At 73.9% G+C, this 57671-nt stretch carries 44 protein-coding genes (1 of these 44 running past the window's edge); 23 read left to right on the top strand and 21 right to left on the bottom strand.

All coding sequences use genetic code 11. The features are described 5' to 3' along the window. The 9 genes from AB0O53_RS08000 to AB0O53_RS07960 all read left to right on the top strand — a co-directional run. Nucleotides 1–3116 carry the 3' portion of a non-ribosomal peptide synthetase gene (locus tag AB0O53_RS08000; RefSeq protein WP_365193892.1) on the top strand. The gene continues 823 nt to the left of window position 1, outside the view, so only the last 3116 of its 3939 coding nucleotides appear in the window; its start codon lies beyond the left edge, outside the window; the stop codon is at nucleotides 3114–3116. Further along, the gene (locus AB0O53_RS07995; RefSeq protein ID WP_365193890.1) at nucleotides 3116–3760 is read left to right on the top strand and encodes a 4'-phosphopantetheinyl transferase family protein; all 645 of its coding nucleotides are present in this window, start codon (nucleotides 3116–3118) and stop codon (nucleotides 3758–3760) included. The genes AB0O53_RS08000 and AB0O53_RS07995 overlap by 1 nt, the downstream gene beginning before the upstream one ends. 12 nt (nucleotides 3761–3772) lie before the next feature. Beyond that, nucleotides 3773–4804 carry a winged helix DNA-binding domain-containing protein gene (locus tag AB0O53_RS07990; protein WP_365193887.1) on the top strand — a complete coding sequence of 344 codons (1032 nt, stop codon included), beginning with the start codon at nucleotides 3773–3775 and terminating at the stop codon, nucleotides 4802–4804. A 119-nt stretch (nucleotides 4805–4923) separates the two neighbouring features. Then, nucleotides 4924–6201 carry an MFS transporter gene (locus AB0O53_RS07985; RefSeq protein ID WP_350991157.1) on the top strand — a complete coding sequence of 426 codons (1278 nt, stop codon included), beginning with the start codon at nucleotides 4924–4926 and terminating at the stop codon, nucleotides 6199–6201. 183 nt (nucleotides 6202–6384) lie between these two features. Continuing rightward, nucleotides 6385–10476, top strand: coding sequence for a non-ribosomal peptide synthetase (locus AB0O53_RS07980; RefSeq protein ID WP_365193884.1), 4092 nt, complete (start codon nucleotides 6385–6387; stop codon nucleotides 10474–10476). Then, a complete protein-coding gene (locus AB0O53_RS07975) occupies nucleotides 10469–13825 on the top strand; it encodes a non-ribosomal peptide synthetase (RefSeq protein WP_350991161.1) in 3357 nt (1118 codons plus the stop codon). The genes AB0O53_RS07980 and AB0O53_RS07975 overlap by 8 nt, the downstream gene beginning before the upstream one ends. After that, nucleotides 13825–15231: a condensation domain-containing protein gene (locus tag AB0O53_RS07970; protein WP_350991163.1), complete on the top strand. Its 1407-nt coding sequence runs from the start codon at nucleotides 13825–13827 to the stop codon at nucleotides 15229–15231. The genes AB0O53_RS07975 and AB0O53_RS07970 overlap by 1 nt, the downstream gene beginning before the upstream one ends. Nucleotides 15232–15310: 79 nt before the next feature. After that, the gene (locus tag AB0O53_RS07965; protein ID WP_350991165.1) at nucleotides 15311–16501 is read left to right on the top strand and encodes an acyl-CoA dehydrogenase family protein; all 1191 of its coding nucleotides are present in this window, start codon (nucleotides 15311–15313) and stop codon (nucleotides 16499–16501) included. Continuing rightward, nucleotides 16498–17643 (top strand): acyl-CoA dehydrogenase family protein, encoded by a 1146-nt coding sequence (locus AB0O53_RS07960; RefSeq protein WP_350991167.1) that lies wholly within the window; start codon nucleotides 16498–16500, stop codon nucleotides 17641–17643. The genes AB0O53_RS07965 and AB0O53_RS07960 overlap by 4 nt, the downstream gene beginning before the upstream one ends. 75 nt (nucleotides 17644–17718) lie before the next feature. Here the strand turns inward: AB0O53_RS07960 and AB0O53_RS07955 are convergent, their stop codons facing one another. The 6 genes from AB0O53_RS07955 to AB0O53_RS07930 all read right to left on the bottom strand — a co-directional run bounded on the left by AB0O53_RS07955 (nucleotide 17719) and on the right by AB0O53_RS07930 (nucleotide 26778). After that, on the bottom strand, nucleotides 17719–18300 hold the full coding sequence (locus tag AB0O53_RS07955) for a GNAT family N-acetyltransferase (RefSeq protein ID WP_350991169.1): 582 nt from the start codon (nucleotides 18298–18300) through the stop codon (nucleotides 17719–17721). Between the two features lie 26 nt (nucleotides 18301–18326). Then, nucleotides 18327–19397 carry a threonine aldolase family protein gene (locus tag AB0O53_RS07950; RefSeq protein WP_365193879.1) on the bottom strand — a complete coding sequence of 357 codons (1071 nt, stop codon included), beginning with the start codon at nucleotides 19395–19397 and terminating at the stop codon, nucleotides 18327–18329. After that, a complete protein-coding gene (locus AB0O53_RS07945; protein WP_350991173.1) occupies nucleotides 19394–20083 on the bottom strand; it encodes a DUF2461 domain-containing protein in 690 nt (229 codons plus the stop codon). Before AB0O53_RS07945 ends, AB0O53_RS07950 begins: the two co-directional genes overlap by 4 nt. Then, nucleotides 20080–21480, bottom strand: a complete 1401-nt coding sequence (glyA, locus tag AB0O53_RS07940; RefSeq protein WP_350991175.1) for a serine hydroxymethyltransferase — start codon at nucleotides 21478–21480, stop codon at nucleotides 20080–20082. Before glyA ends, AB0O53_RS07945 begins: the two co-directional genes overlap by 4 nt. Nucleotides 21481–21534: 54 nt before the next feature. Continuing rightward, nucleotides 21535–24825 (bottom strand): non-ribosomal peptide synthetase, encoded by a 3291-nt coding sequence (locus AB0O53_RS07935; protein WP_365193875.1) that lies wholly within the window; start codon nucleotides 24823–24825, stop codon nucleotides 21535–21537. A 90-nt stretch (nucleotides 24826–24915) separates the two neighbouring features. Beyond that, nucleotides 24916–26778 (bottom strand): AfsR/SARP family transcriptional regulator, encoded by a 1863-nt coding sequence (locus AB0O53_RS07930; RefSeq protein ID WP_350991179.1) that lies wholly within the window; start codon nucleotides 26776–26778, stop codon nucleotides 24916–24918. 213 nt (nucleotides 26779–26991) lie between these two features. Here AB0O53_RS07930 and AB0O53_RS07925 point away from each other — a divergent pair, with 213 nt between their 5' ends. Beyond that, the gene (locus tag AB0O53_RS07925) at nucleotides 26992–27198 is read left to right on the top strand and encodes a hypothetical protein (RefSeq protein WP_350991181.1); all 207 of its coding nucleotides are present in this window, start codon (nucleotides 26992–26994) and stop codon (nucleotides 27196–27198) included. Nucleotides 27199–27379: 181 nt separating this feature from the next. On the opposite strand, the gene AB0O53_RS07920 is transcribed toward AB0O53_RS07925, so the two are convergent. Both AB0O53_RS07920 and AB0O53_RS07915 read right to left on the bottom strand, forming a co-directional pair. Beyond that, complete coding sequence (locus tag AB0O53_RS07920; RefSeq protein WP_350991183.1) at nucleotides 27380–30424, bottom strand: AfsR/SARP family transcriptional regulator; 3045 nt, start codon at nucleotides 30422–30424, stop codon at nucleotides 27380–27382. A gap of 140 nt (nucleotides 30425–30564) precedes the next feature. Then, complete coding sequence (locus AB0O53_RS07915) at nucleotides 30565–31035, bottom strand: MarR family winged helix-turn-helix transcriptional regulator (protein ID WP_350991185.1); 471 nt, start codon at nucleotides 31033–31035, stop codon at nucleotides 30565–30567. A gap of 369 nt (nucleotides 31036–31404) precedes the next feature. On the opposite strand from AB0O53_RS07915, the gene AB0O53_RS07910 reads away from it, so the two are divergent. Then, the gene (locus AB0O53_RS07910; RefSeq protein ID WP_350991187.1) at nucleotides 31405–32907 is read left to right on the top strand and encodes an FUSC family protein; all 1503 of its coding nucleotides are present in this window, start codon (nucleotides 31405–31407) and stop codon (nucleotides 32905–32907) included. Here the strand turns inward: AB0O53_RS07910 and AB0O53_RS07905 are convergent. Then, the gene (locus AB0O53_RS07905) at nucleotides 32897–35242 is read right to left on the bottom strand and encodes a HelD family protein (RefSeq protein ID WP_403137394.1); all 2346 of its coding nucleotides are present in this window, start codon (nucleotides 35240–35242) and stop codon (nucleotides 32897–32899) included. The two genes, AB0O53_RS07910 and AB0O53_RS07905, sit on opposite strands and share 11 nt — an antisense overlap. Nucleotides 35243–35335: 93 nt before the next feature. On the opposite strand from AB0O53_RS07905, the gene AB0O53_RS07900 reads away from it, so the two are divergent. The 3 genes from AB0O53_RS07900 (at nucleotide 35336) to AB0O53_RS07890 (ending at nucleotide 38478) form a co-directional block, all read left to right on the top strand. Further along, nucleotides 35336–35923 (top strand): GNAT family N-acetyltransferase, encoded by a 588-nt coding sequence (locus tag AB0O53_RS07900; RefSeq protein WP_350991190.1) that lies wholly within the window; start codon nucleotides 35336–35338, stop codon nucleotides 35921–35923. Between the two features lie 289 nt (nucleotides 35924–36212). Continuing rightward, nucleotides 36213–37349: a nitric oxide synthase oxygenase gene (locus AB0O53_RS07895; protein ID WP_350991191.1), complete on the top strand. Its 1137-nt coding sequence runs from the start codon at nucleotides 36213–36215 to the stop codon at nucleotides 37347–37349. 55 nt (nucleotides 37350–37404) lie between these two features. Beyond that, nucleotides 37405–38478, top strand: a complete 1074-nt coding sequence (locus tag AB0O53_RS07890) for a lactonase family protein (RefSeq protein ID WP_350991193.1) — start codon at nucleotides 37405–37407, stop codon at nucleotides 38476–38478. 66 nt (nucleotides 38479–38544) lie between these two features. On the opposite strand, the gene AB0O53_RS07885 is transcribed toward AB0O53_RS07890, so the two are convergent. The 3 genes from AB0O53_RS07885 to AB0O53_RS07875 all read right to left on the bottom strand — a co-directional run bounded on the left by AB0O53_RS07885 (nucleotide 38545) and on the right by AB0O53_RS07875 (nucleotide 41345). Further along, nucleotides 38545–39459, bottom strand: coding sequence for a sirohydrochlorin chelatase (locus tag AB0O53_RS07885; protein ID WP_350991195.1), 915 nt, complete (start codon nucleotides 39457–39459; stop codon nucleotides 38545–38547). 96 nt (nucleotides 39460–39555) lie between these two features. Further along, on the bottom strand, nucleotides 39556–40242 hold the full coding sequence (locus AB0O53_RS07880; protein ID WP_030657563.1) for a uracil-DNA glycosylase: 687 nt from the start codon (nucleotides 40240–40242) through the stop codon (nucleotides 39556–39558). Between the two features lie 11 nt (nucleotides 40243–40253). After that, nucleotides 40254–41345: a WD40/YVTN/BNR-like repeat-containing protein gene (locus tag AB0O53_RS07875; RefSeq protein ID WP_365193870.1), complete on the bottom strand. Its 1092-nt coding sequence runs from the start codon at nucleotides 41343–41345 to the stop codon at nucleotides 40254–40256. A gap of 226 nt (nucleotides 41346–41571) precedes the next feature. Between AB0O53_RS07875 and AB0O53_RS07870 the strand changes: the two genes are divergently transcribed. From AB0O53_RS07870 to AB0O53_RS07850, 5 genes are all read left to right on the top strand, one after another. After that, on the top strand, nucleotides 41572–42912 hold the full coding sequence (locus AB0O53_RS07870; RefSeq protein WP_350991199.1) for a wax ester/triacylglycerol synthase family O-acyltransferase: 1341 nt from the start codon (nucleotides 41572–41574) through the stop codon (nucleotides 42910–42912). Nucleotides 42913–42991: 79 nt separating this feature from the next. Continuing rightward, complete coding sequence (locus AB0O53_RS07865; protein ID WP_365193867.1) at nucleotides 42992–44101, top strand: NADH:flavin oxidoreductase/NADH oxidase; 1110 nt, start codon at nucleotides 42992–42994, stop codon at nucleotides 44099–44101. Between the two features lie 139 nt (nucleotides 44102–44240). Beyond that, the gene (locus AB0O53_RS07860) at nucleotides 44241–44603 is read left to right on the top strand and encodes an ArsR/SmtB family transcription factor (protein WP_365193865.1); all 363 of its coding nucleotides are present in this window, start codon (nucleotides 44241–44243) and stop codon (nucleotides 44601–44603) included. A 56-nt stretch (nucleotides 44604–44659) separates the two neighbouring features. Then, nucleotides 44660–45097, top strand: a complete 438-nt coding sequence (locus AB0O53_RS07855) for a DUF6892 domain-containing protein (protein WP_365193862.1) — start codon at nucleotides 44660–44662, stop codon at nucleotides 45095–45097. Between the two features lie 113 nt (nucleotides 45098–45210). Continuing rightward, the gene (locus tag AB0O53_RS07850; RefSeq protein WP_365193859.1) at nucleotides 45211–45552 is read left to right on the top strand and encodes a DUF5713 family protein; all 342 of its coding nucleotides are present in this window, start codon (nucleotides 45211–45213) and stop codon (nucleotides 45550–45552) included. A 25-nt stretch (nucleotides 45553–45577) separates the two neighbouring features. On the opposite strand, the gene AB0O53_RS07845 is transcribed toward AB0O53_RS07850, so the two are convergent. The 3 genes from AB0O53_RS07845 to AB0O53_RS07835 form a co-directional block, all read right to left on the bottom strand. Beyond that, nucleotides 45578–45964 carry a prealbumin-like fold domain-containing protein gene (locus AB0O53_RS07845; protein WP_365193856.1) on the bottom strand — a complete coding sequence of 129 codons (387 nt, stop codon included), beginning with the start codon at nucleotides 45962–45964 and terminating at the stop codon, nucleotides 45578–45580. A 455-nt stretch (nucleotides 45965–46419) separates the two neighbouring features. After that, nucleotides 46420–47784 (bottom strand): FAD-dependent oxidoreductase, encoded by a 1365-nt coding sequence (locus AB0O53_RS07840; protein WP_350991211.1) that lies wholly within the window; start codon nucleotides 47782–47784, stop codon nucleotides 46420–46422. A 52-nt stretch (nucleotides 47785–47836) separates the two neighbouring features. Next, nucleotides 47837–48544, bottom strand: a complete 708-nt coding sequence (locus AB0O53_RS07835) for a DUF305 domain-containing protein (RefSeq protein WP_403137382.1) — start codon at nucleotides 48542–48544, stop codon at nucleotides 47837–47839. Between the two features lie 75 nt (nucleotides 48545–48619). Here AB0O53_RS07835 and AB0O53_RS07830 point away from each other — a divergent pair, with 75 nt between their 5' ends. Further along, nucleotides 48620–50107 carry an LVIVD repeat-containing protein gene (locus AB0O53_RS07830; protein ID WP_350991213.1) on the top strand — a complete coding sequence of 496 codons (1488 nt, stop codon included), beginning with the start codon at nucleotides 48620–48622 and terminating at the stop codon, nucleotides 50105–50107. Nucleotides 50108–50118: 11 nt separating this feature from the next. Here AB0O53_RS07830 and AB0O53_RS07825 read toward each other — a convergent pair whose 3' ends face one another. The 4 genes from AB0O53_RS07825 to AB0O53_RS07810 form a co-directional block, all read right to left on the bottom strand. Next, complete coding sequence (locus tag AB0O53_RS07825) at nucleotides 50119–50751, bottom strand: TetR/AcrR family transcriptional regulator (protein ID WP_350991215.1); 633 nt, start codon at nucleotides 50749–50751, stop codon at nucleotides 50119–50121. Between the two features lie 102 nt (nucleotides 50752–50853). Continuing rightward, nucleotides 50854–51498, bottom strand: coding sequence for a phosphatase PAP2 family protein (locus tag AB0O53_RS07820; protein ID WP_350991217.1), 645 nt, complete (start codon nucleotides 51496–51498; stop codon nucleotides 50854–50856). A 46-nt stretch (nucleotides 51499–51544) separates the two neighbouring features. Continuing rightward, nucleotides 51545–52483: a M56 family metallopeptidase gene (locus AB0O53_RS07815; RefSeq protein ID WP_350991219.1), complete on the bottom strand. Its 939-nt coding sequence runs from the start codon at nucleotides 52481–52483 to the stop codon at nucleotides 51545–51547. An 81-nt stretch (nucleotides 52484–52564) separates the two neighbouring features. Further along, entirely contained in the window at nucleotides 52565–53167 is a 603-nt protein-coding gene (locus AB0O53_RS07810; RefSeq protein WP_350991221.1) for a DUF5134 domain-containing protein, read from the bottom strand. Between the two features lie 130 nt (nucleotides 53168–53297). On the opposite strand from AB0O53_RS07810, the gene AB0O53_RS07805 reads away from it, so the two are divergent. Further along, nucleotides 53298–53843 (top strand): GNAT family N-acetyltransferase, encoded by a 546-nt coding sequence (locus AB0O53_RS07805; protein ID WP_350991223.1) that lies wholly within the window; start codon nucleotides 53298–53300, stop codon nucleotides 53841–53843. A gap of 21 nt (nucleotides 53844–53864) precedes the next feature. Here the strand turns inward: AB0O53_RS07805 and AB0O53_RS07800 are convergent, their stop codons facing one another. Together AB0O53_RS07800 and AB0O53_RS07795 are read right to left on the bottom strand one after the other, a co-directional pair. Continuing rightward, nucleotides 53865–54557 carry a glycerophosphodiester phosphodiesterase gene (locus tag AB0O53_RS07800; protein WP_365193851.1) on the bottom strand — a complete coding sequence of 231 codons (693 nt, stop codon included), beginning with the start codon at nucleotides 54555–54557 and terminating at the stop codon, nucleotides 53865–53867. Between the two features lie 191 nt (nucleotides 54558–54748). After that, nucleotides 54749–55393, bottom strand: a complete 645-nt coding sequence (locus AB0O53_RS07795) for a PadR family transcriptional regulator (protein WP_350991227.1) — start codon at nucleotides 55391–55393, stop codon at nucleotides 54749–54751. Between the two features lie 49 nt (nucleotides 55394–55442). Here AB0O53_RS07795 and AB0O53_RS07790 point away from each other — a divergent pair, with 49 nt between their 5' ends. Then, complete coding sequence (locus tag AB0O53_RS07790; RefSeq protein ID WP_365193848.1) at nucleotides 55443–56564, top strand: LLM class flavin-dependent oxidoreductase; 1122 nt, start codon at nucleotides 55443–55445, stop codon at nucleotides 56562–56564. Further along, nucleotides 56564–57649 (top strand): alpha/beta hydrolase, encoded by a 1086-nt coding sequence (locus tag AB0O53_RS07785; RefSeq protein ID WP_365193846.1) that lies wholly within the window; start codon nucleotides 56564–56566, stop codon nucleotides 57647–57649. The genes AB0O53_RS07790 and AB0O53_RS07785 overlap by 1 nt, the downstream gene beginning before the upstream one ends. The last annotated feature ends 22 nt before the right edge of the window (nucleotides 57650–57671 follow it).

Raw genomic sequence — 57671 nt, 5'->3', positions numbered from 1 at the left:
TCCTGGTGACCACGGCCGAGCGCGTGCACAGCTGGCCGCCCGTCGACACCCCCTTCCGCGTGGTGATGACGTACGGCACCACCGAGACCACCAACGTCCTGTCCTGCCTCGACCTCGGCGCCGGCACCGACTTCACCAGCCAGGCCACCCCCGAGGAGGTCCGCGCCACCCGGCAGGTCCCGGTCGGCGTGCCCATCGCCAACCTCCGCGTCCACCTCCTGGACGAGGAGGGCCGCCCGGTCCCCGAGGGCGAGGTCGGCCGGCTGCACGTCTCCGGTGCCGGGGTCGCCGCCGGCTACCACGGCCGCCCCGAGCTCACCGCCGCCAAGTTCCTCCCCAACTTCGTCGAGGGCGACCCGCACCCGGTGCTCTACGACACCGGCGACCTGGCCCGCCGGCGCGAGGACGGCGCCGTCGAGCTCCTCGGCCGCTCCGACTCCCAGGTCAAGATCCGCGGCTTCCGCGTCGAGCTCGGCGAGGTCGAGACCCACATCGCACGCCTCGACGACATCGCCGAGGCCGTCGTCGTCACCCAGGAGCGCGGCCCCGGCGACAAGCGGCTCATCGCCTACGTCTCCCCGGCCGGCGCGGCCGCACCCGACCCGGCCGCCGTGCGCGCCGAGGTCGCCCGGACCCTGCCCTACTACATGGTCCCCGCCGCCGTCGTCGTGCTGCCCGCCCTCCCGCGGCTGCCCAACGGCAAGGTCGACCGCCGCAGCCTGCCCGAGCCCCCCGAGGGCCGCGACGGCGTCGGCGCCGGCTACGAGGCGCCGCGCAACGAGGTCGAGGACGCCCTGAGCCGGCTGTGGGCCGACGCCTTCCGCACCGACGGCGTCGGCATCCACGACAACTTCTTCGAGCTGGGCGGACACTCGCTGCTCGCCTTCCAGCTCATCGACGAGATCCGCCGCCGCTACGGCGTCGAGCTGAGCCTCTCCGACCTGTCCACCTGCCCCACCGTCGCCGAGCTCGCCACCCTGGTCACCACCGAACGCGCCGGCGGCCGCGGCTCCTTCGGCGGCCTCCCCGCGATCGTCCCGGACCGGGCCGCCCGCTTCGAGCCCTTCCCGCTGACCGAGAGCCAGCAGGCGCTGTGGATCGGCCGCGGCGGACTCGTCGAGCTCGGCAACGTCGGCTGCCACGGCTACTTCGAGTGGGAGAGCGAGAAGCTCGACGTACCCCGCTTCGAGGACGCCTGGCGCCGCCTCGTCGAACGCCACGACGCCCTGCGCACCCGGGTCCTGCCCGACGGCACCCAGCAGGTCTTCGAGGAGATCCCGGCGTACGAGATCCCCGTCACCGACTTCGGCGGCCTCGACGAGGAGGCCCGTACGGCCGAACTGGCCGACCTGCGCGAGCGGCTGTCCCACCAGGTGCTCGACGCCGACGCCTGGCCGCTGTTCGACGTGCGGATCAGCCTGCTCGGCGGCGGCCGGGCCCGGATCCACCTCTCGCTGGACTTCCTCGTCGCCGACGCCTGGAGCTACTTCCAGGTCCTCATCCCCGACCTGGTCACCTACTACGTCGAACCGGACGCCGAACTCGCCCCACTGGAGCTGACCTTCCGCGACTACGTGCTCGCCGTCGGCAACTCCCTGCGCGACAGCGAGATCTACCGCCGCTCCGAGTGGTACTGGCGCGACCGCCTCGCCACCCTCCCGCCCGCCCCCGAGCTGCCCGCCCGCCCGGCCGACGCCCCCGAGCTGCCGGTCCGCTTCGAGCGCCGCAGCCACGTCGTCGCCCCCGAGCTGTGGGCCCGGATCCAGGAGCGGGCGCACGCCCGCGAGGTGACCCCCTCCGGCGTGCTGGCCGCCGCCTACGCCGAGATCCTGGGCAAGGCCTCCGGACAGGCCCGCTTCACCATCAACTTCCCGCTCTTCAACCGGCTCCCGCTGCACCCGCAGGTCAACGCCCTGCTCGCGGACACCACGACCACCCTGCTGCTCGCCGTCGAACAGCAGGACTCCACCTTCGCCGGACGCGCACAGGCCGTCCAGCGCCGCCTCTGGGCCGACCTGGAGCACCGCTACTTCAGCGGGGTGCAGGTCCTGCGCGAGCTGACCAAGCTGCGCGGCTCCCTCGCCCCGGCCATGCCCGTGGTGATGACCAGCCTGGCCGGCCACCCGCCGCAGTACGAGGAGACCGAGCTGGGCGCCCCGGTCTACGGCATCTCCCAGACCCCCCAGGTCTCCCTCGACTTCCAGGTCTTCGAGAAGCCCGAAGGACTCACCTTCAACTGGGACTTCCTGCCCGCCGTCTACCCGGACGGCCTCATCGACTCCATGTTCGAGGAGTTCACCGCCCTGCTGGAGGCCCTCGGCGAGGACGGCGTCTGGGAGCGGTACTCCCCGCCGCCCGGCGAGGAGGGCGCCGAGGCGGGCAAGGCCGAGGAGCGCGACACGGGCGACGCCTGGGAGCGCTACTGGGCCGGCATCCGGCGGACCGGCCGCGGCGGCGACGTCATCTGGGACGCCGACAGCGGCGAGGAGTTCCAGTGGCTCCTCGACCAGGCGCAGCGCCACTTCGCCGCCGACCTGCCGCTCATCGACCTCGGCTGCGGCAACGGCCGCTACAGCCGCGAACTCGCCCCGCACTACCCGAAGGTCGTCGGCGTCGACGTCTCCGTCAGCGCCATCGACCACGCCAAGCGCGAGGCCGAGGGCGTGGCGAACGTCGACTACCTCGCCATCGACATGACCGACGCCGAGCAGGCCGCGGTCCTGGGGGAGGGGCCCTACAACATCTTCGTCCGCGGTGTCTTCCACGTCCTGGACACCGAGGCCCGGGCCCGGCTCGCCGCCGTCGCCGACCGGCTGCTCGGCGACGAGGGCACGCTGATCGTCCACGAGCCCGACTACTCCAGCAACTCCTTCGGCTACCTGGGCTTCGTGGGCGGCAAGCGTGGCCGCGCGGAGGACCTGGTCGGCCCGCTGGAGGCGGCCGGCGTCCGCCACTCCCACCGCTTCACCCGGCCCGAACTGGCCGAGGCGTTCGGCGCGGACGGCTGGGAGATCGTCGAGGACGAGGCGATAGAACTGCACGCCATCGACCCCCGGTCGGACTCCGACGCGCTGCGGCTGCCCGGCTACTACGCGGTGCTGCGCCGCAGGCGCTGATGGCCGGTCTCGCACTGGCCGGGCCGACCGGAGCGGTGCTGGCCGCGGCAGGTGACGTACGGGAGCTGCTGACCCGTACCGAACTGGACCGCGCCGGCGCCCTCCGGTCGGCCGCCGACCGGGAGGACTTCCTGGCCGCGCACGCACTGGTCCGGCTCTGCGCCGGGCGGCTCCTGGGCCGCCCGGCGCAGGGCCTCACCGTCGTTCAGAGCTGCGGTTCGTGCGAGCGGCCGCACGGCAGGCCCCGGCTCGTCGAGGCGCCCGGCACCGGTGTCAGCCTGGCGCACGCCCGGGGCTGGGTCGCGGCCGCCGCGGCCGACGGCCCCGTCGGCGTCGACGTGGAGGCCGTCGACGGGACGGAGGTGGACTGGCGGACGGCCGAGGCCGTCTGCACCGGGAAGGAACTGGCCGCCCTGCGGTTGGACACCCACCCGCGGCGCGCCTTCCTGCGCCAGTGGGTACGAAAGGAGTCCCTGGTCAAGGTCGGGGCGGGCACGCTCGACGAGCCGGCCCGCCTCGACGTTCCCGTGTACGGGCAGGAGCCGCCGCGCTGGCACGGCTGGCGGCTGCTGGACTGGGGCGGAACGGAGGCCGTCGGATGCGTGGCGGCCCGTGAGGAAATGCGGCTGCGGCTGCTCGGCTGAAAGACTGGACACGTGGAACGACGTACGACCGAACGGCTGCTCAGGGCGCGCGCACAGGCGATCGGGGGCGGGGTCCGGGAGGACTCCGTCGCCGCCGTTCTGAACCGGGTGCTGGCCGTCCAGGCCCAGGACCTGCCCGCCGCGGAGCTCGGGCTGCGGGTACGGGCCCGCGGACTGACGCAGGAGGCGGTCCGCCGGGCCACCGACACCGAACGCACCGCCGTCCGCGGCTGGTTCATGCGCGGCACCCTCCAACTGGTGCCCGCCGAGGACGCCCGCTGGCTGCTGGACCTCTTCGGCCCCGTCTACCTCGCGCTCGCCGCCCGGCGGCTGCGCGAACTCGGCCTGGACGAGGCCCTGTGCACGCGCTCGGAGCGGCTCATCGCCGACGCGATCGCCGCGGAGGGCCCGCTGACCCGCGCCCAGCTCACCGACCGCCTCACCACCCTCGGCGTCGAGCCGAAGGGGCAGTCCGCCTTCCACCTCATCCGCCGCGCGGCCCTGGCCGGCCGGATCTGCCACGGACCGCAGCGCGACGGCGACGCCACCTTCGTCCTCCTCGACGACTGGCTGCCCGCCACCGGACCCCTGCCGTACACCGGCGAAGCGGCCGTACGGGAGCTCGCGCGGCGCTACCGCGCGGCCCACGGGCCCTCCGACGCACTGGACTTCGTCCACTGGTCGGGGCTGAAGACCACCGTGGGGAAGAACGCCTGGGCCGCCGTCCGCGACACCGCTCCCGAAGCCCCGGCCGCCGCCGGCGAACCTGACGTACGGCTGCTGCCGGCCTACGACAACTACCTCGTCGGCTACCGCAGCCGGGACCTGTCGGTGCCCGCCGAGCACGAACGGCGGGTGTGGCCGGGCGGCGGGCAGATCCGCGCCACCGTGGTCGTCGACGGGCTGGCCGTCGGCACCTGGTCGGGCGGCCGCCGGGGAACTCCCGTCGCGGTCGAACCGTTCCCCGGAGCAGAGCCGCCGAGCCCCGCCGTGGCCGCGGGAATCGCCCGCGAGAGCGCCGACATCGCACGCTTCTCCAGCTGAACTCATCGCATGTCTACAAGCGTTCTATAGTCCCGGAATTCATAACCGCGGTCTAACTCGGGGTCCATAGCGTCAGTGCCGTCCGACAATTCCGTACCCAATCAGAAAAGGGCGTCGACATGGCACTCGGTCGGCATTCCGATTTCAATCGCCTGTGGTTCGGGCAGACCGTCAGCAACTTCGGCGACAAGATCTCCCTCCTGGCGCTACCGACCCTCGCGGTCGTGGTGCTGGACGGCGGAGCCTTGGAGGTCGGCGTGCTCGGCGCGCTGCGCTTCCTCCCCTTCCTGCTGCTCGCCCCGTTCGCGGGGCTGGTGGCCGACCGGGTCTCGAGGCGCACCGTCATGATCGTCGCCGACCTGGGCCGCTTCCTGGCCCTGGCCACGATCCCGCTGGCGTTCGCGCTCGACTCCGTCACCATGACGCACATCTTCATCGTCGCCGGCATCACTGGCTGCCTCACCACCTTCTTCGAGGTCTCGTACCAGTCCTGGCTGCCCCAGCTCATCGGCACCGAGAACCTCATCGAGGGCAATACCAAGCTGCAGATCAGCCGCAGCGTCGCCGAGGCGGTCGGCGCCGGCGCCGGTGGCGCACTCATCCAGCTGCTCGGCGCCGCACGCGCCATCACCGCCGACGCGTTCACCTTCCTCATCTCGCTCATCGCCCTGCTGGTCATCCGCCACCGGGACGTGCGCGAGCGGACCGAGGAGCGGAAGGCCTCCGCCAAGGCGGAGATGAAGGAGGGCATGAAGACCCTCTTCGGCAACCCGGTCCTGCGCGGCCTGTTCACCGCCAACGTCGTGGTCAACCTCGGTGCCGCGATGGGCGACGCCATCCTGATCGTCTACGCGTACAAGGAGCTCAACCTCAGCCCCGGCCAGGTCGGCATCGCCTTCGCCGTCATGTCGGTCTTCGTCATCGTCGGTGCGGTGCTCTCCGAGGTCGTCTCCAAGAGCCTCTCGGTGGGCCGCCTGCTCGTGATCACCGCGGTCGTGCTCGGCGCCGGCTACATCCTCGTCCCGACGGGCGGCGCGGTCGGCGGCTTCGTCGGACTGATCGTGGTCCAGGCCATCATCGGCTTCGTCTCCCCGATGTTCGACATCCACGTCCTCAGCCTGGTGCAGGGTGTCACCCCGAACGAGCAGATGGGCCGCGTCAGCGGCACCGCGCTCTCCGCGGTGTACGGCGCCCTGTCCCTCGGCTACTTCGCCGGCGGTGCGCTCGGCGAGGCGATCGGCCTGACCGGCGGCCTCGCGGTGGCCGGTGCCGTCACCATCATCGGCGGCCTGACCCTGCTCGGCGGACCGGTCGCCAAGATCAAGGAAATGCCCGGCGGCGACGACACCGCCGAGGAGGGATCTCCGGCCGCGGACGAGACCAGGATCACCGCCTGACGATCCTGCCCGGCCCCACGGGAGCGGGTGCCCGCCCAGCGGCACCCGCTCCCGAAACCCGCACCCGGGCCCGCACGGGCCCACCCGCACAACGCACCCGCACCTCGCACCCGTACGCCCGCGCCGCGCTCCCGCGGCGCTCCCTGCCGTACTCCCTCTCCCGAAGACGCACGGAGGCTCAAGGTGAGCGAGTCCCTCGCCGAACGCATAGCCGCACTGCCGAAGTCCCGCAGGGCACTGTTCCAGGCCCTGACGGGCCGCAACGGCGGGCGCGCCGCCGTACGGGAGGACCCTGAGCCGGCACCCCGCGACCCCGCCGACCCGCCGGTGCTCTCCTTCGCCCAGCGCCGGCTCTGGTTCATCGACCAGCTCCAGCCCGGCAGCCCCGCCTACAACGTGCCGGTGGCCACCCGGATCCGCGGCCCGCTCGACGTCCCCGCCCTGCACGCGGCGCTCCAGGACATCGTCGACCGCCACGAGGTCCTGCGCACCGTCTACACCTACCAGGAGGGCGCCACCGAGGCCCTGCCCCGCGTGGTGGACGGCTTCCGGCTGCCCCTGCCGCTGACCGAACTGCCCGACGAGGCATCCGTCCGGCCGTTCTACGACGCGGATGCCGGCGCCCCCTTCGACCTGGCCGGCGCCGTCCCGCTGCGGGCCCGGCTCGGCCGCCTCGGCGCCGAGGACCACGTCCTCGTGCTCAACCTCCACCACATCGTCACCGACGGCTGGTCGATGCGGATCCTCTACACCGAACTGGAGCGCGCCTACGCGGCCCGCACCGGCACCCCCGCCGACGCGAACGCCCCCCTCGCCCTCCAGTACGCCGACTTCGCCACCTGGCAGCGCCGCCGCGTCAGCGGGGACCGGCTGGAGAAGCTCACCTCCTTCTGGCAGGAGGAACTCGGCGGGGCCGCCCCCGTGGACCTGCCCACCGACCGGCCCCGGCCACCCGTCTTCGGGCACGCCGGAGCCTCCCGCTACATCGACCTCCCGCCCCGGCTCATCGCCCGGCTCAGGGAGTTCGGCAAGTCCGAGGGCGCCACCCTCTACATGACGATGCTGGCCGGCTTCGCCGCCACCCTGCGCCGCTGGACCGGCCAGGAGGACATCGTCGTCGGCACCTCCGTCTCCGGCCGCGACCACCCCGCCTTCAGCGAGCTCATCGGCTTCTTCGTCAACACCCTGCCGCTGCGCATCAGAACCGGCGGGGACCCCGGCTTCGCCGAACTGGTCCGCGCCACCCGCCAGACCACCCTCCAGGCGTACGCGCACCAGGAGCTGCCCTTCGACCTGATCGTCGACGCGCTCGGACTGCCCCGCGACCCGAGCCGGCCGCCGCTGACCTCCGTGATGTTCCTGCTCGACGAGACCCCGGACACCGCCCCCGGCCTCGCCGGCCTCGCCACCGAGCCCATCGACTTCTCCTCGCACGCCACCAAGTACGACCTCATGATCAGCGTCCACGACACCGGCACCGCCGTCCGCGCCCTCGTGGAGTACCCCACCGACCTGTTCGACGCCCCGACCGTGGACCGGCTGCTCGGCCACTTCCTCACCACCCTCGAAGGCGCCGTCGACCGCCCGGACGCCCCGCTGTCCGCCCTGCCGCTGCTCACCGACGCCGAGCGGACCGCCGCCCTGGACGACTGGAACGCCACCCGCGCCCCCTTCCCCCAGGACGCCTGCCTGCACCACCTCTTCGAGCAGCACGCCGACCGCCGGCCCGGCGCGCCCGCCGTGGTCCTCGGCGGGGTCGGCGGCTGGAGCGTCACCTACCGGGAGCTGGAGGAGCGCGCCAACCGGCTCGCCCACCGGCTCGTCGAGTCGGGGGCGGGCCCCGGCCGGACCGTGGCCCTGTGCCTGCGCCGCGGCCCCGGCCTGGTCACCGCGATCCTCGCCGTCCTCAAGGCCGGCGGGGCCTACGTACCCCTCGACCCGGACTACCCCGCCGAACGCCTCGCCCTGCTGCTGAAGGACGCAGCGCCGCCCATCGTCGTCTCCGACGCCGAACTCATCGGCCGGCTGCCCGTCCCCGACGGCACCGCACGCGTCCTCCTGGACAGCGACCGGGCCGCCCTGGCCGAGCTGCCCGCGACCCGGCCCGAGGTCCCCGTCACCTCCCGGGACCTCGCCTACGTCATCTTCACCTCGGGCTCCACGGGCACCCCCAAGGGCATCGCCCTGGAACACCGCGGCGTCGTCAACAACCTCCTCGACCTCAACCGCTCCTACGGAATCGGCCCCGCGGACTCCGTCCTCGCCCTGTCCTCGCCCAGCTTCGACATGAGCGTCTACGAGACCCTCGGCATCCTGGCGGCGGGCGGCACCCTCGTCCTGCCCGACCCCGCCGCCGCCAAGGACCCGGCGCACTGGGCCGACCTCGTCGAGCGGCACGGCGTCACCGTCTGGAACTCCGCCCCCGCCCTCCTCGGCCTCCTCGTCGACCAGCTCGAACACGCCGGCGGCCCCCTGCTGCCGAAGCTGCGCACCGCGTTCCTCGGCGGCGACTGGATCCCCGTCACCCAGCCCGACCGGATCCGCGCCTTCGCACCGGAGCTGTCCTTCGCGGCGCTCGGCGGGGCGACCGAGGCCTCCATCCACTCGGTGGAGTTCCGCGTCGGCCGGGTCGACCCGCAGTGGACGAAGCTCCCGTACGGGCGCCCCATGGCCAACCAGCTCACCTACGTCCTCGACCCGCACGACCGCATCGTCCCCGTGGGCGTCCCCGGCGAACTCCACCTCGGCGGGGTCGGCCTGGCCCGCGGCTACCTGAACCGGCCCGAGCTCACCGAGGAGAAGTTCGTCCACGTCGAGCTGGCACCCGGCCGCACCGAACGCCTCTACCGCACCGGCGACCTGGCCCGCTACGGCACGGACGGCACCATCGAACTCCTCGGCCGCACCGACTTCCGGATCAAGCTGAACGGGCTCCGCATCGAGCCCGGCGAGGTGGAGAGCGCCCTGCGCGACCGCCCCGGCGTCCGCGAGGCCGTCGTCGCCTCCCGCCGCTCCGCCGCCGGCTCCGACCGCCTCGTCGGCTACGTCGTCCCCGAGGACGGCGCCGACCTCGACACCGCCGCCCTGCGGACCGCGCTCGGCGCCGTCCTGCCCCCGCACTGCGTCCCCGCCGAACTGGTCCTGCTGGAGCGGCTGCCGCTGAGCCCCAACGGCAAGGTGGACCGGGGCGCCCTGCCCGACCCGCGCCCCGCCGCCCCCGCCGCGGACCGGCCCGCCGCCGCCCCGGCGGACGGTGCCGGCGACCCCGTCGCGCTGCGGATCGCCGCGGTCTGGGCGGAGGTCCTCGGCGTGGCCGAAGTGGCCCCCGGCGACGACTTCTTCGCACTCGGCGGGGACTCCTTCGCCGCCGTGCGCGCCGTACGGGCCGTCGCCGCCGCCCTGCCGGACGGCGGAGCCGCCGCCCTGCGCGTCGTCGACCTCTTCAGCAACCCGACCCCGGCCGGTCTCGCCGCCCGCAGCGCCGAACTCGGCGGCAGCGGGACGCAGGCGCACCGCCTGCTGCACCGGCTGACCCCCGAACGCCCCGCCGGCACCACCGCGCTGACCCTGGTCTGCTTCCCGCACGGCGGCGGCGACGCCATCGCCTACCAGCCGCTGGCCGCCCAGCTCCCGCCGCACATCGAGCTCCTGGCCGTCTCCCCGCCCGGGCACGACCCGCTGCGCCCCGGCCCGATGCTGCCGGTCCCGGACTTCGCGGAACTCGCCGCCGCGGAGATCGCCCGCAGCGTGCAGGGACCGTACGCGGTCTACGGCCACTGCGCCGGCGTCGTCACCGCCCTGGAGACCACCCACGTCCTCGAACGCATGGGACAGCGCCCGATCGCCCTGGACCTCGCCGCCGCCCTCCCCGAGGAGGACCCGGAGTACGCCCTGGAGATGGAGCGGGTCTCCGGCGACGACGACCTCGTCGCCTACCTGACCACCATGGACGGTTTCGACGGGGTCCTCGACGATCGCGACCTCACCGCGGTCCTGCGGATGGTGCGGCACGACATGACCGAGGCCGCCCGCTTCTTCGCCCGTACCCCCGGCGGCTACGACCGGCCCCTGGCCACCCCGCTCACCTGCATCATCGGCGACGCCGACGACGCCACCGAGGGCTACCAGGACGGCTACCGCGCCTGGGGCCGCTACGCCGCCGACGTCCGGCTCGCCGTGATCCCCGGTGGCCGCCACTACTTCGCCAAGCACCTGCCCGACCGGCTCGCCGCCCTGCTCGCAGACCTGCACCGCAACGGAGGAAACCATGTCTGATCTCGCCGAACGGCTCGGCCGCCTGCCCCAGGGACAGCGCTCCCGGCTCCTGGGCAGGATGCGCAACCAGATGACGGCCGGCGTGGGCCGCCGCGTCGAGCTCAAGCGCGCCGACCACGGGCCGCGCTCCCGCTCCTCCTTCCAGCAGGAGCAGATGTGGTTCGTCGACAAGCTCGGCGCCGGCAAGGCCCGCAACAACATAGCCCTCTCCATAGCCCTGGGCGGTCCCCTGGACCGGGCCGCCCTGCACGAGGCCCTCAACGCCGTCGTCGCCCGCCACCAGGTGCTCCACAGCAAACTCGTCGAGATCGACGGGGTCCCCTGGCAGGAGCCCGTCCCGTCCTTCGTGCTCGGCGTCCAGAGCACCGACCTGTCGGGCAGCGAGGACGCCGACCGCGAACTCGCCGAACTCACCGCGGCCACCGCCTCCGCCCCCTTCGACCTGGCCGCCGCCCCGCCGGTCCGCGCCCACCTCGTGCGCCTCGCCGAGGACCGGCACGTCCTGCTCTGGGTCGTCCACCACATCGCCTGGGACCCGGGCTCGACCCGGATCTTCACCGAGGAGCTGACCGCCAGCTACGCCGCGGCCGCCGCGGGCAGGCGCCCCGAGGCCCCCGGACTCGCCGTCGAGTACGCCGACTTCGCCGCCTGGCAGCGGGCCAAGCTGGAGAACGACGAGCACGGCCGGGCGCTCGCCGCCAAGTGGCGCCAGATCCTCGCCGGCGCCGTCGCCACCGAAGTCCTGCCCGACCACCCGCGCGGTCCCGAGACCAAGGGCGACGGACGCGGACTGAAACTGACCCTCGACCAGAAGCTGCTGGACCGGCTCACCGAACTCGCCGACGGCAGCAGCACCACCGTCTTCACCACCCTGCTGGCCGCCTTCAACGCACTGCTGCGGCACTGGACCCGGACCGAGGACGTCGTCGTCGGCACGGCCAGCGCCTCCCGCCCGCACCCCGACCTGGAACAGGTCATCGGCTGCTTCGTCCAGATGATCACCCTGCGGACCGAGGTCACCGACGGGCTCACCTTCCGCGAGCTCGTCGCCCGCACGGCCGCCTCCGTGATGGACTCCTTCACCAGCAGCGAACTGCCCTTCGAGCAGGTCGTGGAGGCCGTCCGGCCGGTCCGCGACCCGCTGCGCCACCCGCTCTTCCAGATCGAGTTCACCTCGCTCGGCCGCTGGGGCACCCACCGGGCGCAGGCCGCGGACGTCGAGTTCACCATGGACCAACTGCACGACGGCGCCGCCAAGTTCGACATGAGCTTCCTCGTCGGCGAGAACGACGGCCTGGAACTCTCCCTCGAATACAACACCTCCCTCTACCGGCACGGCACCGCCAGCGCCCTCCTCGCCGCCTTCAAGCAGGTCCTGGAGCAGGTCGCGGAGAACCCCGACCTCCAGGTCGGCGACATCAGCCTGGTCGAGGAGCCGGCCGCCTCCCGGCACGCCCGCGAGCTCTCCCGCGGCGGCCCGGTCGACGAGACCGCCTGGACCACCACCCTCGACCGCGCCTTCCGCGAGCGTGCCACCATCCACCCCGACGCCGTCGCCGTCCGCCACGGCGCGACCCGCCTGGACTACGCGGCCCTCGACCGCTGGTCCGAGGCCATCGCCCACCGGCTGCGCGACCGCGGTGTCGGGCACGGCGACCCGGTCGCCGTGTGCGTGGCCCGCGGCCCGGCCGCCGTGGCCGGAGTCCTCGGCGTCCTCAAGGCGGGCGCCCACTACCTCCCCGTCGACCCGGCCGCCCCGGCCGAGCGGACCCGCACCGTCCTGGCCGACGCCAAGGTCCGCCACGCCCTCGTCGACGAGAGCGCGCAGCTGCCCGTACCGCTGGAGCTCGTGAACACCGGGACCGCGGCCCCGGTCCGCGAGGTCCCCTCCCTCGCCCTCAGCTCCACCCCCGCCGACCTGGCCTACGTCCTCTACACCTCCGGCAGCAGCGGAACCCCCAAGGGGGTCATGATCGAGCACCGCTCGGTCACCCACTTCTCCCGCGCCATCGCCAAGTCCTACGAGATCAAGGCCGAGGACCGGGTCCTGCAGTTCGCCCCCCTCACCTTCGACGTCTCCGTCTTCGAGATCTTCACCACCCTGCTCGCCGGCGGCTCCCTCGTCATCGCCACCGACGACGAACGCCGCGACCCCGCACTGCTCCAGGCCCGGATGCGCGAGGACGCGGTGACCGTCGCCGAACTCCCGCCCGCGCTGCTGCCGCTGCTCGACCAGGCGGCCCTGCCCGACCTGCGCCTGGTCTCCGTCGGCGGCGAGGCCTTCCCCGGCCGGCTGGTCGCCGAATGGACCGCGGGGGAGCGCCGGTTCGTCAACGGCTACGGCCCGACCGAGGCCACCGTCGCGGTGACCCTGATGGACTGCACCGGCAGCTACGACCGCAACCCGCCCATCGGCCGCCCCATGCCGGGCCACCAGGCCTTCGTGCTCGACGAGCGGCTGCGCCCGGTCCCGCCCGGCGTCCCCGGCGAACTGTGCGTGGCCGGCCCCGGCGTGGCCCGCGGCTACCTGGGCCGCCCCGACCTCACCGCCGAACGCTTCGCGGACAACCCCTACTCCGACGGCCCCGAGACCGCACGCCTCTACCGCACCGGCGACCTCGTGCGCTGGCTGCCCGGCGGCAACCTCGACTTCCTCGGCCGCACCGACCGCCAGCTCAAGGTCCGCGGCCACCGGATCGAGCCCGGCGAGGTCGAGGCCGTCCTGACCGGCCACCCCTCCGTGCAGCAGGCCGTCGTGGTGGCCCAGCCCGCCGCGGGCGGCGAGCGCATGCTGGCCGCCTACGTCACCGTCGAGCAGGTCGGCTCCTACGCCTCGGAGGTCGCCGACGCCGAAGGCCTGCGCGCCTACGCGGCCGGCCGGCTCCCCGGCTACATGGTCCCGGTCGTCGTCGTCCTGGACGAGCTGCCGCTGACCCCGCACGGCAAGGTCGACACCGCCGCCCTGCCCCTGCCCACCGAGCAGTCGGCGCAGGGCGGGACCCCGCCGCGCGACGCCGTCGAGGAGCAGATCTGCCGCGACATCCTCACCCCGCTCCTGGAATGGCAGAACCCGGACGTGGAGGGCGACTTCTTCGCCCTGGGCGGCAGCTCCCTCCAGGCGACCATCGTGGTCTCCCGGGTCAGGGCCCTCTTCGGCATCGACATCGCCCTCGCCGACTTCTTCGGCCGCCCGACCGTCGCGGGCCTCGCCGAACTCGTCCGCGCCGCCAAGGCCGAGGCCGCCGGCGAACAGGACCGGCTGCTCGCGGTATTCGAACAGATCGAGAACATGAGCGACGAAGAGGCCGCCGCCCTCCTCGGCTCCCTCCAGCAGCCGGAGGGGCCCTGATGGCCGGACCGGCCGGGCTGGAGGGAGCGCTCGCCGCGCTCCCCGAGGCCAAGCGCGAGCTCGCCCGCCTGATGCTGGCCGCCCGCCGGCCCGTACCCGCACACCCGGCCCCGCGCTCCGGCGCGGGGCCGGTCCCCCCGACCGCCCTGCAGACCCGGCTGTGGCGCCGGGAACGCACCCACCCGGCCGTCGCCACCGGCTCGCACGCCCTCCGGCTGACCGGCCCCCTCGACCCGCAGCGGCTGACCGGGGCCCTCACCGGGGTGCTGCGCCGCCACGAGGCCCTGCGCACCCGGCTGGTCCGGTCCACCGCGGACCAGCCCCGGCTGCACGTCGACGAGGAACCGGTTCTGCGGCTCACCCGGGCCGACCTGTCGGGCTTCACGGCGCAGGCCGCGGCCGAGCGGACCGCCCTGCAGCTCACCGAGAGCGCCTCCACCGTCCTGGACCTGGAGAGCGGCCGCACCAGCGCGTTCCGGCTGCTGCGGACCGGCCCCGACGAGCACGTCCTGATCCTCGCCTCCCACCTCGCGGTCTTCGACGGCTGGTCCTCCGGGGTCTTCCTCGCGGACCTCGCCGCCGGCTACCGCGAGGGCCCCGAGGGCCCCACCCCGCCCGAACTCCAGTTCCCCGACTACGCCGACTGGCAGCACCGCTGGCTCGCCGGGCCGGACGGCACCGCCGAACTCGCCCGCCGCCGGGCCGTGTTCGCGGCCGACCCGCCCGCACCGCGGGCCCCCGGCGGCTTCGAGCGCGGACACCTGCCCGTACGGCTGGCCCGCGGCCCCGTCGACGCAGGGCTGGAACTGGGCGCTGCCGAGGGGGCCACCCCGTTCATGACCCTGCTCGCCGCGCTCGCCGTCGTCCTGGCCCGCCGGGACGGCCGCAGCTCCGTGGTGATCGGCACCCCGGCCGCCGGCCGGTTCGCCGCACCGCTGGAGGGCGCGGTCGGGCAGTACACCACCGTCGTGCCGATCCGGCTCGACCTCGCGGGCGGGCCCACCTTCCGCGAGCTCCTGCACCGCACCCGCACCGCGGTGGCCGAGGCCCTGGCCCACCAGCGCCTGCCCGTGGACGTGCTGTTCGGCGACGGCACGCCCCCGCCGTACAACGTCCTGTTCGCCCTCCACAACTACCCGGCCGTACCGCTGGACCTGCCCGGCATCGAGGTCGGCCAGCTCCCCGGGCCGCCCGCCCGCCACCTGGAGCTCTACAGCCCCGACCCGGCCGCGGCCCTGGCCTGCGTCGGCCTGGTCGAGCGGGACGGCGAGATCGGCGGCACCGCCGAGTACAACCGGCACGCGGCCACGCCCGAGGACGTGCGGGGCCTGCTCACCGGCATCGAGGAGGTGCTGGACCGGGCCGTGGCCGCGCCCGCCTCCCCGCTCACCACCACCCGGCACTGAGCGGGGCCGGGGTCACCACGGCCCCGGCCCCTGCTCGATCCCCAACCGGAACCACCCAGACCCGCCAAGGGAGTTGCCCGTGCTCACCACCGAGTTCTACCGCGCGCCCGCGGACTGCGGGCTCGTACGGAGCGGGGCCGACGTGCCCCGCACCCCCATGCGGGCCCTGCGCGAGGACATCCACGACATCCTGGTGTCCGCCCCCGTCGCCGAGGCCCGGCGCACCCGGGACCCCCGGCCCCTCCACCGGGCCCTGGGCGAGCGGGGCCTGCTCGCACCCCAGTGGCCCGAGGAGTACGGGGGCCGCGGCGTCAGCCAGGTCGCGGCGGCCGTGCTGGTCGAGGAACTCGCCATGCACGACGTCCCCGACCTGCTCCACACCCTCACCGTGCAGATCGTCGGCTCCACCCTGCTCAACGTCGCCAGCCCGCAGATGAAGGCGCGGCACCTGCCCGGCTTCGCCGCCGGCACGGCCTTCGGCTGCGTCCTCTTCAGCGAACCGCAGGCCGGCTCCGACCTCAACATCCTCTCCACCCGCGCCGTCTCCGACGGCAAGGGCGGCTACAAGCTCTACGGCACCAAGGTCCACTCCCTCTTCGCCCGCTTCGCCGACTACGGCCTGTGCCTGGCCCGCGGCGAGGACGACGCCTTCAGCCTCTTCCTCGTGCCGCTGGCCCAGCCCGGCGTCACCATCCGGCAGATCCCCGGCATCGGCGACGACGCCTTCCACGAGGTCTCCCTCGACGGCGCGTCCGTCACCGCCGACGACGTCGTCGGCACCATCGGCCAGGGCTGGGCGATCGTCGTCAAGACCCTCGCCTTCGAACGCACCGGCCTCGACTACTACGTCAAGGCGCTGCGCTGGTACCGGGCCGCCGTCGAACGGCTGGAGGCCCACACCGACCGGCTGGAGGCCGGCCAGCACGACCAGATCGGCCTGGCCAAGCTCAACGCCCGGCTCCTCGCCGCCGGCACCCTCGTCCGCCGCGTCCTCACCCGCCTCGACCGGGGCGAGCTCAACGAGGACGAGGCCGCCGCCGCGAAGTGGTACACCACCGAACTCGCCGCGGAGGTGGCCTGGTGGGCCGCCGAACTCGACGGCGACACGAGCATGACCCTCGACGACCCGGAGGTCGACGGGGTGGCACACCCACTCGATTCGGCGATGCGTGAAGCCCCGGGGATGCGGATATCCGGCGGCACCGCCGAAATGATGCTGGAGACGCTGGCCCGGCTGCGTCTCGACTCAGGGGCGGAGGTACGGCCGTGACGACCCAGGCGGTCAACGGGAGCGGTACGCAAGGGGCGGCCGGCGGGGCGCCCGAGCGGTGGCGGGAGCGGGAGGACGAGGACTCCCTCTTCCGGCAGCTCCGGCTCACCGTGCGGCAGGGCCTGGAGGTCGACGGGGACACCCCCGCGGGTGCCTGGGAGGCGCTGACGCAGGTCGGGGCCTGGGAGTTCGCCCTGCCCATCGAGAAGGAGGGCCTCGACCTCGGCCAGGCCGTGCTCGCCATGGTCTGCGAGGAGGCCGGCAACGGGATGCAGCCCGTCCCCCTCGCCGACACCCTGCTCTCGCTCGACCTCCTCGCCGCCCTCGGCCCGCTCGCCCCCGAGGGCACCGACGACCTGCTGGACCGGGTGCGCGCCGGCGAGCTGCAGCTCGCCGTCCCGGGCCGGCTGCCCGACCCGCGCGGCGCCGTACCGCCCGGCATCGCCTGGAAACCGGACGGCGACGGCGCCGGCGTCGTCCTCACCGGCACCGGCGGCCCGTTCGCCGCCGGAGTCGGGCCGGACGCCCTGCTGGTCCTGGCGAGCGGCCCCGACGGCCCCTGCGTCGCCCTCGTGGACCTGCCCGCGGCGGGTGTGACCGTACGCCCGCTGCGCGACCACGGCGGGGGAGCGGTCGCCGGAGCCGTCTTCGACGAGGCACGCATCCCGGCCGGGTCGGTCCTGCTGCGAGGGCTCGCCGCCGAACAGGCCCTCGCCCGCGTCGGCCTGCGCGCCGCCGTCCACCAGGCGTCCCTGCTGGCCGGCATCACCGCGGCGGCCCTGACCGCGGTCGTCTCCCGGATCCGCGGACGGCAGCAGTTCGGCCAGGCCCTGGTCAAGCACCAGGGACCCCGGCTGCGGGTGGCCGGGCTCCTGGCCCGGCTCGACGCCGTGCGCTGGGCCGTCGGGGACGCGGCCCGCGACCTCGACGAGGGCCGGCTCACCCCCGGGGAGGCCGCCGGGCTCATCGCCCTCACCGCCGAGACCACCCTGGACGTGACACGTGACGCGGTGCACCTGCACGGCGCCTCCGGTCTCGTACGGGACGGCCTCGTGGCCGGCTGCTACCGGCGCGCGGCCTGGGAGGCCCTGCGCTGCGGACGCCCCGCCCACCTGTGGGACACCGCGGCCCACACCCCCTGACCGGCCGGCACGAGGAAGGGGCCCCCGCACCGCGGGAGCCCCTTCCCCTTTACCCCTGTACCGCCTTGCCGGCCGTCAGACCAGATCGCGGCGCACGATCCAGCGGTGCCGCTTGTCGCTCTTCGCCTCGGTGCGCTGGATCCGGCGGAAGCCGGCCCGCTCGAACATGTCCATCGTCCCGACGTAGGCGAGGGTCGGGTTCACCCGGCCGCCCTCCGGATCGACGGGATATCCCTCGACGGCGGGCGCGCCGTTGGCCCGCGCGTGCTCGACTGCCCCCTCCAGCAGGCCGGAGGCGACCCCCTTGCCGCGGAACTCCTTGCGCACGACGAAACAGGTCACCGACCACACGGGCAGGTCGTCCACCGGTGTGATCGTCTTGGAGGAGGTGAGCCGGTCGAGCTGGCGGCGCGGCGCCACGTTGCACCAGCCGGCCACCTCGCCGTCCAGGAACCCCAGGACCCCGGGCGGCGGGTCCGCCTTCTCCGTGAGGGTGCGCAGGTGATCGCCCCGCTCCTCCGCGGTCATCCGCCCGTAGTCGCCGGTGGTCAGCCGCCATGCCATGCACCAGCACGTGTGCGCGCTCTTCTTCGGCTGGAGCACCTGGCGGACGTCGTCCCACAGATCCGCCGTGGCGGGCCGGACTTCTAAACTCATGCTGCTACTTCGCTCTCTTCCGCTTCTTACGAGCGTCCCGCGGGCGCGGTCTTCCGCACCCCCGCGACGGCATCGGTCATCACGGCGGTCAGCACCTCGAGGGCGCGCCGACACGCCTTGTGTCCTACGTCCAGATGGGTGACCAGCCGGACGGTGTCCGGGTCCGGCGCGGTCACCAGCACTCCTTCCTGCGCGGCCCGTGCGACGACCTCGTCGGCGCCCGGCACCTCGACGAGGACGATGTTGGTCTCGGGCGGGCGCACGGTGAAACCCGCGTCCCGCAGCCCCGCCGCCAGCAGCCCGGCGTGGTCGTGGTCCTCGGCGATCCGCTCCACGTGGTGGTCCAGTGCGTACAGCCCCGCCGCCGCCAGGATGCCCGACTGCCGCATGCCGCCGCCCAGGCCGTGCCGCAACCTCCTCGCCCTGGGCAGATGTTCGGAGCCCAGCAGGAGCACCGAACCGACCGGCGCGCCCAGCCCCTTCGACAGGCACACGGACAGCGAATCGGCCGTCTCCCCGTACTGTGCCGCCGAGGTTCCGGTCGCGGCCATCGCGTTCCAGATCCGGGCGCCGTCCATGTGGACCGCCACGCCCGCGCCGGACGTGAGCTCGCGCACCGCCCGCAGCGTGTCCAGCGGGTGGACCGTACCGCCGGCCCGGGTGTGGGTCTGCTCCACCTCCACCGCTCGCGTGCCCAGGGTGTAGGCGTTGCCCCGCCGGACCGCGCCGGCCAGCAGGGCCGCGGTGACCACCCCGCGCTCGGCCGCCACCGTACGCGTCTGGATCCCGCCGTAGCGGGCGGGGGAGGCCTCCTCGTGGGCCAGCACGTGCGCCTCGGCGTCGCACACCAGCTCCTCGCCGGGAGCGACGAGGAGCTGCAGCGCGATCTGGTTGGCCATCACCCCCGAAGGAGTGAACAGGGCCGAGGGGAAGCCGAAGAGCCCGGCGAGGCGCTCCTCCAGGGCGCGGACGGTCGGATCCTCCCCGAAGAGGTCGTCGCCGACCTCCGCGCCGGCCATCGCGGCCCGCATTCCGGGACCCGGCCGGGTCACCGTGTCGCTGCGCAGATCGGCGATGCCGGAAGTGCCCATGGTCATGACGGGTCGTCAACTCCTCGTTCGCGGGGCTTCGGGGTCAGTTCGCGCGCCGCCATCCAGTCCAGCAGCGGCCGTACCAGCAGCCAGGTCTCCCGTACGAGTTCCCCGGCGCGCGCCGTGTGCAGACCCGCGGCCGGACCGTAGCGGCGCCCCGCGTCGATCTTGCGGTGGCGCAGCAGGTCCAGCCGCGGGTGGTCCGCGGGCACCCCCCGCGGCCGGGACTTCAGCCGGTCCCCGCCGAGGACGAAGCCCTGCTCCGCCAGTCGGCCGGTGATCTCCGCCAGCTCCGCACCGCCGTCCTCCTCCTCGACGGCGGCACGGAAACGGGCGACCTCGGCGCCGGCGTAGGGGTACCAGCGGCCGGAGGCGTACAGCCCGTCCCGGTCCAGGTGCACCCACAGGCCCAGGCAGGGCAGCACGTCCAGATAGGCGCCCTGGTAGGTCTTGTACGGGGACTTGTCGTGGGACATCCGGGTGTCCCGGACCGGGCCGAGCACCTGCACTCCGCCCGGCCCGGCCCACTCCTCGAAGAACGTGCCCAGTTCAGCGGCCAGCTCGTCCATCGGCGCACGTACGTCACGCTCGTACCGCTCGCGGTGGCGCAGCCGCCACGCCTCCTTGCTGTTGTCGGCCGCGAGGTCCTCGTACAGGCGCAGTGCCGAGGGCGGGAAGCCGCTGAAGGTCACGGCAGGTACCCCGGCAGGGGGTGGGCGGCGCACAGCTCGGACACCCGGGTGCGGACCCGGTCGCGCAGCGCGTCCGGCAGGACGCCGCCGGGCGCGGCGAGCGCCGTCAGGACGTCCGCGACCAGGTCGGCGCACTCGGCGGCCACCGTCCGGTCCATCCCGCGCGCGGCCAGCGTGTTGGTGCCCAGCCGCAGGCCCCCCGTCACCCGCACGGGTGTGGTGTCCCCGGGGACCCGGTTGCGGTTGACGACGATCCCGCAGGACTCCAGGGCCTCCTCGGCCACGTCCCCGGTGACGCCGCTGCCGCGCAGGTCGAGCAGCACCATGTGGGTGTCCGTACCGCCCGTGACCAGCCGGAAGCCCCGGTCCAGGAGCCGCTCGGCGATCGCCTGCGCGCCGTCGGCCAGCCGCTTGGCGACCTCCGCGAAGTCCGGGCTCGCCACGAAGTCCAGGGCGCGCGCCTTGGCCGCCACGGACGCCAGGTCGGGCGTGCCCTGGGTGAAGGGGAACACGGCGCGGCGCAGGGTCGCGGCCAGGGTGCCGCGCTCCGGACCGGCCCTGCGGGCCTCGCGGCCCAGCAGGATCAGCCCGCCGCGCGGACCGTAGAGCTGCTTGTAGGTGCTGGTGGTGGTCACGTGGGCGTGGTCGACGGGGCTCTGGTGGAGGCCGGCCGCGACCAGGCCCGCGATGTGCGAGATGTCGGCCAGGAGGTAGGCGTTGGCCTCGTCCGCGATCTCCCGGAAGCGGGCGAAGTCGATGCTGCGGGGGTACGCGCTCGCCCCGCACACGATCAGCTTCGGCCGGTGCTCCAGGGCCAGTTCGCGGATCTGGTCGTAGTCGAGGAGTCCCTCCGGTGTCACCCGGTAGCCGTGGGCGCGGTAGTACCGGCCGGTCACCGAGGCGGGGGAGCCGTGGGTGAGGTGGCCGCCGCAGTCCAGGTCGAGCCCCAGCAGGCTGTCGCCCGGGCTCAGCAGCGCGGTGATCACCGCGAGGTTCGCGGACGACCCCGAGTGCGGCTGCACGATCGCGTCCTGCGCCCCGAAAGCCGCGCACGCCCGCTCGATCGCGAGGCGCTCGATCTCGTCGGCGACGCCGCAGCCCGCGTGGTAGCGGTTGCCGGGGAAGCCCTCGGCGGTCAGGTTCCCGAGCGCGCTGCCCTCGCAGGCGAGCACGGACGGGTCCGCGACGCTGGACGCCGCGACCATCATCAGGGTGTCGCGCTGGCGCGCCGACTCCCGGGCCAGCAGGTCGTACAGGACGGAATCGCGCTCTCTCAGGCGGGTGTTGGCGTGCGCGGCGAAATCGACCAGGTCGGGCGCGGGCGCCTGCGGCGCGCCGCCCCGGAGCCCGTCCTCGTCCAGCGGATCGGTGACGGGCGCGGGCAGGGTGAGGCTCATGACTGTCCCCTCTCGGAATCGTCCGTGATGGCCGTACCGGACCGGCTCGTGTCCTCAGCCGGCCGCATCGGCGGTGTCCGTCTCGTCGGCCTCCAGCTCGCCGAAGGCCTCGGCGGCCGCGATCGCCTCCGCGCCGTGCCGCTCGTCCGCGGCGATCTTCGCGGCGAGTTCGCGGACGACCGGGTTCTGGAACACGGTCTTGACCGGTACCGGCACCCCGAGCAGCTCTCCCAGCAGCCCGGCGAGCCGGGTCCCGCTGAGCGAGTCGCCGCCCAGGGTGAAGAAGTTGTCGCCGGGCGCCACCCCGTCCAGGCCGAGGATGTCGGCGACCGCCGCGCACAGCACGAGCTCCAGCGCGCTGCCCGTCCCGTCGCCGCCGTCGCGCCCGGCCTCGTCGTCGGCGGACTGCCGGCTCCCGGCGGAGGAGGCCAGCAGCAGCCGGTCGACCTTGCCGTTGCGGGTCAGCGGCAGCTCGTCCAGCGCGGTGAGCGCGGCCGGCACCATGTAGCCGGGGAGCTGCGCGGCGAGCCGCCCCAGCACCCGGTCGGCCGCGCCGGCGTCGGAGCCGGCACCGGCCACCACGAAGGCGTGCAGCCGGCGCACCCCGTGGGCGCTGGCGGGGGCGACCACCACGGCCGCCTCGACCTCGTCGTCCTGGCGCAGCACGGCCTCGATCTCGCCCAGCTCGATCCGGTGACCCTGGATCTTCACCTGGAAGTCGTCGCGGCCCAGGATCTCGATGCTGCCGTCCGGCAGGTAGCGGCCCAGGTCGCCGGTCAGATAGGCGCGTTCGCCGGTCTCCGGCAGGCGCACGAAGCGGCTCTCGGTGCGCTCCGGGTCGTTCCAGTAGCCGAGCGCGAGGCCGACGTCGCTGGCCACCGCCATCTCGCCGACGACCCCGAGCGGGCGCTCGTACGCCGCCCCGTCGACGATGTAGTAGCGCTGGTTGGTGATCGGCTTGCCGTACGGGATGCTCGTCCAGGACGGGTCGACCTCGCCGATCGGCTGGAACAGCGACCAGCAGATCGTCTCGGTGGGACCGCCCGAGCCGACCACCTGGATCTTCGGGCTCTGGGCCCGCAGCCGGTCCGGCAGGGTCAGCGGGATCCAGTCGCCGGAGAGCACCGACAGCCGCAGCGACTCCAGCGGCCGGCCGGCGCCGCGCCGCTCGCGCACCTCGGCCTCGCCGACGAGCAGCTCCATCAGGACCGGTACGGAGTTCCACAGCGTGACCCGCTCCGACTGCACCAGATCGGCCCAGACATCGGGCTCGGCGTGCTCGAACGGCGGCGGCACCACCACGGTCCCGCCCTGCGTGAGCACCCCGAAGACGTCGTAGATCGAGGCGTCGAAGTGCAGCCCCGAGATGGCCAGCAGCCGGTCCCGGGCACCGACCTCGAAGCGTGCCGCCACGTCGCGGACCAGGTTGACCACACCGATGTGGTCGACCATCACGCCCTTCGGCTCGCCCGTGGAGCCCGAGGTGAAGATCGTGTACGCCAGGTCGGCGGGCGTCTGCGCGGTCTCGGGCCGGGTGGCGTCGCCGGTCTCGAAGTCCTTGTCCACCCGGTAGCGGCGGGCCGTGGGCGGCCAGCTGATCCGGGACTCCAGCGAGGACTGCGTGAGGATCCGGTCGACCTTGGCCTCGGCCAGCAGCCGGCGCAGCCGCTCCGGCGGCACGGACGCGTCCAGCGGCAGGTAGGCCGCACCGGAGGCGAGGATCCCGTACACCGCGGCGTACTGCTCCCAGCCCTTCTCCATCACGACGGCGACCAGCTCGCCCGGGGCCGCCCCGTGCTCGCGCAGGGTGTGTCCGATCCGCCAGGCGTACGCGGCCAGTTCGGCGTAGCTGAGCCGCCGCCCGGAGGCGTCCACCACGGCCTCGGCGTCGGGCGTGAGCCCGGCCTGCCGGGCGAAGAGCTCGTGCAGGGTGGTGTACGGGATCTGCCCGGCGGTGTCGTTGACCTGCCGGCGCAGCTCCCGCTCGGCCGGCGGGACCAGGTCGAAGCGGGCGGTGTGCAGGCTGTCCGGGTCGTCGGTGAGCCGCTCCAGGAGGTCCACGTACACGCCGAAGGCGGCGTCGACGAAACCGGGCGCGAACGCCCCGTCCACGAAGTCCCAGATGACGCGGAGCTCGCCGGCCAGCTCGCGCAGCTGCACGTCGAGCGTCACCTGCGGGGTCTGCGAGATGGAGTACACCTCCCGGCCCAGGTCGGTGACGGGCCGGCGCACCGGGTAGTCCAGCAGGCTGGTGACCACCACGGGCATCCCGGCCGTCGCGCCGACACCGTGCAGGCGCGTCAGCTCGCGCAGCACGCGCACGCCGTTGAAGGAGCCGTGCTCCACGTCACGGGCGAGCTGGTCGCGCAGGGCGTGCGCACGGTCGAGGAAGGTCGCGCCCGAACCGTCGGCCGCGAGCATCACGGCGTTGGTGAAGTCCCCGAGCACGCCGGTGATGTCCGGGTGCACCGCCGGGCGCTGGAACACCGGGTAGTTGATCGTGAAGTCGGACTCCTCCGCCCAGGCCCGGACCACCTCGGCGAACGCCGCGGTGAGCAGCACCGACGGGGTCAGGCCCGCCCCGTGCGCCCGCTCCGAGAACCGCTGCCAGTCGGCGGGGGAGAGGCGGTGCTCGCGCCGGTCGAAGCGGACCTCGCCGGCGTCCCCGCCGGAGCCGCCCGTGGGCAGCGACGGGGCCGGCGGCAGGGTGGGCACGCGCTGCACCCAGTAGTCGCGGGCGGCGCGGAAGGCCTCGGTGTGGGGCAGGGCCTCGGCGCGCCAGCGGGCGTACTCGGCGAAGCCGATGCCGGGCTCCGGCAGTTCCGCGTCCGGGTTCTCGTACAGGTCGACCAGCTCGGGGAAGAGCACCTGGAAGGCGCTGGAGGCGTCCAGCACCTGCAGGTCGATGCCCAGGTGCACCCGGCCGAGGTCCTCCGGGCCGCCCAGCCGGAGGATCCGCAGGTCGAACAGCGGCCAGCTGCCCACCGGGAAGACCACGTGGCTCATCTCCTCGCGCAGGGCGGCGAGGTGCTCACAGAGGGCGTCGGCGGACAGGTGGCGCAGGTCCACGACCGGTATGTCGAACGGCAGCGGGTCGGACGGCACCCACTGGGTGCCGTCGGTGCTGCCGATCGCGCGGAGCATGTCGTGGCGCGCGACCACCTTGCGCCAGGCGGTCGCGAAGCGCTCCGGGTCGAGGCCGGCGCGCTCCCACTCGAAGTATCCGTAGCAGCCGATGCCGCCCATCTCGACGGCTTCGCCTCGCCCGATCATCAGTGCCTGCTGCGTCTCGGTCATCGGGAAGGACGCGGCACTGTCCGCGCGAGCGGGCAGGAGCTCGGTCATGGTCCAACTCCATTCGGTGTTACGGGCCGTTGGCTGTTGCGTGCACGGGTGGATCCGGGCCGGGACGCCCTGCTGCGGGGCAGGGCGAGGCTAGGGGCGGTGAGTTAGCCGCCGGTTATGCTCCGCGCGGGCGGCCGGGCCGCCGGGCACCGGCGCCCGCCCCTCCTCCAGGGAGAGCGCGAAGAGCCGTACGAGCGGGTGGAACAGGTAGCAGGGCTGGCCCCACTCGTCCGCGCCGCTGACCTCCAGCAGGGCCGCGTCGGCGAGGGCCTCCAGCAGCCGCTCGGCCTCCGCCTCCGGCAGGTCCAGCGCCGTCGCCGCCTCGGCGGCCGGGAACGGGTGCGCCCCCAGCGCGGCCAGCGCCGGGAACACCGCCCGCACCTCGGGCTCCAGAGCCCGCCAGGACGGCAGCAGGGAGGTGTGCACGTCCAGGTCCCCCGAGTGCAGCTCCCGCAGCCGGGTGAGGGGATCGGCCAGCCTGCGGGCGAGCCGGTCGGGGGTGCAGTGGGGCCGGGCCGCGATCCGGGTGCCGACGATGCGCAGCGCCAGCGGCAGACCGGCGCAGTGCTCGACGATCGCGGACGCGGCGCAGGGCGCGTCCGCCACCCGGGTCGGGCCGGCCGCCGCGGCGAGCAGCTCCAGCGAGTCCCGCGGCTCCAGGGGCGCGAGGGCCACCGTGTGCGCACCGGCCACGGTGGGCAGGGCGGTGCGCCCGGTCACGAGCACTGCAGGCTCCGGGGTGTTGGGCAGCAGCGGCCCCAACTGGGCGGCCCCGGAGGCGTTGTCCAGCACGATGAGCAGCTGCCTGCCCCGGGTCCGCTCCCGGTACAGGCGCACCAGCTGGTCCTGGTCGTCGGCGGCCGGTACGTCGTCCATTGGGCCCAGCCCGCGCAGCAGCCGGCGCAGCACCCGGGCCGGGTGCCGCGGCGTGCCGTCGGCGGCGCGCAGGTCGGCGTACAACTGCCCGTCGGGGAAGTGCCCCTGGCAGCGGTGGGCCGCGTGCACGGCCAGGGCGGTCTTGCCCAGCCCGGCCATCCCGGTGACCAGGACCCGGCGGGGCCGTCCGGCACCCTGCGCGTCCGGGGTCAGGGCGCGGCACACCAGCTCCAGTTCGCGGCCGCGGCCCGTGAAGTCGACGGTGTCCGGGGGCAGCATCGCCGGAGCCGCGGCCGACGGGCCGGAAGGCCGCGGCCGGGCGCCCGCGCGTACGGTGGGAGCGGCTCCCGGCCACCGGTCGAGCGTGCCGTCGAGCAGCGCCCGGTAGGTGGCCTGCAGCTCCTCACCGGGATTGACCCCGAGCTCGTCCGCGAGGACCGCGCGGCCGTGGTGGTAGAGGTGGATGGCGTCCGCCTGCCGCCCGGACCGGCACAGGGCGGTCATCAGCTGGCACCGGATGCGCTCGCGCAACGGGAACTCGGCCACGAGGCCGGTGAGTTCACCGGTGATCTGCTCGTGCCGGCCGAGGGCGAGGTCCGCGGCGATGCGGTGCTCCAGGGTCACGGCCCGCGCCTCCGTCAGCCGCGGGGCCTCGGCGTCGGCGAGGTATTCGGTGGCGTTCGCGAACGGCTGCCCGTTCCACCGGGCCAGGGCGTCGCGCAGCAGTTCACCGGCGCGTTCGAAGTCCTCTTTGATCAATGCCTCGCGGCCGCCGAGCGCCAGCTTCTCGAATTCGTTCAGGTCGACGGTCGCATTACCGATGCTCATGGCATATCCCGGTGGTCTGCGATCGATCACGACTTCGTCGCCGAGAATCTTGCGCAGGCGCGAAATATAGGTGTAGAGCTGTGCGCTGACGGTGGCCGGGGGCGCCCAGCCCCACAGCAGCCGGCACAGCCGCTCGTCCGACACGACCTCTTCGCGGGCCAGGAGGAGCGCCGCGAGCACGGTGTGCAGCTTCGCCCCGGAGAACGCGACCCGGTGGCCGTCCCGCCGTACCTCTACTGGCCCGAGCACTCGGAATTCCATGTACCGCCCCATCCGTGATTCCTGAGAAGAATCTTCGAACGAAGCTAGAGGAGCGCGTTGTCCCCTCGATATCGTGTCGATTTCGCGGGGGGCTCGGGTCACGAAATCGATGGAACACGGAAGAGAAAGGAGTCGTCCCTACTGTTCCATCCGTGCCGCAGCGAGCGGCGCAGAGATGATCCACCGAGAGGGGAATCCGAGATGCGCAGCACCCGGACGGCGAAGAAGACGGCCGCTTGCCTGGTCGTACTTGCGGGGATGTTCGTGGGCACCGGGGCCGTCTCGGCCGTGACGGCACACGGGGGCACGAGCGTCCAGGCGGACGACATGCCCTGGGGCGTGGTCAAGCCGGTGCACCCCTCGCACCCGGGTTCCGCCGGCACCAACGGCGACATGCCCTGGGGCTGACCCCCTCGAGGCGCCCCTCCCACGGGCCGGGCCCCGCACCACCGCACGACCCGCGAAAACCGCACGACCCGCGAAAACCGCACCACCGCGACACCGCACCGGCGCACCACAGCGAAGCCGCGACTCCGCACCGCACGTGCGCGCATTGCGCCGCCGCGGCCCGATCCGTACCGGACGGGCGTCAGTCCGCCGGATGCGCCAGCAGGGCCGTCAGTTCCTCCGGAGTGAAGGAACGATGCGGCAGCCCTCCGGGCCCCCCACCGCCCGGCTTTCCCCCCGCACCCTGCACGGCCGTCAGCAGCCGGCCCGCCTGCACCCGCCAGGGCTGCGCGCCGACCTCGCCGAAGCCGGCACAGGCCCGCCGGAACCTCTCCGCCGCCTCCGCACAGCGGCCCCCGAGCGCGTCCACGCACCCGAGGTCCGTCTCCACCCGGGCGGACAGGAACCGGTCAGCCAGCTCATCAGTGATCTCCAGGGCCTGCCGCAGCGTGTCCCCCGCCGCCTGCAGCAGGCCCTGGCTCCACTGCGTCTGGCCGAGGCCCCGCAGCGCGTGCGCCTCGCCCACCCGGTCGCCCTCGCCGCGGGTCAGCCGCAGCACGGCGCCGAACGCCTCGGCCGCCTCCACGAGATCCCCGGCACGCAGCCGCACCTCGGCCAGCCGGTACACGCTCTGCGCCTCGGCCCGTACCGATCCGGTGCGCCGGCTGAGCGCCACCGCCTGCTCCGCGAGCGGCAGCGCGCCGCCCACGTTGCCCCGGTCCAGCTCGATCTGCGCCTGGAAACCCAGCAGATGGGCCTCGTTCCCGATGTCCCCGGAGTCGTGGAAACCGCCGAGCGCCGCCTCGCAGTACTCCAGCGCCCGCTCCCAGTCGCCCTGGAACCGCGCGCACATCGCCAGGTTCCGCTGTGCGAGCGCCGCCCCGCCCAGGTCGCCGGTGGTGCGCAGCAGCCGCAGCGCTGCCATGTTCCAGCCCTCGGCCTGCTCGTAGCGCCGCTGGTAGATCGCCAAGGACCCCAGCAGCCGCAGCATGGTCGCCTCGCCCGGCTCGTCGCCGGCCCGCCGGGCCGAGGCCAGGGCGTGCTCGGCGCTGCGCTGCCAGTCCTCCAGGTAGTTCTTCGTCTCGAAGTGAGGCACCGCGCTCTCGGTCAGCATCCACGCGTAACCGGCCCGGCCCGTCTCGGCCGCCTGGGCCACCACGTCGGTCACCGCGGTGCGCTCCGACTCGAACCAGTCCATGGGCGAGCCCAGCAGCTCGTCGGCGAGCTCGCCCAGGAAGCCGGGGGCCGGGGCCGCCGGCCGGCCCACCGGGAACTGCCGTCCGTCGATCCGCCGGTGCGCCTCCTCGGCCAGCCACAGCCAGGCTCCGAAGGCCCGCTCCAGCGCCGCGTCCGTCTCCGCCTCCGGCTCGTCCGACTCCGCCCGCTCCCGGGCGAACAGCCGCAGCAGGTCCTGGAACCGGTAGCGGGCCGCCCGGCCCGGCGCCGCCTCCGCCACCTCCAGCAGCTGGGCGTCGACCAGGTGGTCGATCAGCTCCTCCGCGTGCCACACGCTGGTGTCCAGCACGGCCGCCCCCGCCCAGGCGGCGAAGTCCGCCGTGCGCAGCAGCCCGAGGCGCCGGTACATCCGGGCAGCCTCCGCGGGCAGGTCCCGGTAGGTGAGCCGGAAGCCCGCCCGCACGCCGCCCTCGCCCGGGCTCAGGACGTCGAGCCGGGACCGGTGGTCGCGCAGCCGCTCCACCAGACTGCGCACGCTCAGATTCGGCTTGGCCGCCAGCCGCGCCCCGGCGATCCGCAGCGCCAGCGGCAGGCAGTCGCACAGCGCGCCGAGCTGCTCGACCGCCACCGGGTCGCTGCCGAAGCGGTCCGCCCCGGCCAGTTTGATCAGCAGGGCCGTCGCCTCGGTGGGCTCCAGCATCCGCAGCCGGATGCTGAGCGCCGTGTAGTCGCCGGTCAGGTCGCCCAGGTTCTCCCGGCTGGTGGCCAGCACCACGCTGCGCCCGCCGCCGGGCAGCAGGGGTCTGAGCTGGGGGAAGGAGCGTACGTTGTCCAGGACGATCAGCGTCTTGCGGGTGCTCAGCAGGCTACGGAACAGCGAGGCCCGCTCGTCGGGGTCGGCCGGTACCTGGGGTGCGGCGATCCCGAGGGCGCGCAGGAAGCGGTCGAGCACGGCGGCGGGGGACACCGGCGCCTGCTCCTCGTCGTAGCCCCGCAGGTCGGCGAAGAGCTGGCCGTCGGGGAACTGGTCGGCGACCTGGCTCGCCCAGTGCACCGCCAGTGCGGTCTTGCCCACCCCGCCCACGCCCACGATCGTCGCCAGGGCGGGGGTGTGGGGGTTGTACGGCTCCTTCAGCAGCCGGTCCAGCGAGGCCATCTCGCGCTGCCGCCCGGTGAACGCCATCACTCCCGCGGGGAGTTGCGCCGGGATCGTGTGCACGGCGGCCGGTGCGGGGGCGACCACGGCCGGGGGCCGGGTCAGTTCCGGCGAGTCCCGCAGGATCAGGTCGTGCAACTGCCGCAGCCCCGGACCGGGTTCGATCCCGAGCTGCTCGGTCAGTAACCGGCGGCCGTTGAGGAACACGTCGAGGGCCTCGGCCCGCTGGCCCGACCGGTACAGGGCCAGCATGAGGTGCTCGCGGCACTGCTCGCGCAGCGGGTGCCGCGCCACCAGCTCGGTGAGCTCGCCGATGAGTGCGCGGTGCCGGCCCAGCTGGAGCATCAGCCCCGCGCGCTCCTCGATGAGCGTGAGCCTCATCTGCTCCAGGCGTGTCGCCTCGGCCTCCAGCCGGGAACCGGGCGTCTCCTCGAGCGCCGCTCCCCGCCAGATGCTCAGCGCCTCCTCGAACAGCGTGCAGGCCTCCTCGGTGCGGCCGTGCCGGGCGGCGTCCCGGCCCTGGTCGGCCCGCTCCAGGAACTCCTGGACGTCGACGCGGTGCTCGCCCTTGGCCAGCAGGTAGCCCGGGGGAGAGGTGATCAGCAGATCGGTCACCCCGGCCTGCTTGAAGGTCTTGCGCAGGGTGGCCACGCAGATCGCGATCTGGTTCCGCGCCGTCGCGGGAGGCGAATCCGGCCAGACGGCGTCCACCAGGGTGTCCACCGAGACGACGCGGTCGGCATAGAGCACCAGCATCGCGAGGACCGTCGCCTGGCGCCGGCCGTTGATGCGCAAGGGGCCGTCCTCGGCCTGGACGAGCAGTGGCCCCAGCAGTCTGAAGACAAACCGATTCAACAGGTCCCCCGCCTTTGAAACCCCGCGTCAGGCGCGAACGGTACCGCAAAGACGATTCCTCGGTGCAGTCAACCTTTGGGAAAAACAGCGGCTGTTTCAGGCCACCTTGTCCGTATAGCGGTAGGGCCCGAGCCGGTCCTTCACGGAGAGTCGCCGGTGCCGACCGACGACAGCGCGCCCGACAGTCCCCGAATGATCTCGGCCGTTCGCCGCACCTCCGCCTCGCTGCCGAGGCTCTCGCACAGGTGCCGGGCCAGCTCGGCCAGAGCGGAGTCGATCTCCCGCTTCGCCGCCGCGCCCCGCTCGGTGGCGGCGAGTAGTTTCGCCCGCCGGTGCGCCGGATTGTCCAGGTAGACCGCGAGCCCCTGGGATACGAGCAGGTCGGCTATGCGCTGCACGCTCTGGCGGGTGGTCCCGACCCGCCGGGCCACCTCGGAGACCGACAGCGACTCGTCCGTCACCGTGCTGAGGATCTGCCAGCGCGCCGCACTGAGCCCGAACGACAGCGCCAGCCGGTCGACGGCCGCGGTGAACCGCCCGTTCAGCCGGAAGACCGCCACGGCGGCCCGGCTGAACGCCTCGGCCTCCCCGGACTCCGCTGTACGCGTCAACGCCGGCCCCCTTCCGTACGTCTTCCGAGTCGCTGCACGATAACAGCGCGTGGTCGCACGGACGAGAGCCGTGCGCGGCCCTGGAGGAGGTGCGGGCCGCCACTGGTCCGTTGGCCGATCCATGGCCGACGGAACCCTTCGGTAACCATGCCAATGGCCCTGCCCATCGCTGCCGAGTTGAGCCAGTGGGCCCCCAGGTGCTTATCTGTGTCGTATCCATGTACTTACGGCGCCGCGCAGCGCCGGACGGCAACGAGGCCGGTTCCGGAGCGCGGCGCCTTCGCCGTGCCCGTCCGCAGCCCACCACCCCCGGGCCGCGCCGGACCGGCGCGCACCACTGCAGGGGGGCGGCACACCGCTGTGAAGAGGATGTTCGTGGCTCCGGATCCGGGGCGTCTGAGACTGAGGACCGCGGCCCGCGCCGTGATCGGCGTCGGCGCCGCCGTCGCCCTCGCGGAACTGTGCGGTCTCTCCCTGACCGCCTCCATCACCGGCGGACTCGCCGCCCTGCTCGCGCTCTTCACCGTCACCGACCCGACCGTGCGCCGCCAGGCCGTCACCACCGCCCTGCTGCCCGCCGCCGGCTTCCCCGTCCTGGCCCTCGCCACCGCGCTGCACGGCGTGACCCCGCTCCGGGACGCCGCCTTCGTCCTCGTCGTCTTCTGCGGGGTCTACGCCCGCCGCTGGGGCCCGCGCGGCCACGCGCTCGGGATCTTCGCGTTCATGAACTTCTTCATCACGCAGTTCCTGCACGCCCTTCCCGCCCAGCTCCCCGAGCTGTACGCCGCCGTCGGCCTCGCCCTGATCGCCGCCGCGGCCGTGCGCTTCCTGCTGTGGCCCATCGAGCGGCGCACCCCGCCGCCCGCCGCCCCCGCGCCCCTGCCCGGCCGCGGCCTGGCCCGGCACACGACCCGCCAGGCCTTCCAGGCCACCGCCGCGTGCGCCGTCGCCCTCACCGTCGGCCAGGTCCTCTCCGAGGACCGCTGGTACTGGGCCGTCGGCACCGCCTGGTGGATCTTCGTCAACACCGCCTCCCGCGGCGAAACGCTCGTCCGCGGCTTCCGCCGGGTCCTGGGCACCGTCGTCGGCGTCGCCGCCGGCGTGCTGATCGCCATCCCGCTGGACGGCGCGCCCGTACCCACCGCCCTCCTGGTCGCGGTCTGCGTCTTCGGGATCTTCTACACGGCCGCCGTCTCGTACAGCTGGATGATCCTCGCGGTCACGCTGATGGCGGGGCTGCTCTACGGCCTCCTCGGCGTGCTGGACCCCGGCCTGCTCGTGCTCCGCCTGGAGGAGACGGCCGTCGGGGCGGTGTGCGCCGCCCTGGCCGTGGTCCTCGTCCTGCCGGTCACCACCCACGCCACGAACGACGCCTGGATCCAGCGGGCCCTGCACTGCGTGCACGCCGCCACCGCCCAGGCCACCGCCCGCCTCGCCGGCTCCCCGACGGCGGACCCCGCCCCGCACGCCGCGGAGCTGGAGACCCTGCTGGCCCGGGTCCGGATGGCGCTCGCACCGCTGGTCCACCCGCTCAGCCCGTTCCGCGCCCGCAAGGCCCGCGCCGGCCAGGTCATCGCCCTGCTGGACGACTGCGCCCGCGAGGTGCGCGGCCTGGTGGCCGTCGCCGCCGACCCGGACGCCGGGCACGACGCCCGCCTCGCCGCGGCCTGCTGGCGCGTCGAGGCGGCGGTCCAGGCGATGACCGCGGGCGAGCGGGAGCTCGAAGCGCCCGCCGCGGCGGGCGCCACCGCGTCGCCCGCCGCCGGTTCCGGGCCCGCGCTCGCCCACCTCCAAGGGCTGGAGCGGGCCCTCGCCGAACTGGCCACCCCGCTCGGCAGCGACCCGAAGGCCCCGTTCGTCATCAGCGCCTGAGCAGCCCGCCCCAGGCCGGCTCCCGCCCCGCGGGCGGCCGGCCGGGGGAGTGCACCACCCCCAGGGCCTGCGTCGCCCGGGTCAGCGCCACGTACAGGTCGCTCGGCCCGAAATCGGCCGGCTCCACCACGACCACCGTGTCGAACTCCAGCCCCTTGGCCTGGCGCGGATCCAGCAGCACGACCGCCCGCGTCAGATCGGGCTGCTCGCCCTCCAACACCCCCGGCAGTACGCCGGCCAGCGCCCCGTGCAGAGCCCGCGGCGCGATCACCGCGAGCCGCCCCTCGGCCGGCCGCTCCCGCTCCACGGCCTCCGCGACCGCCCCGGCGAGGTCCCCGGCCTCCCGGGCCCACGGCCGCACCCCGGTGGCCCGTACCGACCGCGGCGGCTCGAAGCCGGGATCGCGCTCCCGCAGCACGGCCGCGGCCACCTCCATGATCTCGGCCGGCGTGCGGTAGTTGACCCCCAGCCGGACCAGTTCCCAGCGCCCGCCCACGTACGGGAAAAGGATCCGCTCCCAGGACCCGCAGCCCGCCTCGTCGCCGGTCTGCGCCGGATCGCCGACCAGCGTCATCGAGCGGGTCGGACAGCGCCGCATCAGCAGCCGCCACGCCATCTCCGACAGCTCCTGCGCCTCGTCCACGATGACGTGCCCGAAGGCCCAGGTGCGGTCGGCCGCGGCGCGCTCCGCGGTGCTGCGGTGGTCGGCCTCCTCGTGGCGCTCCGCCATCCGCTCGGCGTCGATGATGTCGTGCGCCGCGAGGTACTCGTTCTCCTCGTCCTCGAACTCGTACGACTGCGAACCCGCGGACACGTCCAGCACGCCCTGCGCGTAGGCGATCCGCCGCTGCCGCTGGCGCTCCTCGGCGGCGCGCAGCGCGCTGTCGTCCTCCCCGAGCAGCTCCGCCGCCTCGTCCAGGAGCGGTACGTCGGCCGGGGTCCAGTCGGGCCGCGCCGAGGGCGCCCGCCGGATGAGCCGGGCCTCGTCCGCGGGCAGGTGCGTGGGGTCCGCCAGGAAGTCGGCGACCAGCCGCTGCGGGGTGAGCGAAGGCCACAGCGAGTCGATCGCCGCGTGCACGGCGCGGCTCGTCGCGATCTCCTTGCCGAGCTGGGCGACGTCGTCCGGGCCGAGCAGGTTCGGTCCGCCGTACGGATCGGCCCCCAGCCGGTCGGCGAGCTGGGCGGTGAGCGCGTCGATGATCCGGAAGGCGAACGCCGGCCGCGCCCGGTTGTGCGGCAGCCCCGTGGCCCGGGCGCGGTCGCGCGCCTCGTGGGCCATCGTGCGGTCGAGCAGCAGGGTCCCGTAGTCGTCGTGGTCGATCTCCAGCGCGGGTTCGGGGACGGTGTCGTACTCCTCGCCGGTGCCCGCCGGCACGTCCTCCGGCAGGGACTGCCGGTCGGCCACGACCCGCGCGAGGACCTGCGCCATCGCGGCGCGCCCCTTGACGGCGGCGGCCCCGGGACGGTCGGTCCCGGTCGCGTGGACCCCGGGGAACAGCTCGCCCGGGGTGGACAGCAGCACGCCCGTCTCGCCGAGGGCGGGGAGCACCCCGCCGATGTAGCCCAGGAAGGCCGGCCCCGGCCCCACGATCAGCACCCCGCGCTTGGCGAGCAGCTCGCGGTGGGCGTACAGCAGGTAGGCGGCGCGGTGCAGGGCGACCGCGGTCTTGCCGGTGCCCGGTCCCCCCTCGACGACCAGCACCCCGCGGTGCGTGGAGCGGATGACACGGTCCTGCTCGGCCTGGATGGTCCGCACGATGTCGTGCATGCGGCCGGTCCGGGCGGCGTCGAGCGCGGCCAGCAGCACGGCGTCCGCGTCGGCGCCCTCGTGGCCCGTGCGCTCCGCGTCGGTCAGGTCGAGGATCTCGTCGTGCAGGGCGGTGACCACCCGGCCGCGGCTGCTGATGTGCCGGCGGCGGCGCAGCCCCATCGGGGTGTGCCCGGTGGCGAGGTAGAAGGGGCGGGCGACCTCGGCCCGCCAGTCCAGGACCAGGGGCGTGCGTTCGGCGTCGTCGGCGCGGATCCCGATGCGGCCGATGTGGTGGTCGCGGCCGTCGGAGAACTCCAGGCGGCCGAAACAGAGACCGTTCTCACCGGCATTCAGGGCGGAGAGCAGACCGGACTGCTCGGCCACCAGGACATCGCGCTCCAGGCGCGCCTGAAATCCGGTTCCGACGTCGCGCAATGCCCCTTCGACCGCCTGTTCGGCCTGGTCGCGCAGGTCGTCGAGGCGCCGATAGAGGTCGGTGACGAATTGCTGCTCTTTCCGGAATTCCTCGGTTGACAATTGCACTCCTGCCGCGCTACAGTGTCCTCGTAAGCTTTCTTGCGTCATCACCCAAGGTGAAGTCGCGAACTATTCAATATACGCCTTCTCTTCCCTCGGCAGCGAATTCGGCCGGGGGATTTTTTGCGTACGGTGGATCTCATGACCACCGCACACGGCGCCGCCGGCGCAATCGTCTACCGCCTCGCCCGCCCCGAGGACGCGGGCGCCATCGAGGCCCTGGACAGTTCCTTCACCACCCCCACCGTCTTCGAGGTGGCCGCCTCCGGCGACGGCTTCGGCTTCCTGCTCCGCGAGGTCCCCGTGGACCCGCCCGTGCACAAGGTGTTCCCGCCCGAGGAGCACGACGAGCAGGGATTCGCCGGCGCCCGGGGTCCCGACGTGGACGCGGACACCCGCACCTTCGTGGCCCTCGACGGCGGCGAGCTGTGCGGGTTCGCCGCCGTGGGCTACGCCGCGTGGAACCGGCGGCTGACCATCGAGGACATCGAGGTCGCGCCCGGCCACCGGGGCCGCGGGATCGGCAGCGCCCTGATGGAGCGCGCCGCGGAGTTCGCCCGTGAGCGCGGCGCGGAACACCTCTGGCTGGAGGTCAGCTCGGTCAACGCCCCCGCCGTGCACGCCTACCGGCGCATGGGGTTCGGCTTCTGCGGCCTCGACACCGCCCTCTACGGGGGCACGCCCTCCGCCGGCGAGCAGGCGCTCTACATGAGCCGGCCCTGCCGCTGAGGGGTCCCGACCCGCCCCCGCCGAACCACCCCGCCGACCCACCCCGGGGACCCGCGCGCGCCGGAGCGTGGAAGGTGTCTGACGGTTCGTCAACTGCCCCGGCGCGCCGGATTCTACGCCTTCGCGCCCCCTGTCCGCAGCCCGATCCATGAGGATCACCCGGAGGAGTGTTCCGGGAGCTCATGCCATACGCCGCTGACCTGCGGCAGGTACAACGGGTAATTGTTTACTGCACATTCATCCGGCACGTACAGGGTGGATCTGGTCGGACAGGGGGTAACCCGCCGGAATGGAAATTCTTCAACAGCGCTCCACCACCGCACAGGTGTGGCAGGCGGCCGAGGAGTTCATCCGACTCTTCCACAGGGAGAACGCGGGCGCGGGTGATCCGCGCGACCGGCTCGCCGCCGTCAGGGCGGAACTCGCGGACACCGGTACCTATGTGCACACGCCCGCGGAACTGGTCCACGGGGCGCGCGTGGCCTGGCGCAACAGCAACCGCTGCATAGGCAGGCTCTACTGGAACTCGCTGCGGGTCCGCGACCGGCGCGGGCTCACCGACGCGGACGCCATCGCCGCCGAGTGCTTCGACCACCTGCGCGAGGCGACGAACGGGGGCCGGGTCAGGCCCACCATCACCGTGTTCGCCCCGGAGGCCCCGGACCGCCCCGGGCCGGTGATCTGGAGCGAGCAGCTCGTCCGGTACGCGGGCTACGGCGACCACCCCTCGATAACCGTCGGTGACGCCCGCAACGCCCCGCTGACCGAGGCCCTGCTCCGGCTCGGCTGGTCCGGCGGCGCGGGCACCCCCTTCGACCTCCTCCCGCTGGTGGTCCAGGGCGTCGACGACAAGCCCCGGTGGTTCGACACCCCCGCGGACGCCGTCCTCGAAGTGCCGATCGGCCACCCCGACGGCGACGGCTGGGCGGACTGGGGCCTGCGCTGGCACGCCGTACCCGCCATCTCCAACATGTGCCTGGAGATCGGCGGCATCCACTACTCGGCCGCGCCCTTCAACGGCTGGTACATGGGCACCGAGATAGGCGCCCGCAACCTCGCCGACACCGACCGCTACAACCTCCTGCCCGCCGTCGCCCGCCGTCTGGGCCTGGACACCTCCAGCGACCGCTCCCTGTGGAAGGACCGCGCCCTCGTCGAGCTCAACCGGGCGGTGCTGCACTCCTTCGACCACGCCGGGGTCACGATCGCCGACCACCACAGCGAGTCCCGGCGCTTCCTCTCCCACATGGAGCGGGAGGAGCGCAAGGGCCGCGAGGTCGGCGCGGACTGGTCCTGGATCGTGCCGCCGATGTCCGGCGCCGCGACCCCCGTCTTCCACCGCACCTACGAGGACCGCCCCAGCAGCACGGCCTACGTCCACCACGCCGGCGCGCAGGAACGGGCCCAGGGACGGGATTTGGTCTAGACCTTCTGTTACCGTCGGCTCCGGACGGATCGGACAGCGGTGAGAGGGGTTTCCTGTGGGCGGCGCGGACAGCACGGACCGAAGCGGCGAACACCGGGCCTACATCGGTTCCTTCACCTCGGGGGGCGGCCGCGGCGTCACCGTCGCGGCCGTGGATCCGAAGACCGGGGCGCTGACCCCGCTCTCGGTCGCCACCGCCGAGGATCCGTCGTACCTCGCCCTCGCCCGGGACACCGGCGTCCTGTACGCGGTGAGCGAGACCGAGCGGGGCGGGGTGGCGGCCTTCCGGCCCACCGCCGGCGGCCTCGCCCCGCTCGGCGCACCCGTGCGCGTCGGCGGCTCCGGACCCACCCACGTCAGCGTGGCCGGACGGCGCCTGTTCACCGCCAACTACACCTCGGGCAGCATCAGCAGCCTCGCGCTGGCCGCCGACGGCCGCCCGCAGGGCCCCGCCCGCGTCCTCGCCCACCGCGGCTCCGGGCCCGACACCGCCCGGCAGGAGGGTCCGCACGCCCACCAGGTGCTGCCCGACCCGACCGGCCGCTGGGTGCTCAGCGTGGACCTCGGCACCGACTCGGTACGGGTCTGCGCGCCCGACCCGGCCACGGGCGAGCTCCGGGTGCACGCGGAGACGGCGCTGCGCGCCGGTACCGGGCCCCGCCACCTGGTCTTCCACCCGGAGGGCGGCACGGTCTACGTCCTGCACGAGCTGGAGCCGCAGGTGACCGTCTGCCGCTGGAACGGCGCTTCCGGGCACCTGGAACCGGTCGGGGAGGTTCCGGTGGCCTCCGCGGGTGCTCCAGGGGCCGTACGGGCGTACCCCTCGGCAGTCGTGGCCTCACCCGACGGACGGTTCGTCTGGGCGGCCGTCCGCGGGGCCGACGTCCTGGTCACCCTCTCGCTCGCCGACGGACCGGGCAGGCCGCGGCTCACCGGCACCGTGGACTGCGGCGGAACCTGGCCGCGGGACCTCGTCGCGGACGCCGCCGGGAGCCGCCTCTACGCGGCCAACGAGCACTCGGGCGACGTCACCTGGTTCGACGTGGACCCGCTGACCGGGCAGCCGCACCGGGCCGGCTCGCTGGCCGTGCCCGCCGCCACCTGCGTGGTCCTCGGCCGGGAGCCGTGACCGCGCGAAGGCCCCCGCCGGCCGGAGTACCGGTGCGGCGGGGGCCTTCGCGAGGAGTCGGGCGGGTCAGTGCGCGGGCGAGGCCTGGGGGATCCCCAGGGCCGCGGTGTACTGCGCGACGGCCAGCTTGCCGAGTGCCGGGTAGGCGCCGAGCACCTCGGCGGTGGCGCAGTCGGCTTCCTTGCAGGCGGTGTCCAGCAGGCCGTCGGCGGCCTCCGGGCCGATCAGGTACGGGGCCAGCGCGAGCTGCGTGGAACCCTCGCGGCGCAGCTGCTCGGCGACCGCGGCCACCGAGCCCTCCTGGTCCAGCGCGGCCGCCTGGACGGGCACGGCGAGGCGGGCGGCGAGCAGCATGCCGGTGATCCCGGCGGCCTGCACGGCCTCCTCGCCGCCGGTGGTCGCCAGGACGATGCCGTCGGCGGCGGTGGTCACGGTGAACAGGCGGGCGCGGTCGGCGCGGGCCAGACCGGCCTCGGACAGGCGCACGTGCAGGCCCTCGGCCAGCAGCGGGTGCGGGCCGAGGACGTCGGCCAGCTCGGCGGCGGCGGAGGAGTCCATCAGCGCCTGGCGCATCCGGCGCAGCAGGTCGCTGTCCGGACCGGCCAGCAGCGGGACGACCACGGCGTCCGGGCCGGACTGCTCGGGCACCTCGTGGCCGGCGGCGCGGGCGAACTCCACGCGCGCGGTCCGGTCGGCCGCGACGGCGCTCAGCACGCCGGACAGGGACGGGAACTCGGAGGCGTCGTCACCCTCCAGGAAACCGATGCGGGCGTCGAGGCCCGGCAGCTCGGAGCGGCCGATGCTGATGATCTCTTCCGCGAGCCCCCGCGAGGCGGCCGACGGCGCTCCGGGCACGGCGAGTACCAGCGCGGGCGCGCCCTCGGGCGCAGCCGCGGGCTCGGGCCGGCGGTGCCGTCCGGTCGGGCGGGGTCGCGGCATTCGTACGGGCAGGCCATTTGCGGGGCCAGTGGGGGAGCTCATGGCGCCGCATGCTACTGGCTTATCGGAACAAGGTGTTCGGGCAGGGCCTTCTCGTGCCGCATCTGTCCGTATTTATCCGGTGAATTGCAGATACGTTCAACTGACGGACGGCAAGCGCCAGTCCACAGGCTGTGAACCCTGGCCCACCAGCAGCTCGTTCGTCCTGCTGAACGGCCGGGACCCGAAGAAGCCGTAATCGGCCGACTTGGGGGAGGGGTGCGAGGACTCCACCACGGGCAGGTCGCCGAGCAGCGGCCGCAGGTTGCGCGCCGCGCGGCCCCACAGGATGGAGACCAGCGGCTTGCCGCGCGCGGCCAGCGCGCGGATGGCCTGGTCGGTGACGGCCTCCCAGCCCTTGCCCTGGTGCGCGTTCGACCGGCGGGGCGCCGTCGTCAGCGAGCGGTTGAGCAACAGCACGCCCTGGCGGGTCCACGGGGTGAGGTCGCCGTTCGCGGGCCGGCCGGTCCCTATGTCCCGGTGCATCTCCAGGAAGATGTTGTCCAGGCTCGGCGGCACCGGCCGTACGTCGGGGGCCACCGAGAAGGACAGGCCCACCGCGTGCCCCGGGGTCGGGTACGGGTCCTGCCCCACGATGAGGACCTTGACCTCGTCGAAGGGCTGTTGGAAGGCGCGCAGCACATTGGCCCCGGCGGGGACGTACGTCCTCCCCGCCGCGATCTCGGCTCGCAGGAAGTCGCCCATCGCGGCGATCTGCGTCGCCACCGGCTCCAGAGCGCGGGCCCAGCCCGGCTCGACGATCTCGTTCAACGGTCGTGCTGCCACGGTGGATCACTCTACTGGCCGATCGTCGCCGCCCGCACACAGAGGACGTCCGGCAGGTGCTCGGCCAGCAACTGCCAGCTGTCGCCGTCGTCGTGGCTGGCGTACAGCTCGCCGTTGCGGTTGCCGAAGTAGATCCCCGCGGGGTCCGCGTCGTCCGTGCAGAGCGCGTCGCGGAGCACCGTGCCGTAGTGGTCGGAGTCGGGCAGTCCGCGCGTCAGGGGCTCCCAGGTGGCGCCCGCGTCCCCGGTGCGGAAGACCCGGCACCGGTGCTCGGCCGGGACCCGGTCGGAGTCGGCGTTCAGCGGGAAGACGTAGGCGGTGTCCGGCCGGTGCGGATGGGCCGCCACCGCGAATCCGAAGTCGGAGGGCAGCCCGCCGCCGATGTCCGTCCAGCGGCCCCCCGCGTCGTCGCTGCGGTAGACGCCCCAGTGGTTCTGCAGGTACAGCCGGTCCGTGTCCCCGGCGTCCCGGGCGATCTTGTGGACGCACTGGCCGAACTCGGGGTTCGGATCGGGCAGGAACACCGCCGAGACCCCGTCGTTGGACGGCTTCCAGCTCGCGCCGCCGTCCTCGGTCCGGAACACCCCGGCGGTGGAGACGGCCACCGTCACCGTGTCCGGGTCGCGGGGATCGGTGAGCACCGTGTGCAGGCCCTCGCCGCCCCCGCCGGGGACCCACTTCCCGCGGGTCGGGTGCTCCCACAGGGGGCGGACCAGCTCGAAGGACTCGCCCCGGTCCGTCGAGCGGAACAGTGCGGCCGGCTCGGTCCCGGCGTAGACCACGTCGGGGGCCTCCGGTCCGGTCGGCTGCAGCTGCCAGACCCGTTCCAGGGAGGCACCGGTGTCCTGGGGGAACTTCACTGCGGCCCTGGCCGGTTCCCGCCAGGTGGCCCCCAGGTCGTCGGAAGTGAAGACGGACGGCCCCCAGTGGGTGCTGTCCCCGCCGACCAGCAGCCGGGGAGCCGGCCCGCGCCGGTCCACGGCGACGGCGTAGACGGCCTGGGCGTTGAAGTGGGGCCCGCCGAACTCCCAGGGGCCGTCCCCCCGGCGGCGGCCGATGAACAGTCCCTTGCGGGTTCCCACGAGCAGCAGTACCTCGGCCATGGCCGGCACCTCCGGACCTCGTCGTCCATTGAGTGTTCGTTCGTTGCGGGGTGTCTTTCCGGCCAGTCTGCACCCGGCCACCGACAGGGGCCCGGCGGACGCCGCGCACCTCGCATCGAATGATCTATACCGATCATTTACCGCCCGGAAATGATTGCGCCTTGCATGGGGGTGTTCGCAGTGGGTTGACTTCAAGCCACTGCTTGCCGCACGTGAGAGGACGTATGTGGCCACCGAGCACCTGTCTCCGCTCGACCTCGCCTTCTGGCGGATGGAAACCGCCGACCACCCCATGCACCTCGGCGCCCTCGCCGTCTTCCGCGCCGCCGCACCCCCGGGTTCCGGCGACGGGCACGCGGCCGAGCGCGCCGCCGCCCTCCTCACCGCGCGCTGTGCGGCCGTGCCCGGCCTGCGCCGCCGGATCCGGGACGTGCTGCTGCCGCTCGGCGCCGCCGCCTGGTCGCCGGACCCCGGCTTCGACCCGGCGCGGCACGTCTTCCTCGTCCGCACCGACCTCACCTGCGTGCACGAGGCCGCCGGGCCGCTGATGGCCCGCCCGCTGGACCGGGAGCTGCCCCCCTGGGAGGCGCACGTCCTGGCCGGGCCGGACCCGGAGTCCTTCGCCGTGCTCTTCAAGTTCCACCACGCCCTCGCCGACGGCCTGGGCGCCCTCGCCCTCGCGGCCGCGCTCTTCGACGAGGTCCCGGGTCCGCGGGCCCCCGTGCGCCCGGTCCCGGGGCAGCGGGCCGGCACCGTCCTGAGCCGGCTGCCGGGGGCCCTGGCCGCCCGCGTCCAGGGTGTCGGCCAGGCCCTGGAGATCGGCGCCGCCGTGGCCCGCGGCGGGCTGCCGCTGGGGGTTCCGGCCGCCCTCACGGCCGGTCCCACCGGCGCGGGCGGGCGCACCGTGGCCGGTCTCGCGCTCGACCTGGACGAGGTCAACCTGATCCGCAAGGGGGCCGGCGGCACCGTCAACGACGTGCTGATCACCCTGGTCGCGGGCGCGCTGCGGCGCTGGCTGGCCGAGCGCGGCGACCCCGAACCCCTGGGCGCCGGTCCGCGGGCCCTGATCCCCGTGTCCCGCCGCCGCGGGCTCCGGGGCGGCGAAGGCGCCGGGAACCGGCTCTCCGGCTACCTGCTCCGGCTCCCGCTCGCCGAACCCGATCCGCTGCGCCGGCTGGACCGCGTACGCGTCGGCATGGACCGCAACAAGGACGCCGGCCCCGCCCGCGGCGCGGGGGCCGTGGCCCTGCTCGCGGACCACGTCCACCCGCTCGGCCACCGGCTCGGCGGGCCCCTGGTGGCCCAGGCGGCCCGGCTGCTCTACGACATCCTCGTCACCAGCGTCCCGCTGCCCGGCCTCACCTTCTGCCTCGGCGGCAGCCGGGTCCACGAGGTCTACCCGCTCGCCCCGCTGGCGCGCGGCCAGTCGCTGGCCGTCGCGGTGTCCACCTACAAGGGGACGGTCCACTACGGCCTCGTCGCCGACGGGGCCGCCGTCCCGGATCTGGCGGCGCTGGCCGGGGCGCTGCGCGCGGAGCTGGACGCGCTTGTACGAGAGGTCTCGTAGTACGAGGAAATTCGTAGTATGGTGATCCTCGTACTTAGCCGCCGATCCCGGCGCGCCCGGTGACCTCTGGAGAGCCCCGATGAGTGCTGCCCCCGCCGTACCCGCCGCCTTCGCCGCCCTGTTCGAGCCGTACACCCTGCGATCGGTCACCGTCCCGAACCGCGTCTGGATGGCCGCGATGTGCCAGTACAGCGCCGAGGCCTTCGGCCCGAACGCGGGCGTGGCCACCGACTGGCACTTCGCCCACTACGCCGCCCGCGCGACCGGCGGCACCGGCCTGATCATCCAGGAGGCCACCGCGGTCTCCCCGGAGGGCCGGATCTCCCCGTACGACCTCGGCATCTGGAACGACACCCAGGTCGAGGCCCTGCGCCGGATCACCGGCTTCCTCAAGGCGCAGGGGAGCGTCCCCGGGATCCAGATCGCCCACGCCGGCCGCAAGGCGTCCACCGACCGCACCTGGAAGGGCGGCGCACCGGTCGGCGCCGACGCGCACGGCTGGCAGCCGGTCGCCCCCAGCGCCGTGCCGTTCGCCGAGAGCCACCCGGTACCGCACGAGCTGACGGCCGATGAGATCGCCGGGATCACCGGCCAGTTCGCGGCTGCCGCCGGCCGGGCGCTCGCCGCGGGCTACGAGGTCGTGGAGATCCACGGCGCCCACGGCTACCTCATCGGGGAGTTCCTCTCCCCGCACAGCAACAGGCGCACCGACGCCTACGGCGGATCCTTCGAGAACCGGACCCGCTTCGCCCTCGAAGTCGTCGACGCCGTACGGGCGGTGTGGCCCGAGGAGCTCCCGGTCCTCTTCCGGATCTCCGCCACCGACTGGCTGGAGGAGGAGGGCTGGACCGCCGGCGAGACCGTGCGCCTGGCCCGGCTCCTGCAGGAGCACGGCGTGGACCTCCTCGACGTCTCCACCGGAGGCCTCGCTCCCGGCGTGACGATCCCGGTCGGCCCCGGCTACCAGGTGCCGTTCGCCGCCCGGGTGAAGGCCGAGACGACCCTCCCCGTGGCCGCGGTCGGCCTGATCACCGAGCCGGAGCAGGCCGAGAAGATCCTGGCCAACGGCGAGGCCGACGCGGTCCTGCTGGGCCGTGAGCTGCTGCGCGACCCGTTCTGGGCCCGCCGCGCGGCCGCCGAACTGGGCGCGGAGATCCGTACGCCCGAGCAGTACCACCGGTCCTGGTGACGGCGGTGCGGCCGCGGCGACCGGGCCGCGGCCGCACCCCCGTTCCCGCCGACGCCGGCGACCCCCGCGTCTGCTTCGACGGCTCTCGTACCATGGGGCCCGGACCAAGCCGAGTCAGCCGAGTGAGCGGAGCAGGGACATGACGGATCGGGACACCTCCCACCGGGACACCTCCCGCACCCCGGCCCACCCGGAGGCGGCCGAGATCCGCCTGGAGGGCGTGCTGCACGCCCTCTCCGACCCGGTACGGCTCTCCATCGTCCTGGACCTGGCCGGCTCGGCGGACGACCTGGCCTGCTCGCACTTCGACCTGCCGGTCACCAAGTCGACGAGCACGCACCACTTCCGCGTCCTGCGCGAGAGCGGCGTCGTACGCCAGGCCTACCGCGGCACCACCAAGCTCAACGCCCTGCGCCGGGACGACCTGGAGGCGCTCTTCCCGGGCCTGCTCGACAGCGTCCTGACGGCGGCCGAGGCCGAGGCCGCCCGCCTCACCGCCTGAGCCGCTCCGGGCCGCCAGGGCGGCCCGCTGTCGGCGCCGGTTGATATACACCTGCCATGGCCGCATTCCACGACTTCAACTTCAAGCTCCTCGTCGTAGAGAAGCTCATGTACGGGGACGAGCCCCTGACGCCGCCGTTCAGCCTGCGCGCGCACATGAGGGAGCGCGGGATCGAGGACCTGGACGCCTACGTCGCGGAGAACGGCCTGGAGTACACCGTCCTGGACGAGGCCCGCGCCCACTTCGCGGAGCTGGAGATCCCGGCGGACCTCCTCGCGACCGTCGAGGAGCTGACCTTCGACGGCGGCCACCAGGTCTTCATGGAGTGCGCCCCGGTGTGGGACGGCGAGGACGACCTCTTCGACGTCCGCCGCCTCGACGACCTGGCCCTGCTCCCGAACCTGAAGCTGTTCACCGGCGGCAGCGCCCTGGAGCACATGATCCCCGGCGCCCTGGAAACCCTGTCCGCCAGGGGCATCGAGGCCCGCCACTAGCCTGTGTGGAAAGTCCTGGTCGCGTGAGGTGTGGCGGCCATGGGGGCGCGTCGTTGTCAGTGGTGCCGTGCAGGATCGGGGCGTCAGTTTTCGCGGAGGTGGGGGGAAGTGCCATGCCGATCACACACCAGCAGGTGGCGGGATACGAGTTCCTGCGGCAGATGTACGACGACTCGTACTTCCCTGATCACGTGGTCGACCGGGGAAGGACGATCCTGCTGCGACTGTGCGAGCGCATCGAGGCCGAGCGGCCGTCGGACCTGGAGAGCCTGTACGCACTCACCCAGGCTGCGACGGAGGAGTTCAACCTGCTGGAGAGGGAGTTCGAGGCGGCCGGGAGTGAGATCGAGACCGTGGCGCGGGAGTGGATCTGTGACGAGTTCTGCTTCGTCGCGTCCGCGTACGGGTTCACGGAAGCGGAGCCAGAGCAGCTGACATCCGGCCGGGACTGGTGAACCGGGAGGGGACGGCTGTCTCCGTTCAACCACGCGCCTGTGGCGGTTGCGCGCCCGGTCGGCCCTGGCCGGGGAGGACCGGCGCGGGGGTGTTCTCGGCGGTCACCGTCACGCCCTCGGTGATGTTCTCCGGAGTGAGGACCAGGGGGCCGAACACGGGGTTCGCGGGCAGGTCGTAGCCGGGCGGGGCCTGGGTCTCCTGCCAGTAGTAGACGCCGGTCGGCAGGGTGCGGGTGCAGGTGCCGTCGGCCGCGGTGGTGCAGGTGTCGCCGATCTGGGTGTCGGGGTCGCTGCCGGTGGACTGGAGTCCCGGGATGCCGTTGGTCTCCTCCCAGAGCTGGAAGACGGCGCCGCCGAGGGGGTTGCCCGTCGCCGCGTCCTCCTTGACCACCCGGGCGTCGCCGAGGGGCACACCGGGTCCCTCGCACCCAGGACGTCCCGTGTCGCAGCCGGGCGGCGGGCACCATGCCCACCCGACGGCCAGGGCGGCGCGCTCAGGGCAAGGGGCGGCAATCCCGGCGGCCCGGTCCGCGACGGCCGGGCGATCGCGGACGACGGTGCCCGCCCCGGCCCCCGCAGCGACCGCGGGCGCCGAGAGCACCAGAGCTGTGGCCGCCATCCCCAGGACCCAGGGCCTCCACCCGGCCCCTGACCCGCGCGATCCGTACGGTGCCATGACGCTCCATCCGCTGCTGCTCCGGGTTCCGCTCCCGCCACATGATCGGGCCGCGTACGGAGCCCACGGCGGCGACACTCCCGCACGGCGGTGGTCCGGCGCGACCACCACCCGGAAGCGCCACCGCCGACGGCGATCCGGGCCCGGGCCCGGGCTCGGGCCCGGATCCGTCCCCTGCCGCGCAGCGGCGGCTACGGCTGCGCCGCGTCCGCCGCGGACAGGAGGCCCGCCCAGTCCGGGATCTTGACGGAGCGCCGGCCCAGGGAGCGTCCCAGGGCCGACTCGGCCGATTCGATGGCCAGCCAGCCCGGCCACCGCACCGGGTGCAGGCCCGCCGCCCGCAGGGCGTCCAGCGGGTCGCCGGGCACTTCGCGCCGGGCCAGCGTCCCCGCGTCCTGGAGCAGCGAGGACGCGGTCTCCTTCGCGCACGGCCGGTTCGTCCCGATCACCCCGGTCGGGCCCCTCTTGATCCAGCCCGCCACGTACTCGCCGACCGAGGCCCGGCCCGCGCGCAGCACCCGTCCGGCGGCGTGCGGGACCGTGCCCTTCACCGGGTCGAAGGGCAGCCCCGCCAGGGGCACGCCCATGTACCCGACCGAGCGCAGCACCAGCTGCGCCTCGACGTCCTCGTGGACGCCCGTCCCGGTCACCCCGCCGCGGCCGTCCGGAGCGGTCCGCTCGAAGCGCACCCCGGCGACGCGCCCGCCGGGCCCACCCAGGACCTCCACCGGGCGCAGGTAGAACCGCAGGGTGATCCGGCGCGGCCCCGCGCCCGGGGACGCATCGGCCCAGCCGCGCAGGACCTCCAGGTTGCGCCGGGCCACCGCCGGCAGGGCGGCGGCCGCGGCCGGATCGGCGTACAGCGGGTCCAGCGCCAGCTCCGCCGGGTCCGCCCGGGCGTCCACACCCGGCAGCGTGCCCAGTTCCCGCAGCTCCTTGGTGGTGAACTTGCCCTGGGAGGGGCCGCGCCGGGCCACCATCGACACCCTGCGCACCCCGCTGTCCGCGAGCGCGCCGAGCGCGGGCTGCGGCATGTCCGTCGGAGCCAGCTCCGCCGTGCCGCGGGCCAGGATCCGGGTCACGTCCACCGCGACGTTGCCCGCCCCGACCACCACCGCCGACTCGACCCCGGGCAGGTCGAAGGCCTCGGCGGCGGCATCGGGGTGCCCGCTGTACCAGGACACGAACGCCGTCGCGGAGTGCACCCCGGACAGGTCCTCGCCGGGGATCCCCAGCAGCCGGTCCCGCGCGGCGCCCACGCAGTACACGACCGCGTGGTACAGCTCCAGCAGCCGGTGCGTCGGCAGGGCCGCCCCGCCGACCTCGACGTTCCCGAGGAAGCGGATCCGCTCGTCCTCCAGCACGGTGCGCAGGTTCCCCTGCAGCGACTTGATCTTCTCGTGGTCCGGTGCGACCCCGTAGCGCACGAGCCCGTAGGGGGCGGGCAGCCGGTCCAGTACGTCGACCCGCACCCCCGGCACCTCGCGCTGCTGGACCAGCGTCTGGGCCGCGTAGACCCCGCTGGGACCCGATCCGACGACGGCGACACGAAGCACGGCGGAGCTCCTCCCGCAGGTGGTCCCAGCATGACACCGGCTCCCGCGCCGGTCAGCCCATCCCGCGCATCCGGTGGATCTCGGCGCTCTGGGTGGCCACGACCTCGTTGGCCATCTCCTCGACGGCCGGATTGTTCCCGCCGGCCAGCGCCTCGCCCGCCATCGTCAGGGCCCCCTCGTGGTGGGCGGTCATCAGCTTCAGGAAGAGCCGGTCGAAGTCGGCGCCCCTGGCGTCGGACAGCTCCTTGAGCTGCTGTTCGGTGGCCATGCCCGGCATCGCTCCGTGGTCGTGGGCGTGCCCGTCCCCGTGCCCGGGGGCGGCCGTGCCGGTGCCCGCCGCCGGCGCCGGGTGGAGGGCCAACCACTTCTGCATCGCGCCGATTTCGGGTTTCTGGGCGGCCGTGATCCGCTCCGCGAGCCGTTTGACCGGGTCGGTCGCCGCCCGCTCGGGAGCCAGCGCGCTCATCGTCAGCGCCTGCCGGTGGTGCTCGATCATCCGCTGTACGTAGGAGTGGTCGGCGGCGTTGGGGCTGTCGTCGGGTTTCGCCTCGGCGGCCTGTTCGGGGGTGAGCGTGCGCGACTTCTCGCCCGGCCGGCCCGGCGCGACGATCGATGCCCGCCCGTCGTCGGCCCGGTCCGCACCGTCGTCCTGGCAGGCGGTGAGCGTCAGGAGGAGGCCGGCGGTCGCCATCGCCGCGGCGAGCCGGAGGGGCCGCGCGGGTAAGGCCTTGCGGCCCCGGAGGTCTTTTGCCATGTCCATGAAGGGAAGATACTGCCGGGGTCCTGGTTCCGTTCCCCTGCGGACGGAACCGATCGGGCTCCCACGGGAGGCACAGTGACCTCGCTACACACCAGGAGAGCGGGCAGCCGGAGGGTGGTGGGCGCGGCCGTCGCGGCGGCCGGACTCCTCGCGACCCTCCTCGCGGCCGGACCGGCCGCCGCCACACCCGACCCGGGCGACTTAACGCCCGGCCACGGCAACCATCAGGGCGCGGGCGCCGCAGAGGGCGCCGAACTCGCCCCGGGGACCATCCCCGGCCAGGACGAGATCGTGCACAGCGCCAACATCAAACCCCTGGCCAACATCCCCTCCACCGACCCCACAGTGATCAACTCGGACCTCGCGTTCCAGGGCAGGTACGCCTACGCGGGCAACTACAACGGCTTCACGATCTACGACATCGCCAATCCCAAGGCTCCGAAGAAGGTCACCGAGGTGCTCTGCCCCGGCGGGCAGAACGACATCTCCGTCGACGGCGACCTGCTCTTCCTCTCCACCGACTCCTCCCGCAGCGACGACTCCTGCAACAGCGTCTCGCAGCCCGCGACGGAGAAGTCCTCGTGGGAGGGCATCAAGATCTTCGACATCAAGGACAAGAAGAACCCCCGGTACATCAAGTCCGTCGAGACGGCCTGCGGCTCCCACACCCACACCCTGGTCCCGGGCCGCAAGGACATCTACCTCTACGTCGCCTCCTACTCCCCGAACGAGGCCTTCCCCGACTGCAAGCCGCCGCACGACGGCATTTCGGTGGTGAAGGTCCCGAAGAAGAGCCCGACGAAGGCCGCGGTCGTCGCCTTCCCGGTGCTCTTCCCCGACGGCGGCAACCCGGGCGCGCCCACCAACCCGGGCGTCTCCAAGACGACGGGCTGCCACGACATCACCGTGCTGCCGTCGAAGGACCTGGCGGCCGGCGCCTGCATGGGCGACGGCATCCTCTTCGACATCAGCAGGCCCGAGCAGCCGCGCGTCATCGACCGGGTCCAGGACAACGTGAACTTCGCGTTCTGGCACTCGGCCACCTTCAACGAGCGCGCGAACAAGGTGGTGTTCACCGACGAGCTCGGCGGCGGTGGCGGTGCCACCTGCAACGAGGCCACCGGCCCCAACCGGGGCGCCGACGGGATCTACGACATCACCGGTCGCGGGGACCAGCGCAAACTCGTCTTCCGCAGCTACTTCAAGATCCCGCGCCACCAGGCCGACACCGAGAACTGCGTGGCCCACAACGGCTCGCTGGTCCCGGTCGGCGGCGGCCGGGACATCATGGTGCAGGCCTGGTACCAGGGCGGCGTCTCGGTGTGGGAGTTCACCGACTCCGACCGGCCCAGGGAGATCGCCTACTTCGAGCGCGGACCGCTGACCACCGACAAGCTGGGCCTCGGCGGTTCCTGGTCGGCGTACTACTACAACGGCCACATCTACTCGAACGACATCGCCAAGGGCCTCGACGTGCTGAGGCTCGACGACCGGCGGACGGACAGCGCCAAGCGGGTCCGCATGGACCGGCTCAACGTGCAGACCCAGCCCGAATACCACTGAACCGCGTGAGGTCAGAGGTCTGAGGGAAACGTTCCGCCGGGCGGCAGCCCGCCGTCCGGCGGTACACCGAGTTCCCAGTCCAGCCCGTAGCGCTGGAACAGCTCCGCCCGCAGCCGGACGGCCGGCATCGGGGCCCCGGGCAGCAGCACCGCCACCACCGCGCCCATCAGCAGGGCGCGCAGCAGCGGGTAGTCCGCGTCCACGTCCGCCGAGCCGTACCGGGCGACGGTGTCCCGGAGCAGCTCGGCCAGCCGCCGCTGCTCCGGGCACTGCACGAAGCCGTCCGCCGTGAGGATGCCCGCCATGTGCGTGCGCATCAGCAGCGGCTCGTCCCGGGCGAGCCCCAGGATCGCGTCGATGGCCCGTGCCAGCCGCTCCCGCCCGTCCTCCGTGCGCGGCTCCCGCTCCAGCGCGGCGCGCAGGGTGAGGTGCATCAGCCGGTGCACGGCCGACTGCAGCAACTGACGTTTGCCCGGGAAGTAGTACGAGACCAGGCCGCGCGCGGCGCCCGCCCGGTCGGCGATGTCGCCGAGGGTCGTGGCCTCGTAGCCGCGCTCGGCGACGAGTTCCACTGTGGACTGCAGCAGCCGCTCCCGGGAACGTCTGCGCAATTCTTCATTGACCGATGCGCTGCGCGGGGACATGCTTACTCCTGCGTTGACTGGCTCACAGCCAATATACTCAGCGCACGGGGTCGCCTGCTCTGGGTGACACGGGGGATCATCCAGGGCAGGCGCGCCGCATCCTCAGCGCTCCGCCCGCTCGCGCCCACGGCCGCCGACGGGGACCGACACCACCAGGACCACCAGGGCCACGCCCAGGAGCCAGCCCGCCACGACGTCCGAGAACCAGTGCACGCCGAGGTAGAGCCGGGTGAAGCCGACGCCGAGGACCGACACCGCGGCCGCCGCCCAGGCGGCCGGGGCCCACTTCGGGGCCGGGCGGGGCATCAGCCACAGCAGCATCCCGCACACCACCGTCGCCGTCATGGCGTGGCCGGACGGGTAGGCCGCGTAGTGCGCGGAGTCCACCGGGTCGGACCACACGGGGCGCTCCCGCCCCACCGCCGCCTTCAACCCCTGCTGCACCAGCGAGGCCACCACCGCCGCCAGCGCCACCCGCAGGGCCCGCTCCCGGTCACCGCGCCACCACAGCACGAGGCAGGCCGCGGCGGCCAGTGCCCGCATCGTCCACGGGTCCCAGACCCAGTCGGACAGCACCTGCATGGACCGCGTCACCCCGGAGTGGGCGACGGCATGGGCGTGCAGGTCCAGGGCGACCCGTTCGTCCCATGCCAGCAGTGGCTGCCAGCCCGCCACCACCAGTGCGGTCAGCACCGCCCCGAGCAGCAGGCAGCCGATCCCCATCCACCGAAATAGATCGTTCCGCATGAGGAGATCCTTGCAAAAGCGGCGCCCTGCCGGCGCCGGGCTCGCGCTACGTCAGCGCGCTCAGCCCCGGTACGAAGGCCACCAGCAGGGGGATCGCCGGCACCAGCGTGGCCAGCACGGTCAACCGCAGCCGCCGGCCCGGCGAGAGCCGGGGCGCGGCCGACAGCAGCCTGCGCACCCGCTGCGGGACGTGCGCCTCCGGCGCCGAGGAGGCCGCGAACACCCCGCGGTCCTCGTTGAGTCCGACGAGCGCCAGCGCGACCGTCAGCCGACCGAACCGCCGCGAGGCCATGTCGTCGGCGGCCAGCTCCACCAGCCGGTGCATCTCCGCCTCGAAGGCGGCGAAGACCGGCACCTGCGGGAAGCCCCGGGCCAGCGCCCGCGAACAGTGCAGCAGCCAGTCGTGCCGGGCCGTCGCGTGCCCCTGCTCGTGCGCCATCACCGCGTCCAGCTGGCTGCCCTTGAGCCGGCCCAGCGCCGCCGTCGTGACCACCAGCTGCGGGGCCGCTCCCGGCAGCCACCAGGCATCCGGCCGGGAGCCCTCCAGCACGACGAGCCGCGCGCCCGCCGGGTCCTCCCCGGGCAGCAGTGGAGCCCGCTCCAGCAGTTCGCTGCCCTGCGCGCGCCGCCGGGCCCGGGCCCGCAGCACCTCCCCGGTCAGCATCGCCCCGGTCCACAGGCCGCCGCCCGCGAGGGCGAGGGCGGTGGCGGCGGCCCACGGACCGCCGGACGCGCCCAGCGCGTACGCATCGGCCACCCCGTGCGGGGCCACGGCGAAGAGCCGGCCCCGCACCGCCTGCCAGGCCGCCGCGGCGCTCAGCAGCATGGACAGCCCGAAGCACAGCAGCACCGCGCCGACGACGCACTGCCACGCCCACAGGGCCACGACCGGTTCTCGTTCGGGCCACTGGGCCCGGGCCAGCAGGCGGGGTGCGAGCACCGCGGTCAGAGCGCCGAGCACGAGGAGGGCGGCGGGGACCATCATGGCCACCAGCCTATGAGCGAGGGACTACCTGCGGGTATGAGACGGGGGCATTGGTGACGCAGGACACGTTTCCCGGCGCCGTCACATCGACAGCAGCATCGCCAACATCCCCATTCCCATGGCGAGTCGGCAGGCCCTGACGAGCTCCGTGGACGTGACGTGCAGCGGCGACGGCGATGCGGACGGAGGCGATGCGGACGGCGGCTCGGGTGCGGGCGAGGAGGGGGATGCGGGCGCGGGGAGCGGACCGCCCGCGGTGATCAGCCGCGCGCCGCCGAGCACCACGTAGCCGGCGTAGTAGAGCAGGAGCGCCCCCGTCAGCAGCGGCGGCCCGGCGCCCTCGCCGTGTCCGTGCCCGCCGCCGGCCCCCGCTGCGGCGGCCATGTAGACCATCGTCAGCGACCCCACCAGGTGGTGCGCGTGGTGCGCCCCGCCCCGCAGCAGCCACAGGGCGTGCCCGGCCGCCGCGCAGAAGACCGCGCCCAGCAGGGGCGGCCGCCACCCGTCGCCGTCCCCGAGGGGCACCGCCATCAGCGCCATGCCGAACCCCATCACCGCCTCCCCGGCGGCGGCCCCGCCCGCTCCGCGGACCTGCCGCAGGCAGTACGCGCCGCTCACCGCGCACAAGAGCACCAGCAGCCAGGAGGAGACGGAGGCGGAGAGGGACGAGGCGGATCCGTGCACGGCGGAACCTCCCGGTTCGTCGGCGTCACGGGGAGAGATGCCCCTCTCACACGGCCCTCACGCGGCGCCGGGATAGGCTCTCCCTGCCGTCCCAGGCATGTCATATGCCACCGCACCGAACGGAGCGCCCATGTCGACCGCCCAGCCCGCAGCCCTCAGCTTCCGCAGCGCCGTCGAGGCGGACGTACCGGAACTGGTGGCGCTCGTGGAGTCCGCGTACCGCGGGGACGCCAGCAGGGCCGGCTGGACCACCGAGGCGGACTACCTGGACGGACAGCGCACCGACCCGGACGGGGTCCGCGCCGTCATCGACAGCGAGGACGGCGTCCTGCTCGTCGTCGAGCGCTCGGGCGAACTCGTCGCCTGCTGCCACATCGAACACCGCGGCGACCACGCCTACTTCGGCATGTTCGCCGTCCGCCCGGGTCTGCAGGGCGGCGGCCTCGGCAAGGAGATCCTCGCCGAGGCGGAGCGCCGCGCCGCCGAGACGTGGGGCGCCCGGGAGATGCGGATGACGGTGGTGAACGTGCGGGAGGAGCTCATCGCCTACTACGTGCGCCGCGGCTACCGGCGCACCGGCGAGCTGAGCCCCTTCCCGTACGGCGACGAGCGCTTCGGCATCCCGCTCCGCGACGACCTCGCCTTCGAACTGCTGGTCAAGCCGCTCCAGCCGTGAGCCGCCCGCCCGCGGCCGCGCTCAGGCGGTGAAGCGGCCCGTGCTGCGGATCTCCGGGAAGTCCGTGGCCACGCCGTCCAGTCCGAGCGCCCGCGCCAGCCGCAGCCGGTCGAGGGTGTTGACCGCGAGGCCGGTCACCCGCAGGCCCGCCGTGTGGGCCGCCTCCACCGTCTCCAGGGAGATCCGGTGGATGTCCAGGGCGATGGTGGCCGCGCCCGCGGCCACCGCCCGGTCCACGACCGTTCCGGTGCCGTCGTCGGGGGAGTGCGCGAACAGGGTGGTCCGTACGCCCGGTACCCGGCGGGCCGCCTCGGCGAGCACCTCCTCCTGCGCCGAGGCGATCTCCACGCGGGCGACCAGGTCGCGCCGCAGGATCAGCTCCGCGAGCACGCCGGCCACCGTCCGGTCCGCGACGAACGCGTGGAGCGGTGACCGGACCGCGTCCAGCACCTCCTCGAACACCGGGACGCGCTCGCCCTGACCGGCGTCCAGCCCGCGCAGCTCGGCCAGGGTCAGATCGGCGACGGCCCCCGAGCCGTCGGTGGTCCGGTCCACCTCGGGGTCGTGCACGGCGACGAGGACGCCGTCCTTGCTCAGCCGGAGGTCCAGGGCGATGGCGTCCATGCCGGAACGTTCCGCTCGGAGGTACGACCGCAGGGTGTTCTCCGGCTCGACGCCCATGACCCCGCGGTGACCGATGGTGAGGAAAGTCAAGGTTCTCTCGCTTCCGTCGACGGCGGCTCCCCGCGCGGTCGCGGTGTCCCGACCGGCCGCGCGCGATGAGGTCGCATGCTAGTGCGCCGCCCGCGGATAGGGACCGCCCGTGCACGGCCCCGCGGAAGCGCCACCGACCGCTTCCCGCCAGGGTCGTGCGCCCCCGGGAGGCCTTCCGCGGCCGTGTCGCGTCACCCGGGCGTGGGCGCGTCCCCGCCGGCTTGACGCCCGTCCGCCCCGTTCTGCCGCGAGAGTTCCACCAGATCGGCCAACAGGGCCTCGCCCAGCTCCAGTTCGGCCAGGTGCTGCCGTTCGCTCCAGCGCAGGGCGAGACCCGGGAAGGCCCATTCCGGTACGTCGGCCGCCTGCTCCATGGCCTCCCGTACGGCGGCCAGTTCGCCCCGGGTGCGCTCCAGGTGCTCGCCGACCATCGTGCGCAGGCGCGCCGGTTCGGCCAGGTGGCCGAGCCAGATCCGCAGCAGCAGGCCGTGCTTGAGCACCGGGGGGCCGGCCTCGGCGGTGTCGGCGGCCCAGCCGGACAGGGCCCCGCGCCCGGCCGCGGTGATGGCGTACCGGCGCTTGGCCCGCGGCTCCTCCGGCCCCGAGCGCGCGGAGGACGCGTACCCGAGTTCCTCCAGACGGCGCAGCTCCGCGTAGATCTGGCTGATGGCCGGCGACCAGTAGAAGAAGCGGAGCGAGGAGTCCGCCCACTTCTTCAGCTCGTAGCCGGTCCGCTCGCCGGGGAAGGACAGCAGGCCGAGAACGGCCCACGCGGTCGGCGGAAGGTCCGGGTCCTGCTTCTGCTCTTGCTTCTTCGAGGTGTGACTACTAGTCATATTCCGAATTGAAGTAAGACCGGGCACGGGACGCAACCTTGGAGGCACCGTGAAATTCTCCGTCATCTTCGAAGCGCAGCTCGCCGACCCGACGGTGGAGCGCGAGCACCGCCTCATCCGCGACTGCGTCGAGCAGGCCGTCTTCGCCGAGCGCATGGGATTCGACCGGATCTGGGCGGTCGAGCACCACTCGCTGAAGTGGTACGCCCACATGTCGGCACCCGAGATCTTCCTGACCTGGGTCGCGGCCAGGACGGACACCATACGCATCGGGCACGGCGTGGTGTGCATGCCCTTCAACTTCAACCACCCGGTACGGGTCGCCGAGCGGGCCGCGATGCTCGACCTGCTCTCCGGCGGACGCCTCGACCTCGGCGCCGGGCGCGGCGGCACCGAACAGGAGACCTCGCTGTGCGGGGTGGACAAGGAGCGGACCGCGGCGGAGGTCGAGGAGGCCCTGCGGATCATCGGCAGGGCCTGGCAGGAGGAGGAGCTGGAGTACCACGGCGCACTGATCGACATCGATCCGCACCCCATCCTGCCGCGACCGCGGCAGACCCCGCACCCGCCGCTGTTCCTGGCGTGCAGCCGGAACGAGACCCTGGTGCAGGCGGCCGAGCTGGGCATCGGGGCGCTGGTGATGGGCTTCGCCGGGCCGGATTCGATCGCGCGGATGAGGTCCGTCTACGACGCCGCGATCGCGGGGCGGGACGGGAGCCGGTTCGTGTCCACCGAGGTGAACGACCACTTCTCCGTGCTCTGCCCGACCATCGTGCTCGACGACGGCGAGGAGGCGCGTCGGATCGGCATCCGCGGCCAGCGCTTCTTCGCCCAGTCCATCGGCCACTGGTACGGCGGCGCGGGCGTCCCGGACGAGGCCGTGGTCGCGGGCGCCGACGAGGCGGGGGAGATGCGCAGGGCCGCCGAGCAGGTGGTGGCCCGGCTGCACGAGCTGGACATCCCGGTCCGGCCGACCTCCACGGCCACCTTCAACGCCGACCACGCCTACGGGACCGCCGACGACGCCATCGCCTACGTGGAGCGGCTCCGGGACGCGGGGGCCGACGAGATCATGTGCCTGATCCAGATGGGCACGGTGGAGCAGGACGCCTGCATGGAGACCCTGCGCCAGTGGGGCGAGAAGGTCATCCCGCACTTCAGGAGCCGGTGATGGCCGAGTTTCCGGAGCCGGCCCCGCCCGCGCCGGCCCCGCCCGCGCCCGCCGAGCCCGCGCCCGCCGAGCCCGCCGAGCCCGGCACCCGCACCGCCAGGGACCGGCTCGACCCGGCCGCGCTGCCCTGCGTGGACGCCCTCGCCGCCGCCTTCCCTGACCTCGGCCGCGGCGTCACCGACGCCGACGAGGCCCGGCGGATCCTGGCGGCGGCGCCCCGCCCGGCCACCGTCGCGCCGCGCGTCGGGGCCACCCGGGACCGGACCGTCCCCGGTCCGCCCGGGGCCCCGCCCGTACCCGTACGCATCTACCTGCCGGACCCCGGGCGCCGGCCCGGGCCCCGTCCGACCGTCGTCTTCTGCCACGGCGGCGGGTGGGTCCTGTGCGACCTGGACACCTACGACACCACCGTGCGCCACCTGGTGCGCGCCTCCGGCGCCGCCGTGGTCTCCGTGGACTACCGGCGGGCCCCCGAGCACCGCTTCCCGGCGGCCGCGGAGGACGCCCACGCCGTGCTCTGCTGGGCCGGCAGCCATCTGGACGAGCTGGGCGGCGATCCGGACGCCCTGGTGGTGGCCGGGGACAGCTCGGGCGGCAACCTGGCGGCCGCCTCGCTGCTGCTCGCCCGCGAGCGCGGCGGTCCGGCCGTCGCACTCCAGGCACTGGTCCATCCCGCCCTGGACGCCGCCCAGGACCGGGCCTCGTACCGGACCGCCGCCGAAGGCTGCTTCCTGACCGCCGCCCACATGCGCTGGTTCTGGGAGCAGTACCTCGGCCCCGGCGGCGACGGCCGGCACCCGCTGGCCTCCCCGCTGCGCGCGGACCTCACCGGTATGCCGCCCGCCCACCTGGTGGTCGCCGGGTGCGACCCGCTGCGGGACGAGGGTCTCGCGTACCACCACCGGCTGCTCAGGGCCGGGATCCGCTCGGTTCTGGACAGCCACCCCGGCATGTTCCACGGCTTCCTGGGGATGGCCGGGGTACTGCCACAGGCATGTGAAGCCTTGGCGCGACTGGGCGGAGCTATCAGTTCCACCCTGACGAACGGGAAGACTTTCGGTGAAGCAGGGGGTGACGCAGGATAATTTCCCGAATTGCCTCTTGAGC

The sequence above is a fragment of the Streptomyces erythrochromogenes genome, assembly GCF_040684695.1.
Classification (GTDB): domain Bacteria; phylum Actinomycetota; class Actinomycetes; order Streptomycetales; family Streptomycetaceae; genus Streptomyces; species Streptomyces erythrochromogenes_C.
This window is presented reverse-complemented; position numbering and strand designations above follow the sequence as displayed.

Excerpts from the sequence above, each read along its gene's own strand:
- AB0O53_RS07950 (WP_365193879.1), bottom strand. The coding sequence starts at position 19,397 with ATGACCATGGGCACTTCCGGCATCGCCGATCTGCGCAGCGACACGGTG.
- AB0O53_RS07850 (WP_365193859.1), top strand. The coding sequence starts at position 45,211 with ATGCCGATCACACACCAGCAGGTGGCGGGATACGAGTTCCTGCGGCAG.
- glyA (WP_350991175.1), bottom strand. The coding sequence starts at position 21,480 with ATGAGCCTCACCCTGCCCGCGCCCGTCACCGATCCGCTGGACGAGGAC.
- AB0O53_RS07995 (WP_365193890.1), top strand. The coding sequence starts at position 3,116 with ATGGCCGGTCTCGCACTGGCCGGGCCGACCGGAGCGGTGCTGGCCGCG.
- AB0O53_RS07820 (WP_350991217.1), bottom strand. The coding sequence starts at position 51,498 with ATGCGGAACGATCTATTTCGGTGGATGGGGATCGGCTGCCTGCTGCTC.
- AB0O53_RS07925 (WP_350991181.1), top strand. The coding sequence starts at position 26,992 with ATGCGCAGCACCCGGACGGCGAAGAAGACGGCCGCTTGCCTGGTCGTA.
- AB0O53_RS07935 (WP_365193875.1), bottom strand. The coding sequence starts at position 24,825 with ATGACCGAGCTCCTGCCCGCTCGCGCGGACAGTGCCGCGTCCTTCCCG.
- AB0O53_RS07905 (WP_403137394.1), bottom strand. The coding sequence starts at position 35,242 with ATGACGCAAGAAAGCTTACGAGGACACTGTAGCGCGGCAGGAGTGCAA.
- AB0O53_RS07825 (WP_350991215.1), bottom strand. The coding sequence starts at position 50,751 with ATGTCCCCGCGCAGCGCATCGGTCAATGAAGAATTGCGCAGACGTTCC.
- AB0O53_RS07855 (WP_365193862.1), top strand. The coding sequence starts at position 44,660 with ATGGCCGCATTCCACGACTTCAACTTCAAGCTCCTCGTCGTAGAGAAG.
- AB0O53_RS07895 (WP_350991191.1), top strand. The coding sequence starts at position 36,213 with ATGGAAATTCTTCAACAGCGCTCCACCACCGCACAGGTGTGGCAGGCG.
- AB0O53_RS07815 (WP_350991219.1), bottom strand. The coding sequence starts at position 52,483 with ATGATGGTCCCCGCCGCCCTCCTCGTGCTCGGCGCTCTGACCGCGGTG.
- AB0O53_RS07885 (WP_350991195.1), bottom strand. The coding sequence starts at position 39,459 with ATGAGCTCCCCCACTGGCCCCGCAAATGGCCTGCCCGTACGAATGCCG.
- AB0O53_RS07985 (WP_350991157.1), top strand. The coding sequence starts at position 4,924 with ATGGCACTCGGTCGGCATTCCGATTTCAATCGCCTGTGGTTCGGGCAG.
- AB0O53_RS07805 (WP_350991223.1), top strand. The coding sequence starts at position 53,298 with ATGTCGACCGCCCAGCCCGCAGCCCTCAGCTTCCGCAGCGCCGTCGAG.
- AB0O53_RS07975 (WP_350991161.1), top strand. The coding sequence starts at position 10,469 with ATGTCTGATCTCGCCGAACGGCTCGGCCGCCTGCCCCAGGGACAGCGC.
- AB0O53_RS07785 (WP_365193846.1), top strand. The coding sequence starts at position 56,564 with ATGGCCGAGTTTCCGGAGCCGGCCCCGCCCGCGCCGGCCCCGCCCGCG.
- AB0O53_RS07795 (WP_350991227.1), bottom strand. The coding sequence starts at position 55,393 with ATGACTAGTAGTCACACCTCGAAGAAGCAAGAGCAGAAGCAGGACCCG.
- AB0O53_RS07910 (WP_350991187.1), top strand. The coding sequence starts at position 31,405 with ATGTTCGTGGCTCCGGATCCGGGGCGTCTGAGACTGAGGACCGCGGCC.
- AB0O53_RS07860 (WP_365193865.1), top strand. The coding sequence starts at position 44,241 with ATGACGGATCGGGACACCTCCCACCGGGACACCTCCCGCACCCCGGCC.
- AB0O53_RS07865 (WP_365193867.1), top strand. The coding sequence starts at position 42,992 with ATGAGTGCTGCCCCCGCCGTACCCGCCGCCTTCGCCGCCCTGTTCGAG.
- AB0O53_RS07955 (WP_350991169.1), bottom strand. The coding sequence starts at position 18,300 with ATGAGTTTAGAAGTCCGGCCCGCCACGGCGGATCTGTGGGACGACGTC.
- AB0O53_RS07970 (WP_350991163.1), top strand. The coding sequence starts at position 13,825 with ATGGCCGGACCGGCCGGGCTGGAGGGAGCGCTCGCCGCGCTCCCCGAG.
- AB0O53_RS07900 (WP_350991190.1), top strand. The coding sequence starts at position 35,336 with ATGACCACCGCACACGGCGCCGCCGGCGCAATCGTCTACCGCCTCGCC.
- AB0O53_RS07875 (WP_365193870.1), bottom strand. The coding sequence starts at position 41,345 with ATGGCCGAGGTACTGCTGCTCGTGGGAACCCGCAAGGGACTGTTCATC.
- AB0O53_RS07835 (WP_403137382.1), bottom strand. The coding sequence starts at position 48,544 with ATGGACATGGCAAAAGACCTCCGGGGCCGCAAGGCCTTACCCGCGCGG.